Annotated in this window: 44 protein-coding genes and 3 pseudogenes; 31 read left to right on the top strand and 16 right to left on the bottom strand. The window is 73.2% G+C overall.

What is annotated here, in order from left to right; translation table 11 throughout:
* Window positions 1-656 precede the first annotated feature (656 nt).
* Entirely contained in the window at window positions 657-1,295 is a 639-nt protein-coding gene (locus ACIHEI_RS35255) for a DUF4232 domain-containing protein (protein WP_396609635.1), read from the bottom strand.
* Window positions 1,296-1,744: 449 nt separating this feature from the next.
* On the opposite strand from ACIHEI_RS35255, the gene ACIHEI_RS35250 reads away from it, so the two are divergent.
* The 4 genes from ACIHEI_RS35250 to ACIHEI_RS35235 all read left to right on the top strand — a co-directional run bounded on the left by ACIHEI_RS35250 (window position 1,745) and on the right by ACIHEI_RS35235 (window position 3,627).
* Entirely contained in the window at window positions 1,745-1,906 is a 162-nt protein-coding gene (locus tag ACIHEI_RS35250) for a hypothetical protein (RefSeq protein WP_396609634.1), read from the top strand.
* Window positions 1,907-2,282: 376 nt separating this feature from the next.
* Window positions 2,283-2,696 carry a hypothetical protein gene (locus ACIHEI_RS35245; RefSeq protein WP_396609633.1) on the top strand — a complete coding sequence of 138 codons (414 nt, stop codon included), beginning with the start codon at window positions 2,283-2,285 and terminating at the stop codon, window positions 2,694-2,696.
* A gap of 85 nt (window positions 2,697-2,781) precedes the next feature.
* The gene (locus tag ACIHEI_RS35240; protein WP_396609632.1) at window positions 2,782-3,273 is read left to right on the top strand and encodes a hypothetical protein; all 492 of its coding nucleotides are present in this window, start codon (window positions 2,782-2,784) and stop codon (window positions 3,271-3,273) included.
* A 114-nt stretch (window positions 3,274-3,387) separates the two neighbouring features.
* Complete coding sequence (locus ACIHEI_RS35235; RefSeq protein WP_396609631.1) at window positions 3,388-3,627, top strand: hypothetical protein; 240 nt, start codon at window positions 3,388-3,390, stop codon at window positions 3,625-3,627.
* Window positions 3,628-3,983: 356 nt separating this feature from the next.
* On the opposite strand, the gene ACIHEI_RS35230 is transcribed toward ACIHEI_RS35235, so the two are convergent.
* The 5 genes from ACIHEI_RS35230 to ACIHEI_RS35210 form a co-directional block, all read right to left on the bottom strand.
* Window positions 3,984-4,805, bottom strand: coding sequence for a CHAP domain-containing protein (locus ACIHEI_RS35230; protein WP_387641946.1), 822 nt, complete (start codon window positions 4,803-4,805; stop codon window positions 3,984-3,986).
* Between the two features lie 264 nt (window positions 4,806-5,069).
* Window positions 5,070-5,960: a peptidoglycan-binding protein gene (locus ACIHEI_RS35225; protein WP_396609630.1), complete on the bottom strand. Its 891-nt coding sequence runs from the start codon at window positions 5,958-5,960 to the stop codon at window positions 5,070-5,072.
* Between the two features lie 405 nt (window positions 5,961-6,365).
* Complete coding sequence (locus tag ACIHEI_RS35220; RefSeq protein ID WP_387641951.1) at window positions 6,366-6,827, bottom strand: hypothetical protein; 462 nt, start codon at window positions 6,825-6,827, stop codon at window positions 6,366-6,368.
* A gap of 454 nt (window positions 6,828-7,281) precedes the next feature.
* Window positions 7,282-7,551: a hypothetical protein gene (locus ACIHEI_RS35215; protein ID WP_396609629.1), complete on the bottom strand. Its 270-nt coding sequence runs from the start codon at window positions 7,549-7,551 to the stop codon at window positions 7,282-7,284.
* A 9-nt stretch (window positions 7,552-7,560) separates the two neighbouring features.
* On the bottom strand, window positions 7,561-7,713 hold the full coding sequence (locus tag ACIHEI_RS35210) for a hypothetical protein (protein WP_392954213.1): 153 nt from the start codon (window positions 7,711-7,713) through the stop codon (window positions 7,561-7,563).
* 275 nt (window positions 7,714-7,988) lie between these two features.
* On the opposite strand from ACIHEI_RS35210, the gene ACIHEI_RS35205 reads away from it, so the two are divergent.
* Together ACIHEI_RS35205 and ACIHEI_RS35200 are read left to right on the top strand one after the other, a co-directional pair.
* On the top strand, window positions 7,989-8,963 hold the full coding sequence (locus tag ACIHEI_RS35205) for a LuxR C-terminal-related transcriptional regulator (RefSeq protein ID WP_396609628.1): 975 nt from the start codon (window positions 7,989-7,991) through the stop codon (window positions 8,961-8,963).
* Between the two features lie 327 nt (window positions 8,964-9,290).
* Window positions 9,291-9,422 carry a hypothetical protein gene (locus ACIHEI_RS35200; RefSeq protein WP_396609627.1) on the top strand — a complete coding sequence of 44 codons (132 nt, stop codon included), beginning with the start codon at window positions 9,291-9,293 and terminating at the stop codon, window positions 9,420-9,422.
* A 322-nt stretch (window positions 9,423-9,744) separates the two neighbouring features.
* Here ACIHEI_RS35200 and ACIHEI_RS35195 read toward each other — a convergent pair whose 3' ends face one another.
* Entirely contained in the window at window positions 9,745-10,287 is a 543-nt protein-coding gene (locus ACIHEI_RS35195; RefSeq protein WP_396609626.1) for an SMI1/KNR4 family protein, read from the bottom strand.
* 259 nt (window positions 10,288-10,546) lie between these two features.
* Between ACIHEI_RS35195 and ACIHEI_RS35190 the strand changes: the two genes are divergently transcribed.
* The 3 genes from ACIHEI_RS35190 to ACIHEI_RS35180 all read left to right on the top strand — a co-directional run bounded on the left by ACIHEI_RS35190 (window position 10,547) and on the right by ACIHEI_RS35180 (window position 13,783).
* Entirely contained in the window at window positions 10,547-12,145 is a 1,599-nt protein-coding gene (locus tag ACIHEI_RS35190; RefSeq protein ID WP_396609625.1) for an ISL3 family transposase, read from the top strand.
* Between the two features lie 56 nt (window positions 12,146-12,201).
* Window positions 12,202-12,639 (top strand): DUF4259 domain-containing protein, encoded by a 438-nt coding sequence (locus tag ACIHEI_RS35185; RefSeq protein WP_396609624.1) that lies wholly within the window; start codon window positions 12,202-12,204, stop codon window positions 12,637-12,639.
* 676 nt (window positions 12,640-13,315) lie between these two features.
* Window positions 13,316-13,783: an OsmC family protein gene (locus tag ACIHEI_RS35180; protein ID WP_396609623.1), complete on the top strand. Its 468-nt coding sequence runs from the start codon at window positions 13,316-13,318 to the stop codon at window positions 13,781-13,783.
* A gap of 726 nt (window positions 13,784-14,509) precedes the next feature.
* Here the strand turns inward: ACIHEI_RS35180 and ACIHEI_RS35175 are convergent.
* Complete coding sequence (locus ACIHEI_RS35175; RefSeq protein WP_396609622.1) at window positions 14,510-16,108, bottom strand: serine protease; 1,599 nt, start codon at window positions 16,106-16,108, stop codon at window positions 14,510-14,512.
* A 146-nt stretch (window positions 16,109-16,254) separates the two neighbouring features.
* Between ACIHEI_RS35175 and ACIHEI_RS35170 the strand changes: the two genes are divergently transcribed.
* The 4 genes and pseudogenes from ACIHEI_RS35170 to ACIHEI_RS35155 form a co-directional block, all read left to right on the top strand.
* Window positions 16,255-17,040 (top strand): RNA polymerase sigma factor, encoded by a 786-nt coding sequence (locus ACIHEI_RS35170; protein WP_396609621.1) that lies wholly within the window; start codon window positions 16,255-16,257, stop codon window positions 17,038-17,040.
* Entirely contained in the window at window positions 17,037-18,146 is a 1,110-nt protein-coding gene (locus ACIHEI_RS35165; RefSeq protein WP_396609620.1) for a CU044_5270 family protein, read from the top strand. The genes ACIHEI_RS35170 and ACIHEI_RS35165 overlap by 4 nt, the downstream gene beginning before the upstream one ends.
* Window positions 18,147-18,228: 82 nt before the next feature.
* A pseudogene (locus ACIHEI_RS35160) lies at window positions 18,229-18,306 on the top strand (hypothetical protein); the annotation flags it as partial.
* A 636-nt stretch (window positions 18,307-18,942) separates the two neighbouring features.
* A pseudogene (locus ACIHEI_RS35155) lies at window positions 18,943-19,206 on the top strand (ATP-binding protein); the annotation flags it as partial.
* A gap of 22 nt (window positions 19,207-19,228) precedes the next feature.
* Here ACIHEI_RS35155 and ACIHEI_RS35150 read toward each other — a convergent pair.
* Window positions 19,229-20,194, bottom strand: coding sequence for a hypothetical protein (locus ACIHEI_RS35150; RefSeq protein WP_396609619.1), 966 nt, complete (start codon window positions 20,192-20,194; stop codon window positions 19,229-19,231).
* A 204-nt stretch (window positions 20,195-20,398) separates the two neighbouring features.
* Here ACIHEI_RS35150 and ACIHEI_RS35145 point away from each other — a divergent pair, with 204 nt between their 5' ends.
* The 3 genes from ACIHEI_RS35145 to ACIHEI_RS35135 all read left to right on the top strand — a co-directional run bounded on the left by ACIHEI_RS35145 (window position 20,399) and on the right by ACIHEI_RS35135 (window position 24,784).
* Entirely contained in the window at window positions 20,399-20,935 is a 537-nt protein-coding gene (locus ACIHEI_RS35145; RefSeq protein WP_396609618.1) for a hypothetical protein, read from the top strand.
* A 312-nt stretch (window positions 20,936-21,247) separates the two neighbouring features.
* Entirely contained in the window at window positions 21,248-21,631 is a 384-nt protein-coding gene (locus ACIHEI_RS35140; RefSeq protein ID WP_396609617.1) for a hypothetical protein, read from the top strand.
* Window positions 21,632-23,362: 1,731 nt separating this feature from the next.
* Window positions 23,363-24,784 carry a hypothetical protein gene (locus ACIHEI_RS35135; RefSeq protein WP_396609616.1) on the top strand — a complete coding sequence of 474 codons (1,422 nt, stop codon included), beginning with the start codon at window positions 23,363-23,365 and terminating at the stop codon, window positions 24,782-24,784.
* 129 nt (window positions 24,785-24,913) lie between these two features.
* Here the strand turns inward: ACIHEI_RS35135 and ACIHEI_RS35130 are convergent, their stop codons facing one another.
* The 3 genes from ACIHEI_RS35130 to ACIHEI_RS35120 all read right to left on the bottom strand — a co-directional run bounded on the left by ACIHEI_RS35130 (window position 24,914) and on the right by ACIHEI_RS35120 (window position 26,550).
* On the bottom strand, window positions 24,914-25,639 hold the full coding sequence (locus tag ACIHEI_RS35130; protein WP_396609615.1) for a hypothetical protein: 726 nt from the start codon (window positions 25,637-25,639) through the stop codon (window positions 24,914-24,916).
* 90 nt (window positions 25,640-25,729) lie between these two features.
* Complete coding sequence (locus tag ACIHEI_RS35125; RefSeq protein WP_396609614.1) at window positions 25,730-26,308, bottom strand: hypothetical protein; 579 nt, start codon at window positions 26,306-26,308, stop codon at window positions 25,730-25,732.
* 119 nt (window positions 26,309-26,427) lie between these two features.
* Window positions 26,428-26,550 (bottom strand): hypothetical protein, encoded by a 123-nt coding sequence (locus tag ACIHEI_RS35120; protein ID WP_396609613.1) that lies wholly within the window; start codon window positions 26,548-26,550, stop codon window positions 26,428-26,430.
* A 576-nt stretch (window positions 26,551-27,126) separates the two neighbouring features.
* Between ACIHEI_RS35120 and ACIHEI_RS35115 the strand changes: the two genes are divergently transcribed.
* Entirely contained in the window at window positions 27,127-27,396 is a 270-nt protein-coding gene (locus ACIHEI_RS35115; RefSeq protein ID WP_396609612.1) for a hypothetical protein, read from the top strand.
* A gap of 113 nt (window positions 27,397-27,509) precedes the next feature.
* Here ACIHEI_RS35115 and ACIHEI_RS35110 read toward each other — a convergent pair whose 3' ends face one another.
* Both ACIHEI_RS35110 and ACIHEI_RS35105 read right to left on the bottom strand, forming a co-directional pair.
* Complete coding sequence (locus ACIHEI_RS35110; protein WP_396609611.1) at window positions 27,510-28,043, bottom strand: Imm1 family immunity protein; 534 nt, start codon at window positions 28,041-28,043, stop codon at window positions 27,510-27,512.
* A 203-nt stretch (window positions 28,044-28,246) separates the two neighbouring features.
* Window positions 28,247-29,248 carry a HEAT repeat domain-containing protein gene (locus tag ACIHEI_RS35105; protein ID WP_396609610.1) on the bottom strand — a complete coding sequence of 334 codons (1,002 nt, stop codon included), beginning with the start codon at window positions 29,246-29,248 and terminating at the stop codon, window positions 28,247-28,249.
* 222 nt (window positions 29,249-29,470) lie between these two features.
* On the opposite strand from ACIHEI_RS35105, the gene ACIHEI_RS35100 reads away from it, so the two are divergent.
* The 13 genes from ACIHEI_RS35100 (at window position 29,471) to ACIHEI_RS35040 (ending at window position 42,199) form a co-directional block, all read left to right on the top strand.
* On the top strand, window positions 29,471-29,680 hold the full coding sequence (locus ACIHEI_RS35100; protein ID WP_396609637.1) for a hypothetical protein: 210 nt from the start codon (window positions 29,471-29,473) through the stop codon (window positions 29,678-29,680).
* Complete coding sequence (locus ACIHEI_RS35095) at window positions 29,584-30,153, top strand: NUDIX hydrolase (protein ID WP_396609636.1); 570 nt, start codon at window positions 29,584-29,586, stop codon at window positions 30,151-30,153. The genes ACIHEI_RS35100 and ACIHEI_RS35095 overlap by 97 nt, the downstream gene beginning before the upstream one ends.
* A gap of 914 nt (window positions 30,154-31,067) precedes the next feature.
* Window positions 31,068-31,415, top strand: a complete 348-nt coding sequence (locus ACIHEI_RS35090; protein ID WP_387642004.1) for a cupin domain-containing protein — start codon at window positions 31,068-31,070, stop codon at window positions 31,413-31,415.
* A gap of 14 nt (window positions 31,416-31,429) precedes the next feature.
* Window positions 31,430-33,040 (top strand): methionine--tRNA ligase, encoded by a 1,611-nt coding sequence (locus tag ACIHEI_RS35085; RefSeq protein ID WP_396609609.1) that lies wholly within the window; start codon window positions 31,430-31,432, stop codon window positions 33,038-33,040.
* A gap of 13 nt (window positions 33,041-33,053) precedes the next feature.
* On the top strand, window positions 33,054-34,136 hold the full coding sequence (locus tag ACIHEI_RS35080) for an NAD(P)/FAD-dependent oxidoreductase (protein ID WP_396609608.1): 1,083 nt from the start codon (window positions 33,054-33,056) through the stop codon (window positions 34,134-34,136).
* Complete coding sequence (locus ACIHEI_RS35075; RefSeq protein WP_396609607.1) at window positions 34,064-35,194, top strand: hypothetical protein; 1,131 nt, start codon at window positions 34,064-34,066, stop codon at window positions 35,192-35,194. The genes ACIHEI_RS35080 and ACIHEI_RS35075 overlap by 73 nt, the downstream gene beginning before the upstream one ends.
* Complete coding sequence (locus tag ACIHEI_RS35070) at window positions 35,194-35,646, top strand: DUF4178 domain-containing protein (protein ID WP_396609606.1); 453 nt, start codon at window positions 35,194-35,196, stop codon at window positions 35,644-35,646. The genes ACIHEI_RS35075 and ACIHEI_RS35070 overlap by 1 nt, the downstream gene beginning before the upstream one ends.
* Window positions 35,647-35,679: 33 nt before the next feature.
* On the top strand, window positions 35,680-36,492 hold the full coding sequence (locus ACIHEI_RS35065; protein WP_396609605.1) for a class I SAM-dependent methyltransferase: 813 nt from the start codon (window positions 35,680-35,682) through the stop codon (window positions 36,490-36,492).
* A 5-nt stretch (window positions 36,493-36,497) separates the two neighbouring features.
* Window positions 36,498-37,490 (top strand): SIS domain-containing protein, encoded by a 993-nt coding sequence (locus ACIHEI_RS35060; protein WP_396609604.1) that lies wholly within the window; start codon window positions 36,498-36,500, stop codon window positions 37,488-37,490.
* Between the two features lie 611 nt (window positions 37,491-38,101).
* Complete coding sequence (locus tag ACIHEI_RS35055) at window positions 38,102-39,937, top strand: acyltransferase (RefSeq protein ID WP_396609603.1); 1,836 nt, start codon at window positions 38,102-38,104, stop codon at window positions 39,935-39,937.
* A 4-nt stretch (window positions 39,938-39,941) separates the two neighbouring features.
* Window positions 39,942-40,562 (top strand): hypothetical protein, encoded by a 621-nt coding sequence (locus ACIHEI_RS35050; RefSeq protein WP_396609602.1) that lies wholly within the window; start codon window positions 39,942-39,944, stop codon window positions 40,560-40,562.
* A gap of 721 nt (window positions 40,563-41,283) precedes the next feature.
* Window positions 41,284-41,475 (top strand): hypothetical protein, encoded by a 192-nt coding sequence (locus ACIHEI_RS35045; RefSeq protein WP_396609601.1) that lies wholly within the window; start codon window positions 41,284-41,286, stop codon window positions 41,473-41,475.
* Window positions 41,476-41,638: 163 nt separating this feature from the next.
* Window positions 41,639-42,199, top strand: coding sequence for a hypothetical protein (locus ACIHEI_RS35040; protein ID WP_396609600.1), 561 nt, complete (start codon window positions 41,639-41,641; stop codon window positions 42,197-42,199).
* 732 nt (window positions 42,200-42,931) lie between these two features.
* Here ACIHEI_RS35040 and ACIHEI_RS35035 read toward each other — a convergent pair.
* Together ACIHEI_RS35035 and ACIHEI_RS35030 are read right to left on the bottom strand one after the other, a co-directional pair.
* Complete coding sequence (locus tag ACIHEI_RS35035) at window positions 42,932-43,366, bottom strand: hypothetical protein (RefSeq protein WP_396609599.1); 435 nt, start codon at window positions 43,364-43,366, stop codon at window positions 42,932-42,934.
* 538 nt (window positions 43,367-43,904) lie between these two features.
* Window positions 43,905-44,018 (bottom strand): annotated as a pseudogene (locus ACIHEI_RS35030) (IS5/IS1182 family transposase); the annotation flags it as partial.
* Between the two features lie 289 nt (window positions 44,019-44,307).
* Between ACIHEI_RS35030 and ACIHEI_RS35025 the strand changes: the two are divergent.
* Window positions 44,308-45,240, top strand: coding sequence for a helix-turn-helix domain-containing protein (locus ACIHEI_RS35025; protein WP_396609598.1), 933 nt, complete (start codon window positions 44,308-44,310; stop codon window positions 45,238-45,240).
* Window positions 45,241-45,488: the final 248 nt, after the last annotated feature.

The raw sequence follows: 45,488 nt of genomic DNA, 5'->3' as shown, positions 1-45,488 counted from the left end.
GCAGACCAGCGGATGCCCCACACCCACCCACCGGCCAACCCCCCACGAACCTCCGAAACGATCACACTCGCATCGGCCGGTGGATTCGGGCTGAGCGGACCGGACGCACGACCCCCCCAGACCGCGCGCCGGGCCCCGCCACCGCGCCCTGCCCGCCGCCGCCATGCCCGGTGCCCGCCCGCCGGGCCTGGTCCCGCCCGAGCCTCCTGGACGGCCGTCAGGCCACCGCTCCGTCCCGGCCGTCCAGGCTCGCACCCCCGTCGCGGGGGGCCGCCGGGCGTCCGCCGGACCGTCCGCTGCGCCCCGGCCGTCCAGGCCCGCATCCCCGCCGCGGGGGGCCGCCGGGGGGCCGCCGGACCGTCCGCTGCCCCCGCGCGCCGGGCCCCCGCCGCCGCCCTGCCCGGTGCCGCCATGCCCGTGCCCGCGCGCCGGGCCTGGTCCCGCCCGAGCCTCCTGGACGGCCGCCGGACCGTCCGCTGCGTCCCTGCCGTTCAGGCTCGCACCCCTGCCGCGGGGGGCCGCCGGGTGTCCGCCGGACCGTCCGCTGCGCCCGCGCGCCTTGCAGCCCCCGCGTGCCTTGCCGCCCCCGCGCGCCTTCCCGCCCTCGCGCCGTGACGACCGCCGCCGTCGGGGCCGGGAAAGGGGCGCCCGCGGTCCTACTGGCCCTGGCCGGCGCTTCCCATCGGGCCGATCTTCACCGGGGACCCGCCGCCGTCCGTGACGGGCAGTGAGGCGGCGCCGGGCCAGGGCAGGGTGACGGACTGGGTCTCGTCCGGCGGGGTCACCACCAGGCCGGTGATCCGGACACCGGAGCCGCCCGAGGTGTTGGCCGGGTAGCTGATGCCGAAGTAGGTCGACTTGCCGGCCGCCACGACACCCGCGACGACCGGTTCGCCGGAACGCTTCGCGGACAGCGTGCCCGCGGAGGTCTTCAGATCGACGCCCGCGTATCCGGACAGCGTGCAGTCCTTGCCGCCGCGGTTCTTCAGCTCGACCACGACGGTGTTGTCGGCGTCACCGGTGATGGTGCGGTCCGCGGCGGTGATGGCCAGGTCCGCGGTCCGGCACTTGCCGGCCTTCCCGGCCCCGGCCGGCGCGGTGGCGGGCGGCGTACTGCGGCCGCCCGGCCCGCCGGAGACCGGCCCGCCGCTGGGGGAGGCGCCGGTGGACGCGGCCGGAGCGGCGGTCGGGGCGCCTTGCGCGCCGCCCGCCTCCTCGTCGCTCTGGCAGGCGGTGAGTGAGAAGGCGGCAGCAGCAACAGTCAGGGCGGCGACGGCGAACTTGCGGACACGCATGGTGTTTTCCTCCGGATCGGACGGCGGTGCCCGGGCCCTCGGCACGAGCGGGTTTCCGAGGACCACCACCGCCCTCCCGGACGAACCGTTCCACCCGCACCACTCCCAGGACAGTGCTGTGACACACACACCTGGACATCCCCGCGCCACACCGTGCCGCACCCCGCCGTCGACCTGCCCGGACACCGCCCCGCACCACCACGCACACCGCCCGCACCACCACCGGCCGCCGGTACGGACCCGTGACCCGGACGGCCTTGACCACAGACCGCGACAACCCCGCCCGCCAGGCCCGGGCCCGCGCCCCGCCCGGCCCGGCCGGGGCGGGCCGGCCGACCGTCAGGCTTCGCGCGGGCGGGTTCCGGGTCGCTGCCGGGCGGCCCGGAGCGAGTGCTCATGGCGCTGCCGGGGAACCAACCGTCCCCGAGACGACGAACGGAGGCAGGGCGATGCCCGAGTGGCAGGGAGGGGGCGCCGACCCCGGCACGGCCGAGCTCACCACCGCAACAGCGGAGAACGAGCCCGCCCAGGCCGAGGAGCGCCCCGCCGCCGATCCCGCGACGGACACCGCCGAGCAGACCGACAACGGCACAAGCACACCGACCAGTTGACACGCCGCCAACCTGCGCAGAACCGGCCGCCCTCCGCAGACCGGCCGCCACGCCACCCGCCAGGCACCGCAACCGCCGCCCGGACAGCAGCCGCCAACCCAGGCACCGGCCACGCAGCGCCCTCGGAACCGCCGGCACCGCCGGAACCGCCGGTGCCGCGCCCTCCCGGACGGCGGCCGCCTCCGGCCGCGGTGCCGGGCCACCCCGCTGCGCCAGGAGCCGCCGGCCGCACCCGTTCCCGGTTCCTGCGTTGCCGCGGGTGGGGACCGCCACAGGACAGATACGCCCGCTGGCCGTAGGTGAGAGCGGGTGAGGACACGAAGCCCGCTTTGGTCATGGCGCAGGGGGCGTCGGCGCGGTAGCTGGTCGTGCCGCGGTGAACGACACCGTCCGCGCCCTGCTCACCCCCCACGGCTTCGACCTGCTGCGCCACCCGACCGGCCGCCTGGCCAGGGCCCTGCGGGTGGCCGACAGCACGTGCGAGTGGACACCGGCCGTCCCGGTCCGCCTGTACGCGGCCGGCGCGGACGAGCAGGCGGCCACCGCCAACACCGACCACTGCGAGGTGTGCGAGTGGACACCGGCCGTCCCGGTCCGCCTGTACGCGGCCGGCGCGGACGAGCAGGCGGCCACCGCCAACACCGGCCACTGCGAGGCCGTCCTGCGCTCGCACGGGGCGAGCGCCGAGGTCGTCGGCCTCGGCGCCCCCGACTTCGCCGGCTCCAGGCACCTCGGCTCCAACGTCGCTGCGACGGCGGCCATCGTCCGCTGGTTCGGCCAACTGCCCTGAGTACCGCCGGTCTTGACCACTGCCCGCGCTCTTCCGATCCGGCCCCGGCGGGGGCGGGGTCCGGCCGGGTGCCTAGGGTGCGGTCATGGCTGTCCCCGAGATCATTCCCATCGCCCACGAGCCGGACTACCGGACGAGTACCGTCGGCCGTTTCCGTGACGGCCAGTTCCTGGCGTCGATCACCTACGCGCTGCCCGAGGGGTTCGCGAGGGGGGACGGCCGGCAGGAGCACAAGAGGCTCTTCGTCGTGGTCCACACGTTCGGCCATGACGGGCACCACCGGGAGTCCGACATCTGGTGCGCCGGTACCTGGGCGGAGCAGATGGAACGCCCGCACGGCGAGCGTTCCGTGGTGGCCCGGGCGGAAGCGCGGCTGGCCGCCGCCCTCGCCGGCCTCGCGGAGCGCGAGTACGGCGACATCGCGATCCGCCCGTTCCGCGTCACCGTCGACGGTGTGCTCTTCGGCCTCGTCACGGAATGCCACGCCGATGACGCGGACGGCGAGGAGGACTGGGCCGAGCTGTATCCCGACGGGCTGGGGTTCTCGGCCCCGTGGAACGGCGGGTACGACACCTGACGGACGGGACGCGCGCGGCCCTCAGGCGTCCGGCAGCGGGGCGTGCGGCAGGGCGAGGGGTGTCGGCGGCGTTCGTCCTCGCCACGGCGGGCATCGTCTACGGCAACCGTCCGGGTGACCGAGACGTGGTGCTGGTGTCTGACCCGGGGTCACGAACCCGTTCCCGCGCTGGCGGTGGCCACCCGCTCCGTGTGGGCCGTCGTGCTCGTTGCGCTGCTGGTGTTCGGCGCGGTGCTCTCTTTCCTGCCGCGCGGCCGGTGGTATCTGCTGCCGGTGCTGTTCGCCGTTGCCGCGGTGCTGACCTGGCTGTACGTGGTCGCCGATGGGATCGCCCGCCCCGTTGCGGCCGGGTGATCCCGAGGAGGCCGCGTGCTGGACCGTGCCGGCTTTTCCTTTCCTCGGTTGAGCCGTTCTCGAAGTCGCCCGGCGCCACCCGGTCCGGTCCGGCGCCACCCGGTCCGGTCCGGCGCCACCCGGTCCGGTCCGGCGGCACCCGGTCCGGTCCGGCGCCACCCGGTCCGGTCCGGTCCGGCCCGGTTCGGCGGCACGCCGAAGCCCCGTCGGGCGGAGGCGACTTGGAGAGGTCACCTGCCCGACGGGGCTTCGGCGCGTACCGCTGCGGCCCGGGCGGTCGGTGTCACACCGCCGTGGCCCGCGCACTCACTAGATCACCCTGTGGCCGGGGTGTGCCGGTGTCGTGCCGGGGGTGCTCAGAAGTGGATCATCCACTGGAACTCGGACGACGAGCCGACGTGGACGTGGCTGCGGGTGCCGTAGCCGAGGGGGTTGTTCCAGTTGTATTCCTCGACGTCGAAGGAGCCGTCGGAGTAGACGGCGTTGACGTAGGCGACGTGGCCGTAGGAGCCGTGGATGTCGTTGACGGCGATGGAGCCGACGGTGGGGGTGGTGTCGACGGAGATGCCGAGGCGGCGGGCGGCGTCGTCCCAGGTGTTGGCGTTGCCCCAGGTGGTGCCGCCGTAGGAGTTGGTGAAGTTCGGGACGCCGAGACGGCTGGCGATGCGGTACGCCGCGAAGGCGGTGCAGTTGTTGGCGGCGAAGCCGCGGGTGCCGTGGTCGAAGTCGTCGGTGGGGGACTGGTTGGAGCCGCCGCCGCTGCTGAGGAACTGGTGGGAGGCGTTGTTGTTCTTCAGGGTGGTGTTGAGGTTGCCCTTGGCGCCGGGGGCGAAGTCCTGGCTGGCGCCGCCGAAGTTGCTGTTGTAGTAGACGCGGACGGTCTGCCCGGTGCGGTTCCACACCGACGCGGCGTTGTTCTTGACGCAGACGCCCTGGCCGTTGCCGGCGCCCTTGAACTCGTAGCAGGACGGCTGGGTGGCGCCGTAGTCGCCGAGGGAGCCGCTGAAGTCGGAGATCGAGCCCGCGTTGTCGCTGTTGTAGTAGTAGCAGAACTCCCCGGCGTCGCAGACTCCGTCGCGGGACGCGGCGAACGCGGTGCCGGAGGTGGCGCCGACGAGGGGAAGGGCCATGGCCAGTGCGGTGCCGGCGACGGCGAGCGTGGTGCGTATGTTCTTCAAGGCTCTCTCTTTTCGTGGCGTGTCATCGACGGGCGCTCCGGTCGTGCCGGGGCGGCGCTCCGGTCGTGCTCCGGTCGTGCTGGGGTGGTGCCGGGGTGGTGCTTCGGTCGTGCTCCGGTCGTGCTGGGGTGGTGCCGGGGTGGTGCTTCGGCGGCGCTCCGGTCGTGCTGGGGTGGTGCTTCGGCGGCGAACGCGGTGCCGGAGGTGGTGCTTCGGCGGGTGCTCCGGTCGTGCTGGGGTGGTGCCGGGGTGGTGCCGTGCGCGTCAGTGGGTGCGCTGGTACTGCTCCCAGGTCTGGATGGGGATGCGGGGGCCGTCGTCGGCGCCGTGGTTGGCCAGGCCGTTGAGGCCGAGGTAGTAGTCACCGGTCTGGTTCTGGGCCTGGGTGGCCAGGTCGGTGTCGCTGATCGCCGCGGCGTGGATGTGCCACGGCCAGTTGCCCTGGGTGGGGTTGCGGACCCAGGCGGCGAATCCGACCTGGCGCAGTGCCTGGGCGACGGCGGTGCGGGTGCTGGCGGACATGCCGTCGACGTTGATGTCCACGACGCCGCCGCCGTCGTGGGTGCCGGCGGAGGTGGGATCGCCGCCGGGGTTGTAGGAGCCCTGGTCGAGGGTCAGGTGGGTGCCGCCCAGGAGGCGTTCGGCCTCGGTGAGCATGTTCTGGGTGCGGGTGTTGACGGTGTATCCGTCGCGCTGCAGCTTCGCGCCGGGCCCGATCTGGTGGGTGAGGGTGAAGCGGCCCTGCCCGAGCGCGGTGAGGGAGGTGGTGCCGGGCAGCCCGTTGGCGTCCAGGCCGCTGAAGCCGAGGGAGCGCTGGAAGGCGGCGTAGGCGGAGATGGTGGTGGTGCCGAAGTAGCCGTCGACCCAGCGGGCGTCGAGGAGGCCGCGGGCCTGCAGTGCCTGCTCGACGGCCAGGACCGAGTCGTGGGCGCCCGGGGTCTGCGTGCTGTCGGCGCGTCGGGGGTCGATCTGGGCGGCCAGCACGGTGGCTTCCATGTCCACCACGGGCAGGACGGCGGCGGTGGCCGCGGGTGCCTCGGTGGGGGGCGGGGTCGCGGCGTGGGCCTGTGCGGCGCTCAGCACCAGGCCGCTCAGGACGGCGATGGCCGTGAGCAGTCGGGTGGCGGCGTTTCGGGTCTTGATGACGGATGCCATGCGGTGCTTCCTTCTGGTTCGGTGGAGGGTCGGCCCCCGTCCCGTTGCCGGGCGGCGGGCGGGTGGGGCTGCGGCGGAGGGCTCCCGGCCGTGGTGGCGCCCGGTCGCGCCGCCGGCCGGTGCGGCCGTCGCCGTCGCCGGCGTGGTGGCCGGCGTGGTGGCCGATGCGGTCGCTGGCGCGGTCGCCGCGCGGAAGGGCGGCGCCGGGGCGGGTGCGCTTCCGCGCTGCCCCGGCGCGGCCGGGCGACCGGTACGGGTGCCGGTGCCGGTGCCGGTTCGGCGGTCAGTACGGCCCGGGGGGCGTGACCGGCTCCGGGGGCGTGACCGGCTCCGGGGAAGGGGCCGGACCGCCGGCGGCAGCCGTTTCGGGACCGGGCCCGCGGTGGTGGCCGCGGGCCGGACGGGTCAGCAGCGGACGTCGGTCTTGGCGACGACCTCGTTGCCGTAGGGGAGGGGGCCGGTGCCGTTCCAGCCCATGCCCTGGGTGCACTCCGACAGGGTGTCGGCGCCGGACGACCAGATCTCCACCATGTTGGAGTTGCACTGGACGTCGCGGACGGTGGTGCCGGTGAGGATGGACGTGCACGCGTCCCAGCTGCTGTGGGTGTCGCGGTAGCCCTGCCACACGTACAGGTAGGAGTAGTTCTTGCCGCAGCCCTTGTACTGCTTCACCGACGCCATCGTCTGCCCGCCGACGTTGAGGTAGGCGGTGGTGCCGATCTGCGTGACGCTGCCACAGCTGGCCGCGAGGGCGCTGGGGGCGGCGGAGGCATTGGGGGCGGTGGTGGCGTTGGCGGCCCCGGGAATGGCGACGAGCATCGGCACGGCGAGGGCCGCGACGGCAGCGATCTTGGCGAAAACGCGCATGGCGAACAACCTGCTTTCAGGGAAAGGGAATTGGGGGGAGGTGCCCTTGGCCGCGGCCAGGGCGCTGGAATGGGGCTTTGGGGGCGCGGACAGGCCGCACCGCCCGGTTCCCGGCACCGCGCCGACGGGACGCTCCGGTGCCGGGACGGGTCACGTGACACCGCCCCGCCCCGCCCCGCCGGCGCGGACCGGCCGGGGACCTCGGGGCGTGCGGACATTCGGCGGGGTGGGCCGGGGCGCGGGTGACCACCGCGCCGGCCACCGGGGGCCCCGCGGTCGGGTGCGTGTCGTGTCCGGGCGGACGTCAGGTGTCCGGCCGGTCCGGGGTGTCCGGCCGGTCCGGGGTGTCTGGCCGGTCCGGGGTGTCCGGACCGAGGCGGGCAGGCGGTCGCCGGTCTCCCGGCGCGAGTGCGCTCACGCGGACAGGGAGCCGTGGGCCCGGCCGGGGGAGGTCTTACGTGAGGACGAGGAACCAGCCGCGCAGGGCCGGCGCGTGCCGCAGAGCGCGTTCGCAGACGCGGCGCAGGTTCGCGGTCGCCGCTTGCGGAGTGTCCGCGATGATCGCGGCGGCGATGCCGTACTGATTGAGGTCGACACGGGCGCGGACGTGCTCCACCCGGTCCTCGGGCCGGCTGTGGACCCAGATCAGATCGGTGACCGCCTCAGCCGTCAACTGAGAGGGCGCCGGGCCGAGACAGATGAGCGTCACCGCGACCAGGTGCACGGAACCCGGTCATCTCTGCGCGGGCGGCGCGGGGGTGACGACGTCCCAGTCGAAACCCGTGGAGGCGGCAGTGCGCGGGGCCGGGCGATCGGCGACGACGCCGCCCGCGACGACGCCGCCCGCGGCGGCGGAGCCCAGGCCGACGGTGAATGCGACGATCAATCCAGTGCAAACGATACGTATTGAGTGGGCCACGACTGCTCTCTCCTCATTCATAACCATGCTGTGCCCGTGCGCGGTTCGCGGAACTCGTCCCGGTTTCTGTGCGATTTCCGCTCTTGGGGAAGATCCTGCCGTCCGGCCAAGGCGATGTCACGGCCGCAGAGGTGGCACGAAGTAGCTCGGCACCTAAGTGCCAGATCATTTCGTCCGCGAAAAGCGTTGCGCCCCCACCGCCGGACGCCGATGATGATCATCGACACGGGGAGGGCGGCGCGGTGTTGCAAGCACTCGGACTGAACGCACTGACGGAGAGCGTCTACAGAGCCCTGCTGGCAGACCCGGACGGGGGAGTCGAGCAGATCGCCACCACCCTGCACCTGTCCGAGGCAGAGGTACGCGAAGCACTCGACGAACTACTGGAACTGACGCTACTGCGGCCCGCGGCCGACTCCCGCACCCTGCGCGCCGTCAGCCCGGAAGTCGGACTGACCAGGCTGCTCGCCCGCAACCAGAACCAACTGCTCTTCCGCCAGCAGCAATTGGAGAACGCCCGGACCGCGATCGAAGCCCTTTCCGCCGAGTACACCGACCGGCGCACCGACGACGAGATGGTCGTGCGACTGGACTCCCTCGAAGCCGTCCGCGACCGCCTCGAGGAACTCGCGGCCACCGCCACCGAGGAATGCCTGTCCCTGATGCGCGGAGGAGCCGTCCGCCCCGATTCCATCCAGGCCGGCAAACACCCCAACCGACTGGCACTGGAACGCGGAGTGGCCATCCGCAGCATCTTCCAGGACAGCTTCCGCAACGACCCCGACACCCTGCGCTACGCCCGATGGCTGGCCGATCTCGGCGGCCAGACACGAACCGTGCCCGTACTGCCGATGCGACTGGTGATCGTCGACCGCAGCATCGCCCTGATCCCGAGCGACCCCGGCGACGGCCGCCGCGGCGCACTGGAACTGCACGGCCAGGCCCTCGTCCAGCCCCTGCGCGCACTGTTCGACGAACTCTGGCGCAACGGAGCCGACTTCGGCCAGCCCGCCCCCCGCGACGACCAGGACCTCACCGGCTCCGAACGCGCCCTGCTGCAACTCCTCGGCGACGGCCACACCGACGAGTCCGCCGCCCGCAGACTGGGCCTGTCCCTGCGGACAGTACGCCGCATGATGCAAGACCTGATGAACCGCCTGGGCGCCGAAAGCCGCTTCCAGGCAGGCGCCCAGGCCGCCCGCAACGACTGGCTGTGACCCCGCACCACCCGCACCCACCCGGCCAGGCCCCGCACCACCCCACCCCACCCCACCCGAGCCCCGGCCGGTGGCCACCCCCACCCCCACCGCGGCTGCGCCCCCCAGGGCCACCACCGGGTCGGCCCCGCCCGCCCCTGCCGCCGAGCACCAGACCGCCACCCCGGCCGTTCCCACCGCCCGGAGAGTCTCAGCCGAGCGGCGCGCCCATGTCTCACCTGAGTGCCGCGCGAGGTCGTGTGATCGTGCAGTTCGGATGGGGTTGCCGAGTGGGAGCAGGCACTGGAGCAGCAGTTCCGGCTCATCGGCCGCTGGTGCGGCGCCCAGGTGTGGGCGAAGCAGGGCGACCCCGTCGAGGCGTTCCACGCCGCCCGTGCCGAGGCCGCGCGGAAGTCGAACGCCCAGCCGCTGCCGCCCGAGGAGCGGACGAAGAACACGGACATCGCGCTGCACCCCTGACCGCCCACACCACCACCACGGCCCGCCTTCGACGACCCCTCGCACCAGGCCCCCGAACCGCCCTCCGCACACCGAACCGCCCCCGCCGAGGGGCCACCACCGGCCCCGACGGCGGGGGCCGGCCGTGACCCACCAGGTACAGCGGTGGCCCTGCCCGGACCGCCGCGGCTCCCACCTCCCCGGAGTGTCCGCAGCGGCCGGCAGCCCCGCGGGTGGCTTTGTTCACGGGAACGGACAGCAGATGCTCACCACTTCGGGAGGCACCCGAGCAGCCGGCGGAAATCGAACTGCTCGCGAGTTGCGACAGTGCCCGGTTACTGGCTCAAGCCCACCAGTCGTTGCCTGACTGCCAGTGCGCGACCCACTCGGCGAAGCCCCAGGCCTCGGCGCCGGGCACCGGGATTGCGCCGACATCGGACACCATCCAGACCTCACCGCGACGGGGCCCTGCCGTCACCAGCAGCCAGAACGACTGGCCGTCGTCGGAGCCGAGAACAACCGACCCGTGCGTGAACACGGCATCGATGCGTGGATCGTCGGCATCGACGTTCTCGTCGTCCTCCCAGGGCCAGGCAGCCTCCAGGGGAAACGGTTCGCCCGGCAGGCGGGGCCCCAGGTCTGGCCAGCTCGCGGGGAGCCATCCCAGCGGTTGGAGACCGCCGTCTTCGGCCGGTCCCAGGCTGCTGCCGTTGCTGATCTCGGCGATGAAGGTCCGGTAGGGCTCCGGAAGCGTCACACCGTTCTCGGTTTCCCACTTCGCAACGCCCTCATCTCCCAGCGCCGGCTCCCGCCACTCCGGCGCGAACGCGGAACGCAGGGCAGCGAGTGCGGTCTCATCGGGGCGCCGATCACACGTGTTGGTCACGGGAAGATATTCACAGAGGCAGCCGACATCTGATCTTGCACTCCGATGCCCACGGGCGTGCTGCCAGTTCTCATGAACATCGAACAGGCGCCGAGCGCGGTGCCTCCCGAAGCGGTGAGCATCTGCTGTCCATTCTCGGGTTCTGGTCCAACTTCTGTGGTGTGCCTACTGTCTGTGACCGTTGATCTTGCTGGCGCGTCCCCCGAGATCGTCTGGAAACGGCCGGTGACGGCGGCGTTCAGGCAGATGGTTCTGGGCCATGCGCGAGGTACTGCTCCGGCTGGAAGAGCTGCTCTTCCTGTCGGCTTCGGAGATCAGGGTGGTGTCGGTGCAGGACGACGGCGAGGTGATCCGAGTCGGTGTCCGATCCCGGACGGCCAAGGCTCGCTGCCCGGGCTGCGGAAGCTGGTCGGAGCGGGTGCACGGCTCCTACCTGCGGTTTCCCGCTGATCTTCCTGTGGCGGGACGGCGAGTGGTCCTGCGGCTGCGGGTCCGGCGGTTCACGTGCGAGGACGCCTCATGCGAGCGGCGAACGTTCGTTGAGCAGGTCACGGGCCTGACCCGCCGACACAGCCAGCGGACCGAACGAATGCGGTCGGCGCTGGCCGAGGTCGGCCTCGCCCTGGCCGGCCGCGCCGGCGCCCGGCTGGCCGACGTCTTCGGGGCCAGGGCCAGCCGGAACACGGTCCTGCGACTGGTCGGCGCACTCCCGGAACCCCAGCCACGGACCCCGCGGGTGGTCGGCGTCGACGAGTACGCGATGCGCAAGGGTCGTGTCTACGGGACCGTGCTGGTCGACGTCGAGACCCGCCGACCAGTTGACCTACTGCCGAATCGCGAGGCGGGCACGGTCGCGGCCTGGCTGGCCGAACACCCGGGGATCGAGGTCGTCTGCCGCGACCGCGCTCCGTTCTTCGCCGAGGGCGCCAGCATCGGGGCACCCACTGCCGTCCAGGTTGCCGACCGTTTCCACCTCTGGCGCAACCTCGGCGAAGCCGCCGAGCGGTGCATCTCCCGCCACCGCTCATGCCTGCGCGCGACCACCGCCGAGGCGGCCCCGGAGAAGGCAGGGGGCCAGGCGCCGGCGGACGGCGGCTCGCCATGGCCCACCGGGCACCGGTTCGCCGACCGCACCCGCGCCAAGCACACCACCGTCCACGCTCTGCTGGCCGCCGGCCACAGTCGACGTTCCATCCAGCGCCAGCTCGGCATGACCTACCGCACCGTCCAACGGCTGGCAGACGCTGCGAGACCGGAAGATCTTTTCCAGGGACAGTGGCAGAACCGCAGGACCAAGCTCGACGACTTCAAGCCCTACCTGAACGAGCGATGGGCTGAGGGCTGTACGAACGCCTGGACACTCTGGGAAGAGATCAAGTCGCACGGCTACGCTGGCGGCTACGGAGCCGTCCGCGCCTACCTCCAACCGTTTCGCACCTCCCCGACCACACCGGCCGCCCGAACACCGTCGCCGCGGACCGTCGCCGGGTGGATCCTGACCCACCCCGACACCTTGCCGGAGAGCGAGCACCTGAAGCTCAAGTCCGTGCTGGCCAGCTGCCCTGAACTGGAGGCCCTCACCGGGCACGTGCGCGAGTTCGGGAAGATGCTCACCCAGCTCCAGGGTGACCAACTCCCGCAGTGGATCAAGGCGGTCCGCGCCGACGACCTGCCCAGCCTCCACACCTTCGTCAACGGTCTCGAACGGGATCTCGCCGCTGTCACCGCCGGCCTGACGCTGCCGTGGAGCTCCGGCGTCGTCGAAGGCCACGTCAACCGGATCAAAATGATCAAGCGCCAGATGTACGGACGGGCTGGCTTCAACCTGCTGCGGAAACGTGTCCTGCTCGCTTCATAACGCCGCTGTCGGTCGCCGGTGCCATGATCACCACACAGAGATGTGAGGAGAACGCCATGGGCACCTGGGGCACTGGTCCATTCGACAACGACACCGCTGCGGATTTCGCCAACGCCCTCGACGATGCCGGGGCCGAGGAACGCGAAGCCCTGATCCGTGGCGTCCTCGCCCGCACCATCGACGCGACTGGCTATCTCAGCGAAGCGGAGGAGGCGGTCGGGGCAGCGGCCGTGCTGGCCTCGCAGTGCCCGGCCGGCCAACCAATCGATACAGGCTACGGCCCGGAGACACCCATGCCGGAGTTCCCCACCGATCTTCGGATACTTGCCGCTGAAGCACTCACTCGCATCGCCGCTGACGACTCCGGATTGGTATCGAACTGGGTGGAATCTGGCGACGCACACCGCTGGCTCGCCATGGTTACCGCACTTCGCGCGGTGCTTGACCCACCGCCGCCTTCAATCGACATCCCGCTCTTCGACCTCGAAACCTAACGCAGCGTCACAGATCACAGAAGTTGGACCAGAACCCATTCTCGTGAACAGAACCAGGCGGGTGCGCGGCCCGGCAACCCGCCCGCCCGGCGGCACGAGCCGTCAGCGCCGGACGGGAACCGGACCCACAGCGCTTCCCGCCCGGTGCCCGGACGCGCGTTCGTCCGGCCGCCGACCGCACCGACCGCCGACGTCCCCCGCGCCCGCACCCGTGTCGGCCGGGCGCCGGACACCTGCCGCGCCCACGGCCACCGCACGGCGGCCGACCGGGACGGAGCCCCGCTTCCGACCGCCTTCGAGAGCCGGCGCGACGTCAGTACACCTGCCGCTCCCTCGCCCTGTCCGCCGGGGTACCCGCTACAGGCCGTCATGGCACGCCGGACTCCGCTCGCGGCCGCACCCCACACGGCCGCCGGCCCCGGCCCCGGCCCCGGCCCCGACCCGTGATCCGCCGCGAGGCACAGGTGGAACCCGCTTGTTCCGGCAGGCGCGCGGCAGGCGGTGCGGCACCTCGGGGGCAGATACCGGCCGGGGTACACATGGAGACGCGGGCACGGGAGCAACGGCGGCCCTGTCGGGGCCGTTCGGCCCTTGGGACGGCGGTGCCCCGGGCCCGTCAATGGGAGACACAGCCGTACCACGACCCCCCGATCCCTTGAACATCCTGGAGCCCGCCATGTCCGCGACCGAGCGCCCCGTCCAGCACCTCGGGGCGAACGAGCCCCTGCCTCCGGGACGGATCCGGGTGGATCACGCCTCGGGTGACGCCTACGCCGTCGCGATCCGCGGTCACCGGCTGGTGGTGGACCAGCCGGTGGACGCCGGGGGCGACGACAGCGGGCCGACGCCCACGGAGTTGTTCGCGGCATCCCTGGCCTCCTGCGTGGCGTTCTACGCCGGCCGCTACCTGGCCCGCCACGGAGTGGGGGCCGAGGGCCTGCGGGTGGACGCCGAATTCACGATGGCCACCGACCGCCCGGCCCGGGTCACCGATGTCACCGTCACCGTCGACGTGCCCCCCGGCCTCGACCCGGCGCGCCGCGACGCGTTGCTCGCGGTGGCGTCGAACTGCACCGTCCACCACACCCTGCAGCAGCCGCCGACCGTACACGTCGCGCTGAGCCCCGCTCCCGGCAGGCAGTGAACCCCGTTCACCCGCGGCACGGCCGACGTCCGGCGAAGTGTCGGGGCGAGGGAGGGTGCCGGCGCAGTGGCACCGGCGGCGGGGCGACGGTCGGCCCGGGCGGTTGCCGCAAGCAGCAGCGCGCCGACGGCCGCCGGCGCACGGTTCGCGGCGGCCACCCAACTGTCCACCCCTTCACCGGTCATCAGCGTGATCACGTCCATCAGCAGACCGAACGCGGTGACCACCGCCACCCCGCAGAGCGCCCGGAGCAGCACCCGTAACGCCGAACGCAGCCCCGAACGTGCCACCATCCCGCAGGTCAGGGCCGCGAACGCGCCCACCGCCACGACGACCCGGTCGAGCGCGGCGGTGTGGGGTTCCCCCGAGGTGCGGAAGGTTGCCGGACCTCGGGGGAACCTCACCGCGGCCGGCCCCACCACCGCGACAGTGGCCACCGCTGCGCCGAACGGCGACCACGCCGCACGCGCTTCCGCGGCCGCCGCATCCCACTGCTCCGGCGTCGACCCGCCAGCACCGCAGCACCGCAGCACCGCAGCCACACGCCACCAGGTCGCTCCCGGCGCCGGCGCGATCTGGAGCGAGGCCGGCAACGGCCCGGCGGTTCCCGGCGGTTCCCGGCGGTTCCCGGCGGTTCCCGGCGGTTCCCGGCGGTTCCCGGCGGTTCCCGGCGGTTCCCGGCGGTTCCCGGCGGTTCCCGAAAGCGGCCTCAGACGGCCGACGGCGTCACTGGGTGCGGTAGGCGTCGGTGATGGTCTGCTCGAGGGTGTTGCCGTCGGCATCGGTCAGCTCGGCGCGCAGGGAGACACCGGTGCCGGCCGGCGGGTTCTGGACCGTCACCGCGCCCGCTTCGAGCGCGAGGCGGGTCCACGAGGCACCGCCGTCGGTAGACGCCGAGACGGTCAGCGAACGGGTACGCCCGTCCGCGGCGGCTCCCTGCACGGTGACCGGAATCCGGAGCGCACTGCCGCCCGCCGCGGTGCCGGCCGGGCTGAGCTCGGGGGAGAACCGCACGACACTCACCGGGAGCGCGGTCGGCCCGGCCGTGGTGGCCGAGGCGAAGGTCCACGACGCGTTCACACGGGTGGTCGCGCCGGCCGCGGCCTTGCGGGTCACCGTCGTGGCCAGCCGGTACGAGGCCCTGCCCGAAGGCACGGTGAACTCACCGCGCCCGGGCGCGTCGGACACGGCCCCGACCAGCACGCCGTCGCGGTACAACGACGTGCGCGCGGTGTCGAACGACGGGCTCCACGGCGCGTGGCCGTCACCGTCGGCAAGCAGCGCGACGTTCGCGGCGATCCGGTCGCCCTCGCGCGAGACGGCGGGACGGTCGGTGAGCGCGGGGCCGAAGACCGGGCCGTCGAAGGTCTGGGTGACCGTGGCCCCGGCCCGCACGGCGATGCGGTCGGCGGCGTAGGAGTTCGGCGCGGTGCCGTCGGCGCGGGGGACGGTGAAGCCGATGTCCCAGGTGCCGCGCTCGGGCGCGACGAGGAAGGTGGCGGTGCCGGGCGTCGGCAAGGACCGGGAGACGCCGAGGGCCGCGCCGTCGGTCGGCAGGAGACTGAAGTGCGCGGTCCCCGTGCTGCCCGGCCCGACGGCGCTACGGATGTTCAAGGTGGCCAGCTCCTGCGCGGAGTAGTGCCGGGTGAGCCCGGTCAGCGCACGGGTGCCGGTGAAGGTCCGGCCGAGCGCGTAGTTGACGGTGTCGGTCTTCCAGTTGACGTCGACCCACTGCTTCAGCGCCCCGGCTTCGGTCTCGGGCCCCAGGTGGGCCACCCGCAGGTTCGGCGACCCGTTGACGACATTGCCGCTCCTGGTGACACCCTGGTGCGTGACCTCGACGACCGTCGAACCGTGCACGAAGCTCGCGGAGCCGTCCGGGGGGCGGACATCGACGGGGACGGTGGTCCGCGCGTCGACGGTGACGGTGGTGTCCCGGTCGAGGTCGAGGCGCGGCTGGACGATCCAGTCCGTCCCGATCGTGCCGCTCGCCCCCTGGGTCGAGCTCATGGTGCTGTCCAGCAGGTACCGGCCCCTGGGCAGCCGCACGGTGGTGACCCCGGAGGCGTCCTGCTGCTCGAGGAACTCCTCACCGCCGTCCTTGAAGACCCCGGCGACATGGGTGCGGTACTTCGCGGCCGGCTGGCCGGCCCGGTCCACGTGCTTGATGGTGAGGGTGAACGTCTGCGGCTCCGCGGCGAAGGCCGCGCCACCGAAGGCGGGAGCCGAGGTGCCGGCCAGGACGACGGCGACAGCCAGGGCCCGCAGGGCGCTGCGCCGGGGAACCGAACGAGGAACGGGGCGGGGAGCGGAAGTAGTGATCATGCTCTGTACTGCTCGGACCGGCCCCGGAGTTCCTGTGAGCCGGACCACAATCCGCAGCGCCACCCCCCGGGGCGCGGCCGACACCTGTGACGCACGTCACCGGAACCCGGGCGGCGGACCGGGCAGGGCAGAGCGTGGAAGCACTCATGAGAACGCGTCTTCGCCGCGGCGACCCCGACGCCCTGGGCGAGCTGTACGACGAGCACGCCCAGGTGCTGTACCGCTACGCCCTGCGCGTGACGGGCGACTGGGCGGAGGCCGAGGACGTCGTCTCGACGACCTTCCTGGAAGCGTGGCGAGGCCGGGAGAAACTGCACCCCGACGGTGACGGGCTGCGCCCGTGGCTGCTGGGGATCGCGACCAACATCATGCGCCGCACCGCCCGGGCCCGCCGGCGCCGGGACATCGCGCTCGCCCGGCTCCCGGAACGCGGCTCGGTCCCGGACTTCACCGACGACCTGGTCGCGCACCTCGCGGACGCCGAGCACCTGCGTGCCGCGCACCGCGCGCTCGCCCGGCTCCGGCGCCGCGACCGGGAGGTCTTCACCCTCGTGGTGTGGGCGGGGCTGGACTACGCGAGCGCGGCCGAGGCGCTCGGCACGCCGGTCGGCACCGTCCGCTCGCGGCTCTCCCGGGCCCGGGCCCGACTGCGTGAACTCACCGAGGCGGAAGCCAGGGCCCAGGCCAAGGCCGACGCCAGGGCCAGGGCCGGGGCCGGGGCCCAGGCCAGGGCCAGGGCCGGGGCCGGGGCCGAGACCCGCGTCCCGCCGGCGCGGCACCGGCCCACCGGAACCGGAAAGCCCCCCGCGGCGGAAGGACGGACTCCTTCCGCACCCGTCACCGCCCTGCCCGTACCGGGCCGCATCCCCGCGCTCCGGCCATCGATCCACCCGATCCACCCGATCCACTCGATCCAGGAGAGCCACGGATGAACGCCACCCCACGGCGCGATACGCAGCGTCCGCCCTCCGCGCAGGACGAGCGCCGCGAACTCGCCGAGCCGCTGCCCCCGCCGGCCGTGCCCGGCCTGGACCCGGATCGTCAACTACTGCTGAGACGGGAGGTGTTGCACCGGGCCGCCGCGTCCGCCGGACCGCGGGGCGGCACCACCCGGCGTCCGGCCCGGTACCGGCTTCCGGCCCGGTACCGGCGTCCGGTCCGGATCGCGGTGCCGGCGCTCGCCTGTGCCCTCGCGGTCGTCGGCGTCGTGACGGTCGATCCCGGGGGTCCGGCCGGGCACGACCGTGCGGCGGTGACCGGGGACGCCACCACCGGCACCTCCCGCGCGGTACGGCTGCTCGACCGCATCGCGCTCGCCGCCGGAGCGGAGCAGCCGACGGTCCGCGCCGACCAGTTCGTCTACGTCGAGAGCAGGGTCGCCTACGCGGCTCAGAGCACGGCGGGCGGTCCCGTGACCATGGCTCCCGTGCACACCCGGCAGGTCTGGCTGTCCGCCGACGGCACCCGCCCCGGCCTGCTGCGCGAGGAAGGCGGGCCCGACACCCGGCTCGGCGAGAACGGACCGGTCTTCCACCTCGACCGGCCGGGGGAGACCGCCCGGCCCGACACCCCGCGCCGGAACGGTCCGTCGATCGGTGAACCGACCAACGCCTACGTCGCCTCGCTGCCCACCGACCCGGACGCCCTGCTGAAACTCATCAGGGAACAGACCCGCGGCAAGGGCCAGGACCCGGACCAGCGGGCGTTCACAGCGATCGGCGACCTGCTGGCCGAGACCTGGGCACCGCCACAGGTCAGCGCCGCGCTCTACCGGGCCGCCGGGCGGATCCCGGGAGTCACGGAGGTCGCTTCGGCCGTCGACGCCACCGGACGCGAAGGCATCGCCGTGGCGCGTACGGCACACGGGCAGCAGACCCAGTGGATCTTCGACCGGACCACGTACGCGTTCCTCGGCGAGCGCACCGTCCTCACCGGGGCCGACGAGACAGGGCCGGCCGGGACGGTGGTCGGCACCTCGGCGGTCCTCACGAAGGCCGCCGTCGACCGCGCCGGCCAACTCCCCTCAACAGACCGGTGACGCGGGCGGCAGCGGAGCCGCCTGCCCCGCGGGTCTCCGCGTCGACGAGTACGCGACGCGCAAGGGCCGCGCCTACGGGACGGTGCTGGTCGACGCCGAGACCCGCCGGCCGGTGGACCTGCTGCCCTACCGGGAGACGTCGAGCCTGGCGGCCTGGCTGGCCGAGCGGCCGGACGTCGAGGCCGTCTGCCGCGACCGCGCGCCGTTCTTCGCCGAGGGCACCACCGCCGGTGGCGCCGCAGGCGATCCAGGTCGCGGACCGCCGGCACCTGTGGCACAGCCTCAGCGAAGCGGCCGAGCGGGCCGTCGCCCGCCACCGACAGTGCCTGCATGCCACAACTCCGTTGGCCCGACAGGCCGTCACCGTCGATCCGCGGACCCGCAGGAGAACGTGGATCACCCCTGGCCGACCGACCACCGGTTCGCCCACCGGCCCCGGACCCGGACCCGGCACGCCGAGGCGCACGCCCTACCGGCCGCAGGGCACAGCCGGCGCGCCGCCCAGCGCCAGCTCGGCATGACCCGACGCACGGTCAAGGCCCTGGCCCACGCCGCGAGTCCGGCCTCCACGCCGCCCTTCTCATGGGCGCCGTCGATGCCGGGCTGGCAGCACAAAGGGCTCGGACAGCTCGGCCTGCGGCCACCACGGCGTCCCTCGCGGCGGCCAGGGCGGGCAACTCGTGCTCAGCCCGCCCAGTACACGACCCCGACGACGTCGAAGCGAGCTGACCGAACCCTGGCGGCGGCTACGGCGATCGGAGAAGCCGCCCGGCGCCGCCATCCATCACCTCGGCGGCTCGACCGCCACGGAGCCGAACTGCTCTTCCAGGTCCTCACCGAACGCGAGGAGAGGAACAGCGTCGCCATCGCCTCCAACGAGTCCTTCGGCGGCTGGACCAAGACCTTCACCGACCCCCGGCTCTGCGCGGCCATCGTCGACCGCCTCACCTTCAACGGCACCGTCATCGAGACCGGCACCGACTCCTACGCCTCGCCTCGACCCGGGCGCGAACCGAAGCCCCCGCCGAGGCCGGCTGACCGCCAACGGGCTTCAGCTTAATGGTCCCCTCCCAGGGGGACCATCAAGCTTTGTTCCGTGGGATGTTCGGCGTGAGCATTTCGGCGATACAGCTTTGCAGCCCACGGCCGGTGGGGTCAGCCGATGCGAGCCATGGCACCGGTTGCAGCAGGTCGCCGTATTGGTCGGTGCTGAGATCGGTCAGGAGAGCGCGAAGCTCGTTGGGTGCGGGCTCGGTGACCAGGCACAGCCAGGCCAGGCCGGCGCCGAGGCGGACCTCAGGTGGTTGGGTGGGATCCGACCACAGCTCCCGGGCCCATGCGGGGGCGTGTTCATCGTGCTGTTCGCGGGCAAGTTGGGCGATTGCCAGGACCAGACTCACCCGGACGACTGGGTCACTCTCCACGGCGAGTTGGCGGTGCAGGGCTGATGAGACGCGTGGAATCTCGTCAGTCGCTGCCGCAAGGACGAAGGCGGTTGCGGAACGGACCTCGGAATCGGAGTCGGCGGACAGCGGGAGGAGAAGGTGCAGGTCGCTGGTGACGGCGGCGCGAGCAGCCTGAATCGTCCAATCCACCGGGCACATTGTGCTGCCCTCCACCATCAGCGGTTCCTCGGCAACCTGGAGAAGACCTTCACGCGATCCGTCCCCCAAGTGCTGGCACCGTCCGATCTCGGCTACCAGGCGAAGGGTTCGCGCGCGGAGTTCGGGGCGCCCAGCGGCTGCGGCCCGGATCAGGAACGGCACCGCAAGCGCTCCCGCCGCGATCGTGCTGCCTTGGTGGTGCAGATTCACCCCCAGCTCCCACAACGCCTTGCTGGCGGCTTCGGCAGGCCCGGACGCGAGCACGACCAGCAGGCCGGGGATCTCCTCGCCCGGGCCGTAGAAGTGTGGGAACCGCCGCCAAGGGATCTCGTCGTACCTGAACCCGTTCTTGACCTCCTGCGGGATCGCGCCCACGACCATCCGCACATCGCAGTCCGTGCCGACCCACCGTTCTGGCCAGCCAGTCCAACGATCATCGTCCACGGCGTGGCCTTCCAGAGCACCGACAGCATCCGAACCCGGAAGTCTAACGACCGGTGATCAAGAGCGCGGTCCCCTCCCTCCGTGCTCCAGTGGCACCACACCACGATGACGTCATTTCTCGGGTTCTGGCTCACTTTCCGTGGAGGGTTGACTGAGTGTGACGTCAGTGGCGTGTGGTGAGGTGGCCGGACTATGCGGTCTGTCGTGAACAACTCCGATCGAGTGCGCTGGCACTACGTCCCCTTCGAGAGCGTGGGTCCGCTCCGATTCGGCATGAGCCACGAGGAAGCCAACGCGGCAATGGGGCTGCAGGGGTTCACCGGAACCCCTGCAGCCCCATTGCCCCAGCGGCACGGCGCCCTTGTACTCCAAGCCGTCTTTCGTGAGATGACCGCCCCGGCGTACGTAAGGGCTGTCACCGCCTACTACAGGGAATCCGGCGGGCTGGCCTGCGTAGCCGTCGACGCACTGTGTGGCCCGTTGGTCTCGATGGACGGGATGCAGCTGGTTGGGCGGGTGCCTTCCGAGCTGACAGACGAGTTCCATGACTATCAGGAGAGACTCGGCATGAGCCCCACGATCGCTGTCGAGGGTGATGCGGCGTCGGACGAACTCGGGATCATGGTGCGTGCGCAACGAGCCGGCGACAGCCTCCTGTCACGACCTGTCTTCGCGCGATTCGACGGCTGGGCTTACACCGTGCATGACTGCGTCCCTGAGGACGAGTGGGCTGTCCGCTGACAGTGCCGCAACTTCAAGCGGCGCGCCGGTTTGTGCGCTTGGCCAGTGACGTCCCGACTGGAACTTCCCGCCACAACACCCGACCCGAGCGGCCCCGCCACACCCGGCCGACGACGACACGCCGAAGGCGCCGGCCCCGAAGCGGTCGGCGCCTTCGCCATGCCACACGGGGGGTCAGTGCAGCTCAAAGGCGGCCCCGGTGGCGAGCGTCCGACGCCACCTGCCCCGCCGCCCGGATGCACCCGGCGGTACGGAGTGGTCGACTCGAGACGACGGGAAGTCCCGGGGGCCGTCACGGAGAGGAGCCGAGCGATGCCGAAGGTGTCCAAGCAGTCCGCGACGAAGGTCCAGGAGTTCGGTCCGGTGACCGACCGCCGCGAGGAGATGAACGGCTACACCGTCGAATTCGTCTCCTTCGGGGCGGACGCCGACCTGGACGGGCCGCTGCAGTCGCTGCCCGACGGGATGTGCCAGTGCCCGCACTGGGGTTACGTCATCGCCGGGCGCATGCGCTTCGTCTTCGCCGACCACGAGGAGGTGTACGAGGCCGGCGACGCGTTCTACCAGCCGCCGGGCCACCGGCCGTACGTCGACGCCGGGACGGAGCTGCTGCAGTTCAGCCCCACCGACGCGCTCGCCCGCACCGAGCAGGCCATCACCGACTGGATGGGCCGCCAGCAGGGCGGCACGCCTTAGCCGCCCGGCCGCCGCATCCCGCCGGTCCGCCCCAAATCCACGGGAGCGGGCCGGCCGGTGGACGCGCACGCCGGCCCGGCCCGCAGCAGAGCCACCGATCGGCGGTGGCGGGCATGAGCCCGACCTCCGGCCCGAGCTGCCCCCGGCAGCCCTGCGCCGCTTCCTGGACCGGGAGACGCCCGCCGGTCCCGAGCCGCCGCGCAGCGGGGTTCGCTCTCCAGCACTCGATGGCGAGACCTGGCGGCCGGGCCGGCTCGCGGCGCTGCCGCGGTCGGGTTCGTTCACCCCGGCTGTGCGGGGCGGTCGGCCAACGTGATGCCGCAGGTACGGACGGGCGGCCGTGACGCCGTCGACGCTCTCCCCGGCGCGCAGCCGGCGCCGCACCGGTGGTGCGCCGGGCCGCGGAGCAGGGTCTGACCGACGCCGGCGCCGCCCCGCGCGCCGACCTCGACCCGGCACTGAACGCGTGAAGACGGCGTGTCCGCGATCGACGCCGGGCCGTGCTCGGATCAAGCGGCTCGACCGCCCAGCCGCAGCGGGTGCGGTGCCCGATCACTCGGCGCGCTCCCGATGACACTCCCGATGCGGCTCTCGCGGTCGCCGCCACCCGAGCTCTTACGGCCGCCGCGCCATCGGATCCGGGGACCGCACCACCGCGAGCGCCCAGCGCCTCTGTCCCCACAACGCGGGAAGGCCGCCACCCGCAGGCGACGGCCTCCCAGTGCTGTCTCAGGGCCCGAGAAGCCCACCGCCGGGCAACTGGCCACCCGAACCGGGGGGACGGGCCCGCTACGTCCACTCCGCGCCGCGCTCGGCGAGCCGCGCGAGCCGGCCGGGCGCCGGCTTCGCCCGGCCGGCCTTCTGATTGTCGAGCCGGCCGCCCGGCGCGAAGTGCGGCACCACCACCTGCTCCTCACCCGCCGGGGCCGGCCTCCACGGTCCCCAACGGCTCCTTGCGCGGGCGGGGCACCCCGGGGATGCCGCTCCCGCTCGACAAACGCCGCCGGCGCCGCCAGACCCCGGGCGAACCGGCCTGCCCGCGACACCTTCGGCTTCGCCTCCGCGGCGGCCTCCGCGGCCACCGGCCCGGCCCCGATCCCGATCGCGATGAGGAGGTCCCGCCGGTCCGCCACCAGGCCCGGCCGGCCGGCCGGCGTGCCGCGCCCGCCCGCACCGGCCGAGCTGCTCGCCCTCGTACACCGTCTCCAGCGGCAGCACGGTCCGGTCGGCCAGGCCGTCGGACTCGAGCCCCTGTCGCGTACCCATCTGCACCGCGAGGGTCTCGCGGGTACGCGGCGTGGTGCGTACGACGGCGACCTCGTCGGCGTCGAGCAGAGCTCGGCGCAGTGGGGCGTATGGGCGATGCCGGGTCCTCGCCGGCTCGCGCGGGGTGTTGCGACATACGAGGCTTCTCATCACAACCTCGCTACCTCGAAGTGATCGGGTCGGGGTATCCACTGTGGTTTGTCATGATTTGACGTCAAGTGTCCTGTCGTACTTCCGCGTTGTCGCGTGAGGGTGCGGGGCGCTTTGTTGTGAGGAGAGGTGAACCTGCGGATGAGTGCTCGTACGCGTGGACAGGGCGATCTGCCGTGGTACCGGGTCAGCCGTCAGCGGCCCGCGGCCGTATTCAACAGGGCCCTGGCCGGTGGGGCGGTCCCGGCCGGTGCCGGCGGTGCGTCCGACCTGGTCGGCCCGGGTGGACGGCGTGGGGAGCGTGGTGCGGGGGTGATGTCGGTGGGGGGCGCGCTGCTGTCCGCTGTGGCGCTGCTGGCGGCCGCGGCTCCACCGGTGGCCGCCGCGCCGGTGGCCGCCGCGCCGGTGCGCGCGCAGGAGGCCGATCCGTCGCAGACCTTCACCTTCACCGGCGCCTCGCAGACCCTGACCGTTCCGGCGGCGGCGGTGGTGACGATCACCGCGGACGGCGCGGGCGGCGCCGACAACACCGGCACCCCCTGTTCCGTCACCGGGACCGGTGGGACGGGGGCACGGGTGGTGACCACCCTGCCGCAAACCACCACCCCGACGACCTTCACCGTCAACGTCGGCGGCACCGGCGGCAAGGGCTGCAACGGCACCGGCACGGCGGGTGCGGGCGGATTCAACGGCGGCGCCCCAGGGGGGAGTTTCCCGCTCAGCGGCTTCCACTTCGAAGGTCCGGGCGGGGGCGGGGCCTCCAGCGTCAGCACGGGCGGCTCCCTGCTGGTGGTCGCCGGCGGCGGCGGTGCCTCCGGCGGCACCGGAGCGGGCTCCACGGGAGGCAACGGAGGCAACGGCGGGACGACACCGGATGCCACCGGCGGTACCGCGGGAAGCGCCACCGGCTCCGGGGCCGCGCCGGGACAGGGCGGGGGCGGCGGAAGCACCAGCACCAGTACCGGAGGGCCCGGCGGGACCTCCGGCAGCGTCCCGTCCTGTGCGGTCACGAACGGCGCGCCGGGGAGCGGGTTCTCCGGTGCCACGGTCGGCACCGGCGGCACCGGCGGCCGCTTCGACGGCGGCTGCGCCGCCACTGCCATCGCCGGCGGCGGCGGCGGCGGGGGCGGCTACTTCGGCGGCGGGGGTGGCGGCAGCGGCGCCGTCAACAACCTCGGCACCTCGGCGGGTGGTGGCGGTGGCGGCGGGGGCAGCAGCTTCGCCACCCCCACGGGCACCGGCACGAGCTACGCGCTATCGACGATCGGGACGGCGAACCACAACGGCCAGGTGACCATCTCCTACGTAGTCCCGTCCTTGACCATCACCAAGACCCACACCGGGCACTTCACCCAGGGACGGGACGGCATCTACACCATCACCGTCGGCAACGCCGCCGGAGCCGCCCCGACCGACGGCACCACCGTCACCATGCAGGACACCCTCCCCGCAGGGCTCGAGGCCGACAGCATCAGCGGCACGGGCTGGACCTGTGACCAGGGCACGCTCACCTGCACCCGCAGTGACATCCTTCCCGCCGGGAGCAGCTACCCGCCCATCACCCTGCAGGTCGACGTCTCCTGCAGCGCCGACGACGAGGTCACCAACGTCGCGGTCGTCACCGGAGGCGGCGACACCACCCCCCACACCGCCACCGACCCCACCAGGATCGAGCGCCCCCGGCACGACGACCACGACAAGTACGACACGCACTGCGACCGCCACGAGCACTGGTAGACCAACCGGCCCCGGGGACCTCGGAGCCCGCACCACCCTCCACCACCACTCGAACAGCGCCCCGGACGGGCTCACCCCCCGTTCAACGAGAACCGAACCAGCCGCGGAGCACACCCGCGCCACACCGCTTCACGCCCGCGGCCTTCCACCCAGGCCACGCCGCTGACCCACCAGCAGTCCCACCGGACACTGCCGGCCGACCCCGCACATCGCGAGGCCGGCCAGCAGCACCCGGCAGAAGCGACAGCCTGCCCACGCCCACCCGACGCCGAGCCCGACGAGCCGTGCGAGCCGACCCGACGCCAGTTCCGCCCTCCCGGCCTTCCGGTTGTCGAGCCAGGTACCCAGCGCGAAGTGCGACACGCCGCCGGCGGCTGGGGCAACTGCCCGGTGGCCGCGCTGCGCACTGCTTGGCGAGCGCGTCGCGGCCGGCGCGCACGTGCCGGCGCCAGGCTTCGGCGGTGATGCCGTTCGGGACCGGGCCCGTCTCCAACTCGGCGGCCGACACTCCAGGCGGGCTCGGACTCGGACCTCGGCGATCGCCGAGGCGACGATTTTGTCGACCACCTCGGCCGGGAGCGGGCCGCCGCCGGTTTCCTCGTGGGCGTCGGTGAGCCGCTCGGCGATCAGGTGCGAGCGCTTGGCGCAGGGCGGCGCGGGCCCGGTGGAGTGCGGTCGGGTGGTGGCCGGGGACGGTGGTGGCCGGGGACGGTGGTGAGGCGGAACAGGGTGGCGCGCGGCGGCGGGGTGGTGGCGGCCCAGTCGGCGCAGCGCGCGCAGGGCGCCGACGGCCATGGCGTCGGAGGCGGCGAACACGGCGTCCACGTCCGGGAATTGGTCGAGCAGTCGGAGCATGGCGTGTTTGCCGGAGCGGGACCCGGAGGTCGGTGCACCGTCAAGGGTGCGCGCAGCATCGGAGCCGGCGCACCCTGGCGGAGCGGACGGCTACCAGTTGCCCCAGGTGCCGGTGGACCAGCGGGCGGCGCCGTCGCTGCCGTAGATCACGAAGTTGCCGTCGTCCTGCACCTTCGCCCAGTCGCCGGGCCGGCCCTTGGTCGAGAGCGACCAGGTGACTCCGACGCCCTGGGCGTTGAGCCACAGGGCGCCGAAGGTCGGCGCGCCCGACACGGTCGCGAAGCTGTTCGGGTGGCCGTAGCTCCCGGTGCTCCACAGCGCGCCGCCGGAGTCCGGGCCGCCGCCCTGGCGGTAGACGACGAAGTTGCCGTCGGGCTGCATGTAGGCGTACGCGCCCTGGTTGCCGTAGGTGCCGCTGGACCACAGCACCGGGCCGCGGTGGCCGGTGTCGCCCACCAGGTAGAGCACCAGGTTGCCGTCCGACTGCATCACCAGCTCGGTCTCGCCGCTGACCATGCTCTGTCCCGACAGGAGCTTCTCGCCGCTGCGCAGGCTGGTGGCCTCGTTGGCCGGCGGCTTCGCCGCGGCAGTGCCGGCCGGAGCCGCGACGGCGATGACCGCGGCGCCGAGCAGGGCCGCGGCGGCGCGCTTGAAGACGTTCTTCCGCATCGAGCGGGAAACCCCCTTGTTCCAGGGCCCACGATTGGCGTGGGCCCTGGATTCATACACCCTCACATGGGCTTTTTGGCAATCGGGTTACCGGCGGGCGGGGTCCGGGGACGCGCGGATCAGTCCTCGTAGTAGTTGTTGACGACCACGTCCGGGGTGTCGTCGTCGCTGTGCCTGCCCGGCGAGGCGGCCGCCGGCGACCAGTTGCATGCCCTCGAGGACCGCTCCCAGCCGGCTGTCATCGTCCTGCCTCTCCGACGACACCGGAAGGACACACAAGAGCGCTTGACGAGCGGGCCCCGTTGACCCGAGCCGCCCCAGACGCTTCTGCCACCGTTGGGCGCGGTGAGCGTTCCGACTCGGCCTCGGTGAGTGCTCGGCCAGCCCGTCGATCGCGGCCTGCCAGCCGGCCAGTTCCGAGCAGGCCGCGCACCAGCTCGTCGACGGCGCGGGGCCGGATCGGTGCCGAAGGTGCGGGCCTCGGCGGCGGTCTCGGCGAGGGCGTCCTCGTCCAGGTCCTCGGAGCCTCCCGCCGCGGGGCTCGGCGGTCCGGGCGAACTCCTCCAGCACGGTGTGCAGGGCGGCCTCGACGGCGGCCGGCGACCACGGCGGCGGAGTGCGGGGCACCCGGACGGCTTCGGTCAGCACCTTGGTGGCGCCGGGCCCGAGCGCCCGGTGCCTGGGGCCCCAGCCGGGACTGAGCCGGGAGCGGCTGCCGGGCCGGCAGGTCGACCATGGCGAAGTCCGGATCGCCCGTCAGCTCCCCAACCGGCCCCTCTGTCTGGCCGCTGCCGTCCGTCAGCGTGGCCGTCTGCGGGGTGACGCCAACGACCGCTCCGACCTGCCCGGCGAAGCGCACCGGCCAGGCCCCGCTGATCGTCATCGACTACATCGGCCTCCTCGCCCCCGACCGCACCGGCCGCCGCGCCGAGAACCACTACGCGGAGATGACCGACAAGTGGCGCCAGCGTGCGGCCACCGACTGGACCGCCTACCTGAAGGCCCGCACCACAGCCCAGGAACGCAAGCGCGACATGCCCGCGCCTCCGCCGGTCAACCCCGCTGACGGTCCGCCGGCCATCGGGTAACGGACCGACACCGGCTCGCAATTCGGGCCCGTGAGGCGCAGTCGGTGGTGACCCGCACCGGCGGATCACCACCAATCGCAGCCCGACTCGGAAGAAACGGCCTGCCACATTTCCTACCAAGGGCTTTCGACTGTGTCGTCGGGATACTCTCGGTCGCTGCGCATTCCGTTCGCATTGCCCGTGATCCAGGTGATGGACTCGGGGCGGTCGCCGTTGTCGGCCCTACAGAATTCCTCTACGGCGGCGCGAATTCGGTCGAGCGGGAATGTGCTTGCGGGGTCGTGGTAATGGGGGTAGTAGGATTCCGACACCACGCGGGGGTCGGAGTCAGGAGGTTCGGGATTGTCGGACACCCAGACGTGGTCGTAGACTCCGCCTTTCTTGGGATTTCTGCCGGTTACGAACCATGCCAGCCCGCCGTGGCCCGTCGACCGGTTCACCGCAACGACGAGGCAGTTGTCGGGAGGGCATCTTTCCCAATGGGGGTCATCGGTGATCGAGAGCTCGAAAACCTCTCTCGGGGGGCATGAGCCGTCGGTCGCCCGATCCGGATCCTCGGACTCGAATATCTGGGACGCGAGCAGAAGTTTTTCCCGGAGGCTTTCGGCATGCCTTCGGGAGCCTTTATGGGTAATGCTGAGGATCATTACTTGACCTGTCGGTCCAATCGGTTTCGGCTGCATCCTTGAACGGCTCGGGCTTGCGGGTAGGAAATGCGGGACCCGCACCACACAGTCCGGACTGCCCGCCTCCGATGGGCTGCCACCCACTGGTCCACAGGAGAGTTCGCCAGCAGTTGGGACGGCATCGGCGGGAAGAGGGTTGTCGGGAGAGAAATTGTTCGGTTTCTTCAGTCCAGGCAGCTGGTGAAGTGGGGGTATTTCTCGGGGTGGTACATCTGGTCGAGGCATCTGCGCAGCCCGTCGCCTTCGTAGTCGACACGGAGCATCCACGGGATCCGGCCGAGGAGGGCGGCCAGGTCTCCGGTAGCCGCAGCGTCCAGGAAGGCGCGCAGGTCGCCGGGGATGGGGCCGTCGGTGAGGCAGAGCCAGGACAGGGCCGCGCACATCCTGACCTCGGTGGGACGGGAGGGGTCCTGCCACCAGGTGCGCATCTGCTCGATGGCGGCCGGGTGTCGCTCTTCCCAGGCGAGTTGGCCGATCGCCAAGACGAGGCAGGCGCGCACCATAGGGTCGTCCTCGACTCGGAGGCGGGCGTGCAGGGATCGCACGATCGTCCCGCACGGGCCTGCGGCCGCGGCCAGGGCGTGGGCGACGTCCTGGCGGACCTCCGGGTCGGGATCGTCGAGCAGCGGCAGCAGCAGGCCGGCGTCCGCGGCCAGGGCCTCGCGGGCGGCCTGCACCGACCAGTTCCCCAGGTAGCCGGAGGCCTCGAAGACCAGCTGGTCGTCGGCGCGTGCCGCGCGGAGCAGGCCGGTGCGGCTGCCGTCACCGTAGTGCTGACGGCGGGCCAGGCCGGCGAGGCCTGCCAGGATCTCGGCGCGGTAGTCGGCGCGCGTGAGGGCGATGCGAATCAGGAACGGAACGGCCAGGGCGCCGGCCGCGCAACCGGTGTCGCTGTGCAGCAGACTGCTCCACAGCCGGTGGAATGCCATGCGCACACCGCGCTCGTCGCCGGTACGGACCTGCTCCAGTGCGGCGGGGACGTCGGTGCCGGGCCCGTAGGAGTGGTGGAAACGGTCCCAGGGCACGGCGGCGTAGTCGAAGTTGTCCTTCGCCTCGGCCGGGATCCGGGCGACGACGAAACGCACGTCCTCCACGGTCCCGGCGTGGAAAGCCCTGTAGCCCTCGTCCCACCGGACGGAAACACCCGGCTCGCCCTGCCGGCTCATCGCTCCTTCTTCCCGGAGCCGGTTCGGTGCCGCTGTTCAAGATCGTAAGTGTCCATGGTGGGCACCGTAGCGCCGGCCTCCGACACCGGCCGGCGAGGGCGGCCCCCGGGGAATACAACACGGTGGGAATGACGCTCTCCGCCAGCCGGGGCCTCGGCCTGGTCGGCGGCCGAGCGCCAGGCCTACGCCAACGATCTCGACGAGCCGCGCGCGCCGATCGCGGTGCCCGCGAAGTCCAACCGCAGCAAGGCCGACAAGGACGTCACCGAGTGGCTCCCGCCTGCGGCCGGGTACCACTGCACCCACATCATCGACTGGACCGTGGTGAAGACCCGCTGGGGCCCGAGCGTGGACCAGGCCGAGGCCGACACCCTCCATCGCCTCGCCGCCGCCTGCCCCAACACCGAACTGACCGTCACCCTCGCCCGCTGAGCGGGCCCCATCACCAGCACGGGCAGGGAGACCAGCACGGTGACCGAGACCCCCGAGCCCGCCGAGTTCGCCGCCACCCTGCCCCCGCACGCCGTTTCTGCCTCCGTCCTCGTCACCGACGAGGACGGACGGATCCTGATGCTCCACCAGGCCCGCCCCTACCCGGACACCCCGCCTGGTGGCAACCACCCGCCGGCCTCGCCGACCCCGGCGAGACCCCCCTCGCCACCGCCCTGCGCGAACGCGCCGAAGAAACCGGCATCCACCCCACCACACCGCTGCGCCCGCTGGCCGTCGACTACCGCTGCGCGGTCGGCGGCTGGCCGCCGGTCATCGACTTCGCGCGGCGCGGGACGGGACAGGGGAGTGCTCATGGGGTGTGCTCCTTGCGGAACGGCGGTGAGAGGGGGCGAGGGGAGTGCTGCCGGCCCTGCGGGCGGCCGGCGCGGCCGCCCGCACCGCAGGACGGCTGAGCATCCGTCAAGTCTTCTGTAGGAGCGGCGACTTGTCGGAGCTTCCGGCAAGCAGAGATGCTCGGCGCGCTGCGCGTGGAAACGGGGCTTCGGCGGGCGGCGCGAAGCGAGCAGGTGGCGGTCGGCCGGGTGTCAGTGGGCGTGGGTGTACCAGTGGCTGATGCGGGGGCGGTGCTGAACGCGGTCGCGTACAGCACCGCCGCGTTGACGACGGCCAGCACCAGCAGCACGGCCGGCGGGGCGCCGGCATCCGCCGGTCCGGGGTGAAGAAGCCGTCGCGCTGCGGGTGGGCCAGGGACCACAGCTGGACGGCGGCGGGCAGGGTCGAGGCGAGGGACAGCGAGGCGAGGGCGGCGGCCGGAATCGCCGATCAGGCAGAGCGGCTGGCGCGGCCTCCGTCGCCGTCCCCCTGTTTCCCGAACTCTCCACTGCGGTCGCTTTCCTGACGGCCAATCTGACGGCTGCCCGACCGGGCCGCCGACGGCTGAGGCCCCCGAAGTGGAGGCGGCGGACGGGGTCGCTCCCTGCCGGCCTCCCTGCCGGCCGAACGCGCCGCCGCGGCGGCCACCGACCTGTCGGTCAGTCAACTCGTCGAGCGGCGGAAGAGCCGTTCGCGGATCACGGCGCCCGCACGCGGGCCAATGGGCCGCGCCCGCCGCGCCGCGGTGCGCGAACCCGCGTCCGGCCGGGAATTCGCGCCTTTCGGAACGGGCAAGGTGATGGCCTTTCCGGCTCGGAACTGACAGGGTGCCAATCGCCCGTCCGATCCAACTCCGGTGCCGCTGAGCATCCTTGACAGGTACTCGGCACCACGACGATGATCACACCGCCAACCATCGACGACGAACGGGGTTGACGGGGGAATCGGACCACCGCCGCATTGCCCCGGATTCGCCGGGGGAAGGTGTGCGCCCATGCTGATCCGTCCGATGACCGAGCACGAACTGACCGACGCGTACGGCATCCGCTACCAGCAGCTCTACCCGCACGGCGGGGAAGACCTCGCCCCCTGGGGCTTCGGGAAGGCGGTGGTGGAGCCCGGCGGGGCGACCGAGCCGCACCAGCACGAGGAGAACGAGGTCTTCGTCTTCCTCGACGGCCGCGGCGAGATCACCATCGGCGAGGAACGCGCGCCCGTCCACCCCGAGCTGTCCGTGTTCATCCCCGGCGGCAGCCGCCACTTCGTGACGAACACCGGCGACACCCGGATGGTGTTCCTCTCCATCTACTGGCCGGACAGCCACGGACCCGTCAGCCTCTGAGGAGCTCACCAGCGATGCCCGTGTCCAGCATTGTCACCGCCGCACCGCCGACACCGAACGGCGATCTCCACCTGGGCCACCTCGCGGGCCCGTACTCCGGGGCCGACATCTACACCCGCGCCTGCCACCTGCGCGCCGAGGACGCCCTGTACGCCACCGGTTCGGACGTCCACCAGAGCTACGTCCCGGCGAAGGCCCGCACCCTGGGCATCGACCCCCCGGAGATGGCCCAGGGCTTCGCCGACGAGATCGCCGCGATCTTCGACTCGATCGGCTTCGCCATCGACTCCTACGTCCGCCCCCAGCACTCGACGCGCCACCAGGAGACCGTCCGGGACTTCGTGCTGGCCCTGGAACGGCAAGGCCGCCTGGAACGCCGCACCGAGGACTGCCTGTACTGCCAGGACTGCGAGCGCTACCTGTTCGAGGCATACGTCCGGGGCGGCTGCCCGCACTGCGGCGTGCCCACCGACGGCAGCTCCTGCGAGGTGTGCGCCTGGCCGAACGTCTGCACCGACCTGACCGACCCGCGCTGCACCACCTGCGACCGGCCGCCGGTACTGCGCTCCTACCAACGCCTGGTCTTCCCCCTCGGCCGCTACACCGAGCGGCTCGCCGCGTACCACCGCACCGTCGTGATGAGCCCCCGGCTCCGCGCCTTCTGCCTGGAACTGACCGCGGCCGGGCTGCCGGACATCCCTCTCAGCCACCCCACCGGATGGGGTCTGCCCGTGCCGGTGGCGGGCTTCGAGGACCAGCGCGTCTACGTCTGGGCCGAGATGGCGCCGGGCTACCTCAACGCGGTGGCCGAAGCCCTCGACCGGCGGGGCGACGGCACCGACCCCCGAGAGGCATGGGACCGCGCGGGGATCGTGCAGTTCTTCGGCTTCGACAACAGCTACTTCCACGCCGCGCTGATACCCGCCCTGCTGATGGCCTACGACGAGGGACTGCGGCTGCCGGACGCGCTGCTGACCAACGAGTTCTACGAGCTCGATGCGGCGAAGTTCTCCACCAGCCGCCGGCACGCGATCTGGGCCACCGACCTGCTGGCCCACGCACCGGCCGACACGGTGCGCTTCGTGCTGGCCCTGGACCGGCCCGAGGACGAACGGACCAACTTCACCTGGCAGCGCTTCCACGAACTGGCGGACGGCGAGCTGGCCGGGCGCTGGCAGCCCTGGCTCGCCTCGGTGCTCGACCGCCTGGCGACCGGCGCCCCGACCGCGCTCACCGGCCTGACCGACGCGCACCGCGCGCAGCTGGCCGAACTGGCCCGCCTCGCCGCCCGCGGCCACGGCGCGTACCTGGCCGGGAACTTCTCGCCCCGCACCGCCGCCCAAGCCCTGTGCGACCTGGTCCGCGGCACGGCCGAGTTCGCCGCCGCCCACCCGGATGACACCGCGACACTCGCAGTGGAGGCCACAGCCGCGCAACTGCTGGCCCGGCTCGCGTACCCCGTCATGCCGGACTTCGCCGAGCGACTGTGGCGGGCACTGGGCCGCACCGGGCCGGTACGCGGCACGGACCCGGGCCCGCTGACGGCCGAGAGCGCGGCGCAGGCCGGGGTCGTCTTCTTCGACCCGCAGCCCGCCGATCTGGAGTCGAAGGTGATGGACCGGTGAGCGGCCGGCCGCAGTGACATCCGCGCTGGTGGCCGGGGCAGGGGTGGTCGGCCTCTCGATCGCCCGTGAACTCGCCCGCCGCGGGCACCGGGTGACGGTCGTCGACCCCGACGAGCCCGGCGAGCACGGCCCCTCCGCGGCCGAGTCCCGGATCCTGCGCTGCTCCTACGGCGCGCGCAGCCAGTACACCGAGCTGACCTGGCAATCGGTGCGCCGCTGGCGGGAGTTGGAACGCGAGAGCGGCCAGCAGCTGCTGATCCCGTCCGGGGTGCTCGGCTTCGCGTCGCGGGGAACGTCCACCGGCTGGGAGGAGCGGTCGCTGGCCGTGCTGCGCGGCCTGGGCATCCCGGTCGAGCGGCTGTCGCCCCGCGAGGTGGCCCGGCGCTTCCCCACGACGGGCACCGAGGACCTGGTGTTCGCGCTGTACGAACCCGAGGCGGGCGTGCTGCGCGCCCGCCGCGCCGTCCGGGCACTGGCCGCCTCCTGCCGGGCGCTCGGCTGCGAGCTGGTACGCGGCGAGGCCCGCCCGGCCGGTACGGGGGTACTGGTCGACGGCACCGAGCACCGGGCCCCACTGGTGGTCTGGGCGGTCGGCGCGGCACTGCCCGGGCTCTTCCCGGAACTCGCCTGCGGGCGGCCGGCGGACCAGGTCAGCTACTACCTGGACTCGCCCGCGCTGCCCTGCGGGCCGACCGGACCGGCCTGGCTCGACCTGGGCCGGGCCATGTACGGCATCGGGGCCCTGAGCGGCACCGGGGTCAAAGTCGTCCCCGACACCGAGGCACCCCCCGGCGCCCGGCCCACGGCACCGTTCGAACTACCGGAGTCCGCCCGGGCCTACCTGCGCCTGCGCTTTCCCGCGCTGGCGGGCGCCCCGGTGCTCTCCGCCGAGACCTGCACCTACACCACCACCGAGAACGAGGAGTTCGTCCTCGGACGGCATCCGGCCGCCCCATCCGTCTGGCTGGTGGGGGGCGACTCCGGCCACGGCTTCAAGAACGCACCCACATGGGGGAGTTACGTATGCGACGTACTGGAGGGAAAAGCCTCGCCGCACCCGCGCTGGCGGCTGCGGCCGAAGGCGGCGACCCGCTGACGGCGGCCCTCGACCGGCTCGTCCCGGCCGGCCCGGAGCACGGCTTCGGGGCCGACATCGACGAGGCGCACGCGGTGCTGCTGTCCGCGACGGCCTCCCCGGAGGAGAAGGAGACGGCGCTGCGCCGCTGGTTCGGCAGGCACCAGCCGTGCGTCTTCGCCAAGGTGGCCTCCCGGCCGGGCGCGGACCCGGCCCTCGACATCTGCTGGGTGACCGACGAGGATCTGGCCCTCGGCTCCGAGCACGTCGAGAAGCTGCTCCAACAGGCCCGGGAACGCTGGAAGTTGCGCGCACTGGAGGGCCGGACCAGCAGTCTGCAGGTGATGTTCGGCAGCGCCCGACTGGCCCACGCCCGGCCGGGACCGGAACTGGTGGAGGTGTTCCGGCTGCTGGTCGGGCTGTACCTGCCGCAGTGGACGCCGATCGAGGCCGACACCATCTGCCTGGACGGCGTGCCGCTGCGCCGCCCCGACGGGAGCATCGAGCTGTTCGCGGCCAGCATGACGGTGTTCTTCACCGGCGCCCACCTCACCCGGGCGCACGATCACCGGGTACCGGGCGGCATGCTGCTCAACATCAACGCCGTGGGCCACCACACCCAGGCCGCGCACGACGCCGGACGGTTCCGCACCCATGCCGAGGCCGTCCGCAACTCCCATGGCACGGCGCTGCGTTCGGTCGGCAACGGCGGCATCGGGCACCCGTCCGGCCACGGCAGCACCTGGCACCTCGGCGGCTCCTTCCCCACGGGTTACGGTGTGCGCCGACCGCCCCGGCCGGGCCACCTGCCGGCCGACGCCGACCCCGAGCGGTACTGCGCGCTGTACCACATCGACGTCACCGTCTCCTCGTACTACGCCGACCCGACGCCCTACCCGCCGCCCGCCGGCGAGCCCGCCCCGGACGAGTGGACCATGATGCTCGACTACTTCACCGCCGACGAGAGCCCGGCCTACCACAACGCCGCGCTGATGGCCGGGCTGCCCATCGGGCCCGAGCAACTGCACGACGCGCCGTGGCGGCCGGAGTCCCGGCCGAACAGCCGGCGGGAGTTCTGATGGCCGCTCTGCTGCACCTGCTCCCGGGTGACACCCTGCCGGGCGGGCCGACCGTCCTCGGCGCCGTCCAGGTCCGCAGCGCGACCCAGCGCTGGGCCGAGTACCTGCTGACCGGCGGGCCCGGCGGCGCGACGCTCTGGCTGGCGGTCGAGGCCCTGCCGGACGGCACCGAGCGCAGCTCGTACTGGCACCGCACCACCGCCGAGGCGGCCGGCTTCGACCCGGACCGCCCCGCCCTGGAGGGCCGGGCGCTCACCGTGGTCGAGCGCGGCCACGGCGAGTACCGGGCCGCCGGCGAGTTCGGCGGCCTGCCGGGCCTGCGCGCGGGCACCGGCCGCCTGCACTACGTCGACTACACCGGCCCCGGGCTCCGGGCCAGCCTGGAGCACTTCGGACCGGCGGGCCTCGACGCCCCCGGCCTCCTCGGCGTCGAGGCCCGGCCGCCCGCCTGACCCTCCCCCGCACGACAGAACGGACCGATACCCGTGACCGACCGTCCCACCGACTGGTGGAGCACCTTCTTCACCGACGTCTACACCGGCTCCGACCTGGAGCTGCGCGACACGGCCACCGCCGAGGCGATGGTGCGCTGCGTCACCGGCGCGCTCGATCCCAAGCCCGGCGCCACCCTGCTCGACCTGGCCTGCGGCACCGGCCGCCACAGCGTGCCGCTCGGCGCGGCGGGCTTCGAGGTCACCGGCGTGGACCTGATGGAGCCGTACCTGGCGCAGGCCCGCGAGCGGGCCGCACGGGCCGGACAGCGGGTCTCCTTCGTACAGGCCGACATGCGCGACCTGAGCGCCCTCCCGGAGGGCTCCTTCGATGCCGTGGTGAGCCTGCACACCAGCTTCGGCTTCTTCGACACCGATGAGGAGAACCTCGCCGTCCTGCGCGAGATCCGCGGCCGCCTGGCCCCGGACGGGCGGCTGCTGATCGACGTGATGAACCGGGACTGGTTCCTCACCCAGAGCGGCGAGTCCTTCGGCACCGCGCCGCAGGAGTTCGTGGTCCGCAACTTCGACTCCAGCACCGGCACCACGTACCTGTACGAGGAGCGGTTCGACGCGCAGACCAGCCGGATCACCTGGACCATCCAGGCCTTCGACCCCGCGTCGGGCACGGTCGGACGCAGCGTCACCGCCGACTACCGCGTCTACAGCGCCCACGAGCTGACCACCCTGCTCACCCGCGCGGGCCTGGTCCCGGAAGGGCTGTACGGCGACTACGACCTCAGCCCGTTCCACGTCCACTCGCCGCACCTGATCTGTACGGCCGCCCGCCCGGCCGAAGAGGAGTGACCCCCGTGTCCCGCACCTTCCAGGAGACCGCCCTGCACCGCATGGTCCACGCCCAGGCGGAGGCCGTCGACCGGCTGGCCGAGGCCGACCTCCGGCAGGCCGCCGAGCGCCTGGCCGACGCCCGCCGGGTGCTGCTGCTCGGCACCGGCACCAGCCAGCACGCCGCCGAACTCGGCGCCATGATGCTCCATCACGCCGGGGTGGACGCCCGCTGGTCGTCCGCCGCCCAGTTCGCCCGCTGGGGCGCCCCGCTGCGCTCCGACGACGCCGTGGTGGTGATCACCCACACGGCGGAGACGGCCTTCGCGCTGCGCTGCCGGGAGCAGGCTCTCGCGGCGGGCGTGCCGACGGTCTCGATCACCGGCGCCGGCACCACCGACTGGGCCGAGTCGGTCGAGACGGTGGCCAAGGAGCAGTCCGAGACCTACACCGTCAGCTACACCGCCGCCCTGACCGTGCTGGCCGGGCTCGCCCACCGCCTCGGCGCCGGGCAGTACGGCCCCGAGCAACTGCACCGCACCGCCGAGGCCGTCCGCGAGGCCTGCCGGGAGCCAGGCCTGGACGCCGTCGCCCTGCCCGCCCGGGCGCTCGCGGTGATCGGCGCCGGGCCCTGGGGGGTGACCGCCCGGGAGGGCGCGCTGAAGGTCCGCGAGGCCGCCCGCATCCTCGCCGAGGGCTACGAGTCGGAGCTGTACCTGCACGGGTCGGCCGTGCCGTTCGGCGCCGCCGACGGCCTGCTGCTGCTCGAACCCGACGCCGACCCGGACGGCCTGACCGCCGCCCTCGGCGCGGCCGCCGCCGCGGAGGGCATCACCGTGGGCACCCTCGCCGCGACTCCCGCGGCCGCCGGGCTGCCTCCGGTGCTGGCGCAGCTCCCGCTGACCGTCCGGCTCCAGCTGCTGGCGGGCCGCTGGGCCGAGCTGCGCCACCAGAACCCGGACGTGGCGATCGTCGGCGCCTGGGCCAAGACCGAACTGTGGGCCGTGGGCGCGCCGTAACCTACCGGGGCGGCCGGCCCGGCGGGTCCACGCACCACGACGCCCCGGGGTCCGGCGCCTGACGTGTTGCCAGTGGCGCGCAGCCGGACACCGGCGGGGTGCGCACCGTCCGGGCCTGGTGGCGTCGCGTCAGGCCGCCACCGGCCCGGACGCCTCGGGAGCGGCGAGCCGCTTCGCGGCGCGGTGACCGGCCGGCACGCCCTCGGCGATGATGACGTCGGCCGTCATGTGCCGGGTCCGCACATTCGAGGATGTCCCGGCAAGGGTCTATTGCAAGGGTTGATCGTCGAGTGCATAGGCACGGTCCGGCAACCCTGTGCGACCTCCAAAGTCCTCCGGTGTTTGGGCCGCAGAGTCGGCGTACGCCGCCAGTGCCCCTGCCTGCGCCGCCCAGGAAGGGGCCCCCGGACCGTTCTGACGGCCGATCACACCGGGTCCGGACCACTCGCTCGCCCGGACCCGGGTGGCGGCACTCGGCACGTTCTTCAGGGCCCTGCCCGGAAGGCCGGCCACGGCATCGGCCCCTCGAACCTCCCGCCCGTATCATCCGGGTCAGTGAATCTACCCCAATTCTATGGAAATTCCCCATGAGATATGGATAGAATGCCGCAATGGCACTCAGCACACTGGAAACGTTGCGACTCACCGTGGCCGCGATCCGGCAGCGCACCGGCGAGAGTCAGCGCGAACTCGCCACTGCTCTCGACCTGACCCAGGACAAGGTGTCCCGTCGTCAGTCCGGCGCCCAGCCCTGGTCCCTGGACGAAGTCGACGCCCTCGCCCTGCACTGGGGCATGACGCCGCTCGACCTGCTCGCCGGCCCCACCCACGCCGCCCAGTCCCTGACCTGGCCCCCCGACACCGCCGCACCGCAGCCGGTGCCGGCCACCTTCACCGCCCAGGCCCCGACCGCCGTGCCGGCGCAGCCGACCGTCCCGGCCGCCGCCCCTGCCCCGGCCGTCGCGGCCCCGCCGCAGGTGCCCGGCGGCGAGCAGGAGGGCCGGGTGGTGGAGCTGGACCGGACCGCGGCCGGGGAACTGCTGAGCGCGGAGCCCGCACCCTGCGTGCGGTGCGGCCGCCCGAGCCCGTACCGCTCAGGCGGCCGGCCGATGCACATGGGCGGCTGGTGCACCCCCGACACCGGGGTCGCCGAACGAGTCCGGGCGGCTCCGGCCGCCGTGGCAGCGCCCGCCCAGGCCGTCACCTCCGAACACACCACGCCCGCCGCAGAGCCGACCACGTCCGTCGCAGAGCCGCTGGCCCCGGCCGAGCACGCCGCGCCCGCCCCCGCCGTGGAAAGGCACACCCAAGCAGAGCCGGCGGGGCCTTCGCCGGCCGCCTTGGACGCGCTCGCCCGCCACCCGCGCATCGCCGCCGCGCCGACCGCCGACGCCGCGCCCCGACCGGCCGCCCGTCCCGCGTCCGCCGCGCCGCGCGCGGAGTACGCCGGTACGGGCCGGGACCTCGGCTACTACCTCGACATGATCACCGCAGCGGTCGAGCAGGCCCTCGAAGAGCACGACGGCGACACCGAGGCCGCGTCCGCCGCGCTGGAGAAGAAGGCGATCCCGAACGGGATGGCCCTGTTCGAAGCGACCCGCGTCGGCGCCGCGTACGAGCACACCGTCTATCCGGACCGCCTCGAATTCCTCTCCAAGAAAACCAGGAACGGCGCGGACGAAATCTGGGAAGGCCGCCACAAGTGGGAGAACGCCCCGCTGATGGAAGCCCTCAAGCGCGGTGACCTGGACCGGCTGGCGGTCGACGTCCTGGACACCAACGCCGCCTACTGCAGCGCCCTGAAGACCCACCTGCCGATCGGCTCGCTCGTCCACCAGCCCGACGGCGGTTTCGACCCCAAGCGCTCCGGGATCTACCTGCTGCCCAAGCGCCCCACCTGGGAACACCCGCACCTGCCCGACCCGATCGGCAACCGCCACGAGGCCGGCCCCGTGCTCCTGGACGGCGCCACCGTGCGCCTGCTGATCCGCTGCCACAAGCTCGGCCTCACCGACGCCCCGCACATCACCGAAGCCTGGACCAGCGGTGCCTCCGAGGGCCTGCTGGAGAAGTTCCGCCGCGTCCTCACCCAGGCCCGCGAGAACGCCATCCACGACGGCGACCCCGTCACCGAGAAATACGTCAAGGCGATGTACGCGAAATTCGCCTCGACCATCGGCGAATCCACCTACAATCGAGAAATTCGCCGACCCGACTGGATGCACATCATCCGCAGCCAGGCATTCGCGAATCTCTGGTACAAGGCCCACCGCGCCCACAACGGCGGCCTGACAATCGTCAGGCTGCGCGGCACCGACGAATTGCACGTCACCGGCGGCGAATGGCGAAAGTCCAACGGCGGCGTCTTCGAAGAAGGCCGACTCACCACCCAGATGAAACTCAAGGACCAGTACACCCTGCCCCTGAACCGGAAGCGGAGCGCCTAAAAAAGTGTCGACCGACGGATGGAAGAACTTCGGCCGCTACGGTGCCGGCATCGACCCCGGAAACGTCCACGGCTCCGTCGCCCTCGGCCGCGCCCTGGAGGACGCCGTGGAACGGATGATCCTGGAGGGCGGCATCAAGTCCCCGGCCAGCAGCCGGCGCGGCCTCAAGGCCCGGATGAACTACCTGATGTCCCACAAGGGCGGCCGCCAGGCCCTCGCCGGCGCCGGCGTCACCGCCACCCCCGCCACCACGCGCGCCTGGAAGAAGGGCACCCAGCGCCCCCGCCCCGCCAACCTGGAGGCGATCGACACCGCCTACTGGAACCTGCGCGCCGCCAACGTCCTGAACAACCCCGCCATCCTCAAAGCCCACCTCAACCGCGACGGCCGCGGCACCCGCATCGAAATCCACCCCATCAACCAGGACGCCGTCGACGAACCCCGCCGCCGCGACAACCTCCGCGTCCGCTCCTTCCAGGCCCGCTACATCTGGGACGACGCCGTCGACGCCCTCACCACCGGCGACGCCGACAAACTCGCAGAGATCTGGGACGACGTCATCAGCGAACTCGACAGCGACTACGGCGCCTACCAGTACGTCTCCCACGTCGGCCTCGGCGCCTGAAACCCGGCGCCCGGCGGCCGCCACCGGGCGGCCGCCCACCCGCCGAACGAAGAGGAACGGCGGTGACCACCGACACCACCCGCCCTCGACCGCACCCAGAACCAGGACGACCACCCAGGAACACGCCCTGCTCGCCACCACCCCCACCGAATCCGCCGCCGAGCGGCCGGAACAACCCCGCAGAACATCCAGCAAGCCCTGCACCAGGCCCAGTTCGGCGAACGCTGCGCCGACCGGTACGCCGACGCCGGAGACGAGACCGCCCACGCCGACGCGACCACGGCCCGCACCGAGCGGCGGCGCATCCACGACCACACCGCCACCACCCACACCGAGCGCTACGACCCCGACCGCGACACCGCCCTCCAGCACACGCTGCTCGCCGACCGCCGCCTCCGCGAGGCCGCCGACCGCGCACGCGAGGCCGCCCGCCAGGCCCGCCAGGCCCGTCAGACCGTCGCCGCCGCCCACCGCCATCCTGCCGGCCCCGCCGCCCGATCCCTCTGCACCGCCCTCGACCGCGCCGGCCCCCACCACCTGACCGACGACGGCCACCAGGCCGTCCGCACCGCTCCTCGCGGCCCCCGACCCGGCGGTACGGCGCTTCGTCCTCGACACCACCGCACACCACCTCGCACTTCGCACCCTCACGGCCCTCGCCGAGAACGACCCCGACCGGCAGACCAGAGCCCGGGCCGCCGAGGCCGCCACCCGGCAGGCGGTGTGGACCGACCAGGCCGAACTGCTGCGCCGCCTGGCCCGCAGCCGCCACGCCGAGGTACGGATCATCGCCCGCACCGGGCTGATGCGCACCGGCTCCCCGCAGCACGTGGCGCCGCACCTCGACGACCCCTCCGCACCGATCCGCGCCCGGGCCGGAGAGCCGCACGCCGCACCGGCACCGACCCGCTGACGCACTACCGCACGGCCGTCCAAGCCGACGAGCCCCAGGTCGGGGCGGTCGCGGGGCTCGCCGAGACCGGCAACCGGACCGACGGCCCCTGCTCACCGCGCTCCTGGACAACCCGGCGCCCCAGGTCCGCGTCCACGCCCTGCGGAGCCTCGACCTGGCGTCCGTGCCCCGGGCCACGGCGCTGCTGCGGGACGGCTCCGCCGCGGTGGTCGAGGAAGCCGCCGCCACCCTCGCCCCCAGCGCCGCCCAGCTGCCCGCCGACCTGTTGTGGGACCTGCTCACCGACCCGCAGCGACCGGCTGTCCGACGGGCCGGCCACCGGCTGCTGACCCGGCGCGACCGCCTCACCGCCCTGCGCGCCGCCCTCCTCCTGAGCGGCGAGACCGGCCCCCGGCTCGCCGCCCGGGGCACGGCGGACGCCACCGCACGGGTCCGCGAACTGGCCCCGCATCCCTGGCTCACCCGCCCGCCCCCGACCCTCGACGCCGACCCCGCCCGGGCCGCCGAACTGCTCACCCTGGCGCAGGAACACCGCACCGCCCTCACCGAGGACGTGATCCGGCTACTGCACGACGCCCTCCGCCCGACCACCAGTAGCCAGGCCGCAAGCAGGCCCGCCTCCAGCGGCCCGCCCGCGCCCGGCGCACACACCCGCCCCCGGCCGCCGTCCGGCCGGGCGCCCCACCGGCGGGCCGCAGCGCACAGCCTGCCCGGAACCCGGTGAAGCCCGCACCGCGACCGCAACGAGGAGTGGACGCGACGCCCACCGCCGCCGAGCACGACGACCGCCGCCGCGGGGGAGCGGCCGCGACGTCCGCGCACAGTCCGCCCCGGGGATGGGAGCCGGGGACCACCGCAAGCAGGCGCGGTGCCAGGCACGGTCGCCTACCGGTCAAGATCGGGCGGTGGGGGAGCTGTCGGTGACAGGGAGCCTGTGCCGCGCGCCCGCTGAGCGCTGGTCGCCACGGCCGGTCGTTCGGCGGCCCGGTGGGCAGGGCGCCGTGGTGGTGGCGGGCGACGGCCTCCAGCAGTGCGGTGCGGGCTCGGCGCCGGCGGACGTCCTCGGCGCGGCCGGCGTCTGCGGCCCACGCGGGCAGGGGCCGGTCCTGCGCGGCCGCGGTGAGCGCGCGGCCGAGCCCTTTGATCGCGGCCCGCCGGTCGGTCGGCTGCCCGAGCAGGCCGCGCACCAGGTCGTCGACGGCGCGGGCCGGAACGGCGCCGACGACGCGGGCCTCGGCGGCGGTCTCGGCGAGGGCGTCCTCGTCCAGGTCCTCGACTTCCTCCCGCCGCGGCTCGGCGGTCCGTTCGAACTCCTCCGGCACCGCCGCAGGGCGGCCTCGACGGCGGTCGGCGACCACGGCGGCGGAGTGCGGGGAACCCGGACAGCTTCGGTCAGCACCCTGGCGGCGCCGGGGTGCGCCCCGGGAGGCCGGGGCACACCTGCGGGAGTCCGGCGTCAGCAGGCCACCACGGTGGAGACGGTGGCGGTCGAGGTGGGCCAGCCGGGCTGGGCCACCGAGAAGGTGGTGCTGACGGTGGCGCCGCACGGGGCGCTGGAGAAGACGCTGCCGACCTGGTTCGAGCCGGCCTGGACGATGAGGCTCGGGTGGACGGGGGCGAGGGGGGCGCTGCCGACGACCGTGCCGGAGACGGTGAAGCCGAGGAGCCGGGGCTGCCAGGACGGGTCGGCGGGCGTGGCCACCCCGTAGAAGCGGACCTGGTTGCCGGTCACCTCGACGCAGGCCTGGGTCAGCAGCGGGCCGGGTGCGCCAGGGGTGCCGCAGGTCACGACGGCGCCGACCGGGCCGCTCGGCGCGGCGGCGGCCCCCTGGGCGGTGGCCAGGGTGGTCAGGGCCGCCGCGGCGGCGACGGCGATGACGGTGGTCTTCATGGGGGTGTCTCTCCTCGGGGGCGGGGATGGGACGATGGGCGGAATGTGAAATGTCACATTCCTCTGATGCCAGCATGGCAGCCCCCGCACCCCGGGGTGCGGCATCCGCGAAAGAAGACGGTCCTCCGCGGATATCGGCCACCGAATGACCGAAACGGCCTGTCGCCGATCGCACAAACCCCTGGCCCGGCTTCGCCCCGACCTACGGCTTCGACCCCGACCGCCCGCCGCAGCGGGAGACCGAGGCCGTCGATCCGGCCGAACCGCGCCGCCAGCTGGAGTCGGCGCCGCGGCCGGCCCGGGCAGGGAGCGCCCGAGACGCCGCCGTCGCCGGCGAACTCGCCCTCGGCTTCGAGGCGTTCACACCCGCCGGCGCCCCGCACCAGACCCTCGGCCTGTACCCCGTCGAGCCCGGATCGCCCTCCGAAGCCGCACTCCGCATGCTCTGACACCCCGCTCCGCCGCGCCCGCCCTCCCGCAGCCGCCTGCCGCCCGGCCGGCGCCCGCCGCCGCCCCGTTCGATGGAGCCGGCCCCGTTCCGGAGACGGAGGCCGGCGAGGTGGCTGCCAGGTGCCTTGTCGTATCGGGTGGCGACGCCCCGCCAGGCCTTCAGCCCGTTGATCGGGCGCTCGACGGTGTTCCGGTCCTTATGACGGCCTTGACGTGGCGTTTGCGCAGGCGGGCGCGGGTGGCGGCGAGGCGGTAGGAGCCGGTGCCGTCATCGCGCTCGTCGGGCTCTGTCCCGGCGGCAACCGCCCCACCCTGCCCCGACGCCGACCCGCATGATCACATCCACAGATCCGGCCGAAGAGCCGGCTTTCAGCCAGATGGGACTCCTCGGCGCACGTCATCGGACGACCTTGCTGTCTTTCCCCCGTGCTTTTGCGCGCCTGGTCATCATGGACATTCCAATAGCTCGTCTTTTCGCACAGGAGGACGGCATGCGAATGGATCAGGGATTCTCGGAGACCGACGGGGAGTGGCAGACGGTCCACGCACTCCCGGAAACCCGCCTGCGGGGGCAGGTGCTCGGGTACCGGGGCTACCGGCTGAACCTGCGCCGACTCAGGCGCCGCCTGGAAGTGCCAACGGACGCACTCACCGTGACCTTCGGCTTCGAGGGCTCCCTGCGACTCACGGACGCCGTCCTGGGAGGGCCCGTCGTCCCGCTCTCCTCGATGGTGGCAGGCCTGCGCCGGACGGCCACGGTCGCCGAGCACAGCGGCTCGCTGTCCGGTGTGGCAGTCTCGCTGACCCCACAGGCCGCATACGGTGTCTTCGGTCCCGCCGTCGCGGAGCTGGGAGACCAGTGGGTCGACATCAGCCAGCTGCTCCGCCGTCAGGAACGCCACCTGGCCGAGCAGTTGGCGGACGCCGACGGCTGGGACGCGCGCCACGCCCTGCTTGACGCGTTCTTCGTCGCGCGGCTGTCGGCCGGTCACCAATGGGCGCCCTCGGTGACCACGGCGTGGCACGAGATCCGCCGGACCGCCGGAGCAGTGCCGGTCCAACAGCTCGCCGAGCTGACGGGATGGAGCCGGCGGCGGCTGGAACTGCGCTTCCGGGACCAGCTCGGCATGCCGCCGAAGCAGGTCGCGCAGATCCTGCGACTCCAGCGGACCCTGGCCGCGTTCGACGCCTCACCCGGAAGCAGCGGGGCCCAGATCGCGGCGGAATGCGGCTTCTACGACCAGGCGCACCTCGACCGGGCCTTCCGGGCCATGGTCGGCCACACGCCCCGCGACTTCTTCCGCCACCGCGGCCGCCCGACGCAGGCCGAGCCGACCGACCGGCTCACGGGCCAGGTCACCAGCGCGGTACTGGCGGCCGGATCGGCCCGAAACACACACAGGGCCGGTGCACCCCAGCCGTAAGGGCGGCCACTTCGTGCTGCCCGCGCAGATCGCTTCCGCCCCCTTCAGCACCAACCGCTGCACGGCGGCCCACAGCGCTCGCCGCTGCCGCGCCGACCCAGCTCAACGGGCCTGCCCGCCAAGGACATTCGCATTTGTACAAGACGCCGCCCCCTCAGCCCGAATCCACCGGCCGATGCGAGTGTGATCGTTTCGGAGGTTCGTGGGGGGTTGGCCGGTGGGTGGGTGTGGGGCATCCGCTGGTCTGC

The organism is Kitasatospora sp. NPDC051984 (genome assembly GCF_044593455.1).
Taxonomy (GTDB): domain Bacteria; phylum Actinomycetota; class Actinomycetes; order Streptomycetales; family Streptomycetaceae; genus Kitasatospora.
Note: the sequence above shows the minus strand (reverse complement) of the source record. Positions and strands in the feature narration are given on the sequence as shown.

Coding starts and splice junctions, on each gene's coding strand:
- ACIHEI_RS35255 (WP_396609635.1), bottom strand. CDS start 1,295: ATGCGTGTCCGCAAGTTCGCCGTCGCCGCCCTGACTGTTGCTGCTGCC.
- ACIHEI_RS35250 (WP_396609634.1), top strand. CDS start 1,745: ATGCCCGAGTGGCAGGGAGGGGGCGCCGACCCCGGCACGGCCGAGCTC.
- ACIHEI_RS35240 (WP_396609632.1), top strand. CDS start 2,782: ATGGCTGTCCCCGAGATCATTCCCATCGCCCACGAGCCGGACTACCGG.
- ACIHEI_RS35225 (WP_396609630.1), bottom strand. CDS start 5,960: ATGGCATCCGTCATCAAGACCCGAAACGCCGCCACCCGACTGCTCACG.
- ACIHEI_RS35220 (WP_387641951.1), bottom strand. CDS start 6,827: ATGCGCGTTTTCGCCAAGATCGCTGCCGTCGCGGCCCTCGCCGTGCCG.
- ACIHEI_RS35190 (WP_396609625.1), top strand. CDS start 10,547: ATGCGCGAGGTACTGCTCCGGCTGGAAGAGCTGCTCTTCCTGTCGGCT.
- ACIHEI_RS35185 (WP_396609624.1), top strand. CDS start 12,202: ATGGGCACCTGGGGCACTGGTCCATTCGACAACGACACCGCTGCGGAT.
- ACIHEI_RS35180 (WP_396609623.1), top strand. CDS start 13,316: ATGTCCGCGACCGAGCGCCCCGTCCAGCACCTCGGGGCGAACGAGCCC.
- ACIHEI_RS35175 (WP_396609622.1), bottom strand. CDS start 16,108: ATGATCACTACTTCCGCTCCCCGCCCCGTTCCTCGTTCGGTTCCCCGG.
- ACIHEI_RS35170 (WP_396609621.1), top strand. CDS start 16,255: ATGAGAACGCGTCTTCGCCGCGGCGACCCCGACGCCCTGGGCGAGCTG.
- ACIHEI_RS35165 (WP_396609620.1), top strand. CDS start 17,037: ATGAACGCCACCCCACGGCGCGATACGCAGCGTCCGCCCTCCGCGCAG.
- ACIHEI_RS35140 (WP_396609617.1), top strand. CDS start 21,248: ATGCCGAAGGTGTCCAAGCAGTCCGCGACGAAGGTCCAGGAGTTCGGT.
- ACIHEI_RS35135 (WP_396609616.1), top strand. CDS start 23,363: ATGTCGGTGGGGGGCGCGCTGCTGTCCGCTGTGGCGCTGCTGGCGGCC.
- ACIHEI_RS35130 (WP_396609615.1), bottom strand. CDS start 25,639: ATGCTCCGACTGCTCGACCAATTCCCGGACGTGGACGCCGTGTTCGCC.
- ACIHEI_RS35125 (WP_396609614.1), bottom strand. CDS start 26,308: ATGCGGAAGAACGTCTTCAAGCGCGCCGCCGCGGCCCTGCTCGGCGCC.
- ACIHEI_RS35120 (WP_396609613.1), bottom strand. CDS start 26,550: ATGACAGCCGGCTGGGAGCGGTCCTCGAGGGCATGCAACTGGTCGCCG.
- ACIHEI_RS35110 (WP_396609611.1), bottom strand. CDS start 28,043: ATGATCCTCAGCATTACCCATAAAGGCTCCCGAAGGCATGCCGAAAGC.
- ACIHEI_RS35105 (WP_396609610.1), bottom strand. CDS start 29,248: ATGAGCCGGCAGGGCGAGCCGGGTGTTTCCGTCCGGTGGGACGAGGGC.
- ACIHEI_RS35090 (WP_387642004.1), top strand. CDS start 31,068: ATGCTGATCCGTCCGATGACCGAGCACGAACTGACCGACGCGTACGGC.
- ACIHEI_RS35085 (WP_396609609.1), top strand. CDS start 31,430: ATGCCCGTGTCCAGCATTGTCACCGCCGCACCGCCGACACCGAACGGC.
- ACIHEI_RS35075 (WP_396609607.1), top strand. CDS start 34,064: ATGCGACGTACTGGAGGGAAAAGCCTCGCCGCACCCGCGCTGGCGGCT.
- ACIHEI_RS35070 (WP_396609606.1), top strand. CDS start 35,194: ATGGCCGCTCTGCTGCACCTGCTCCCGGGTGACACCCTGCCGGGCGGG.
- ACIHEI_RS35055 (WP_396609603.1), top strand. CDS start 38,102: ATGGCACTCAGCACACTGGAAACGTTGCGACTCACCGTGGCCGCGATC.
- ACIHEI_RS35035 (WP_396609599.1), bottom strand. CDS start 43,366: ATGAAGACCACCGTCATCGCCGTCGCCGCCGCGGCGGCCCTGACCACC.
- ACIHEI_RS35025 (WP_396609598.1), top strand. CDS start 44,308: ATGCGAATGGATCAGGGATTCTCGGAGACCGACGGGGAGTGGCAGACG.